Annotated in this window: 60 protein-coding genes and 1 pseudogene (1 of these 61 only partly in view); 29 read left to right on the top strand and 32 right to left on the bottom strand. The window is 69.9% G+C overall.

What is annotated here, in order from left to right:
• Positions 1-1160 carry the 3' portion of a putative bifunctional diguanylate cyclase/phosphodiesterase gene (locus ACFWNN_RS42335; protein WP_382445631.1) on the top strand. The gene continues 796 nt to the left of window position 1, outside the view, so only the last 1160 of its 1956 coding nucleotides appear in the window; the start codon falls outside the window, past its left edge; the stop codon is at positions 1158-1160.
• On the opposite strand, the gene ACFWNN_RS42330 is transcribed toward ACFWNN_RS42335, so the two are convergent.
• The 4 genes from ACFWNN_RS42330 to ACFWNN_RS42315 all read right to left on the bottom strand — a co-directional run bounded on the left by ACFWNN_RS42330 (position 1144) and on the right by ACFWNN_RS42315 (position 5558).
• Positions 1144-2478 carry a M28 family peptidase gene (locus tag ACFWNN_RS42330; RefSeq protein WP_382445630.1) on the bottom strand — a complete coding sequence of 445 codons (1335 nt, stop codon included), beginning with the start codon at positions 2476-2478 and terminating at the stop codon, positions 1144-1146. The two genes, ACFWNN_RS42335 and ACFWNN_RS42330, sit on opposite strands and share 17 nt — an antisense overlap.
• A gap of 52 nt (positions 2479-2530) precedes the next feature.
• Positions 2531-3550, bottom strand: a complete 1020-nt coding sequence (locus ACFWNN_RS42325) for a YbaB/EbfC family nucleoid-associated protein (protein ID WP_382445629.1) — start codon at positions 3548-3550, stop codon at positions 2531-2533.
• Positions 3551-3678: 128 nt separating this feature from the next.
• Positions 3679-4929, bottom strand: a complete 1251-nt coding sequence (locus ACFWNN_RS42320; protein ID WP_382445628.1) for a PepSY-associated TM helix domain-containing protein — start codon at positions 4927-4929, stop codon at positions 3679-3681.
• 119 nt (positions 4930-5048) lie between these two features.
• The gene (locus tag ACFWNN_RS42315; protein WP_382445627.1) at positions 5049-5558 is read right to left on the bottom strand and encodes a hypothetical protein; all 510 of its coding nucleotides are present in this window, start codon (positions 5556-5558) and stop codon (positions 5049-5051) included.
• Positions 5559-5631: 73 nt separating this feature from the next.
• Here ACFWNN_RS42315 and ACFWNN_RS42310 point away from each other — a divergent pair, with 73 nt between their 5' ends.
• The gene (locus ACFWNN_RS42310) at positions 5632-6024 is read left to right on the top strand and encodes a GNAT family N-acetyltransferase (protein WP_382445626.1); all 393 of its coding nucleotides are present in this window, start codon (positions 5632-5634) and stop codon (positions 6022-6024) included.
• A gap of 67 nt (positions 6025-6091) precedes the next feature.
• Here ACFWNN_RS42310 and ACFWNN_RS42305 read toward each other — a convergent pair whose 3' ends face one another.
• Together ACFWNN_RS42305 and ACFWNN_RS42300 are read right to left on the bottom strand one after the other, a co-directional pair.
• Complete coding sequence (locus ACFWNN_RS42305; protein ID WP_382445625.1) at positions 6092-6400, bottom strand: hypothetical protein; 309 nt, start codon at positions 6398-6400, stop codon at positions 6092-6094.
• Between the two features lie 15 nt (positions 6401-6415).
• Positions 6416-6988, bottom strand: a complete 573-nt coding sequence (locus tag ACFWNN_RS42300; protein ID WP_382445624.1) for a PadR family transcriptional regulator — start codon at positions 6986-6988, stop codon at positions 6416-6418.
• Between the two features lie 56 nt (positions 6989-7044).
• Between ACFWNN_RS42300 and ACFWNN_RS42295 the strand changes: the two genes are divergently transcribed.
• Positions 7045-7434 (top strand): nuclear transport factor 2 family protein, encoded by a 390-nt coding sequence (locus tag ACFWNN_RS42295; protein ID WP_382445623.1) that lies wholly within the window; start codon positions 7045-7047, stop codon positions 7432-7434.
• Here the strand turns inward: ACFWNN_RS42295 and ACFWNN_RS42290 are convergent.
• Both ACFWNN_RS42290 and ACFWNN_RS42285 read right to left on the bottom strand, forming a co-directional pair.
• On the bottom strand, positions 7431-8150 hold the full coding sequence (locus ACFWNN_RS42290) for a class I SAM-dependent DNA methyltransferase (RefSeq protein ID WP_382445622.1): 720 nt from the start codon (positions 8148-8150) through the stop codon (positions 7431-7433). The two genes, ACFWNN_RS42295 and ACFWNN_RS42290, sit on opposite strands and share 4 nt — an antisense overlap.
• Positions 8151-8160: 10 nt before the next feature.
• Positions 8161-8643 (bottom strand): nucleotidyltransferase domain-containing protein, encoded by a 483-nt coding sequence (locus ACFWNN_RS42285; RefSeq protein WP_382445621.1) that lies wholly within the window; start codon positions 8641-8643, stop codon positions 8161-8163.
• A 182-nt stretch (positions 8644-8825) separates the two neighbouring features.
• Between ACFWNN_RS42285 and ACFWNN_RS42280 the strand changes: the two genes are divergently transcribed.
• From ACFWNN_RS42280 to ACFWNN_RS42260, 5 genes are all read left to right on the top strand, one after another.
• Complete coding sequence (locus ACFWNN_RS42280; RefSeq protein WP_382445620.1) at positions 8826-9695, top strand: SGNH/GDSL hydrolase family protein; 870 nt, start codon at positions 8826-8828, stop codon at positions 9693-9695.
• A gap of 102 nt (positions 9696-9797) precedes the next feature.
• The gene (locus ACFWNN_RS42275) at positions 9798-10709 is read left to right on the top strand and encodes an AraC family transcriptional regulator (protein ID WP_382445619.1); all 912 of its coding nucleotides are present in this window, start codon (positions 9798-9800) and stop codon (positions 10707-10709) included.
• Between the two features lie 72 nt (positions 10710-10781).
• The gene (locus ACFWNN_RS42270; RefSeq protein ID WP_382445618.1) at positions 10782-11150 is read left to right on the top strand and encodes an STAS domain-containing protein; all 369 of its coding nucleotides are present in this window, start codon (positions 10782-10784) and stop codon (positions 11148-11150) included.
• 11 nt (positions 11151-11161) lie between these two features.
• Positions 11162-12427, top strand: coding sequence for a tannase/feruloyl esterase family alpha/beta hydrolase (locus tag ACFWNN_RS42265; protein ID WP_382445617.1), 1266 nt, complete (start codon positions 11162-11164; stop codon positions 12425-12427).
• Between the two features lie 245 nt (positions 12428-12672).
• Positions 12673-12933, top strand: a complete 261-nt coding sequence (locus ACFWNN_RS42260) for a macro domain-containing protein (protein ID WP_382445616.1) — start codon at positions 12673-12675, stop codon at positions 12931-12933.
• On the opposite strand, the gene ACFWNN_RS42255 is transcribed toward ACFWNN_RS42260, so the two are convergent.
• Both ACFWNN_RS42255 and ACFWNN_RS42250 read right to left on the bottom strand, forming a co-directional pair.
• Entirely contained in the window at positions 12921-13463 is a 543-nt protein-coding gene (locus ACFWNN_RS42255; protein ID WP_382445615.1) for a hypothetical protein, read from the bottom strand. The two genes, ACFWNN_RS42260 and ACFWNN_RS42255, sit on opposite strands and share 13 nt — an antisense overlap.
• Positions 13460-14452, bottom strand: a complete 993-nt coding sequence (locus ACFWNN_RS42250; RefSeq protein WP_382445614.1) for a LacI family DNA-binding transcriptional regulator — start codon at positions 14450-14452, stop codon at positions 13460-13462. The genes ACFWNN_RS42255 and ACFWNN_RS42250 overlap by 4 nt, the downstream gene beginning before the upstream one ends.
• Before the next feature lie 125 nt (positions 14453-14577).
• Between ACFWNN_RS42250 and ACFWNN_RS42245 the strand changes: the two genes are divergently transcribed.
• The 7 genes from ACFWNN_RS42245 to ACFWNN_RS42215 all read left to right on the top strand — a co-directional run bounded on the left by ACFWNN_RS42245 (position 14578) and on the right by ACFWNN_RS42215 (position 23612).
• On the top strand, positions 14578-15618 hold the full coding sequence (locus tag ACFWNN_RS42245; RefSeq protein ID WP_382445613.1) for an ABC transporter substrate-binding protein: 1041 nt from the start codon (positions 14578-14580) through the stop codon (positions 15616-15618).
• The gene (locus tag ACFWNN_RS42240; protein WP_382445612.1) at positions 15608-17098 is read left to right on the top strand and encodes a sugar ABC transporter ATP-binding protein; all 1491 of its coding nucleotides are present in this window, start codon (positions 15608-15610) and stop codon (positions 17096-17098) included. Before ACFWNN_RS42245 ends, ACFWNN_RS42240 begins: the two co-directional genes overlap by 11 nt.
• Positions 17079-18032 carry an ABC transporter permease gene (locus ACFWNN_RS42235; RefSeq protein WP_382445611.1) on the top strand — a complete coding sequence of 318 codons (954 nt, stop codon included), beginning with the start codon at positions 17079-17081 and terminating at the stop codon, positions 18030-18032. The genes ACFWNN_RS42240 and ACFWNN_RS42235 overlap by 20 nt, the downstream gene beginning before the upstream one ends.
• Positions 18029-19003 carry an ABC transporter permease gene (locus ACFWNN_RS42230; RefSeq protein WP_382445610.1) on the top strand — a complete coding sequence of 325 codons (975 nt, stop codon included), beginning with the start codon at positions 18029-18031 and terminating at the stop codon, positions 19001-19003. The genes ACFWNN_RS42235 and ACFWNN_RS42230 overlap by 4 nt, the downstream gene beginning before the upstream one ends.
• Positions 19004-19010: 7 nt before the next feature.
• The gene (locus ACFWNN_RS42225; RefSeq protein ID WP_382445609.1) at positions 19011-21728 is read left to right on the top strand and encodes an AbfB domain-containing protein; all 2718 of its coding nucleotides are present in this window, start codon (positions 19011-19013) and stop codon (positions 21726-21728) included.
• Positions 21729-21736: 8 nt separating this feature from the next.
• Positions 21737-22810: a S1 family peptidase gene (locus tag ACFWNN_RS42220; protein WP_382445608.1), complete on the top strand. Its 1074-nt coding sequence runs from the start codon at positions 21737-21739 to the stop codon at positions 22808-22810.
• Positions 22811-22994: 184 nt separating this feature from the next.
• Positions 22995-23612 (top strand): DedA family protein, encoded by a 618-nt coding sequence (locus tag ACFWNN_RS42215; protein WP_382445607.1) that lies wholly within the window; start codon positions 22995-22997, stop codon positions 23610-23612.
• A gap of 30 nt (positions 23613-23642) precedes the next feature.
• Here the strand turns inward: ACFWNN_RS42215 and ACFWNN_RS42210 are convergent.
• Positions 23643-23999, bottom strand: a pseudogene (locus ACFWNN_RS42210) (ATPase); the annotation flags it as partial.
• A gap of 139 nt (positions 24000-24138) precedes the next feature.
• On the opposite strand from ACFWNN_RS42210, the gene ACFWNN_RS42205 reads away from it, so the two are divergent.
• The 4 genes from ACFWNN_RS42205 to ACFWNN_RS42190 all read left to right on the top strand — a co-directional run bounded on the left by ACFWNN_RS42205 (position 24139) and on the right by ACFWNN_RS42190 (position 28981).
• Positions 24139-24675, top strand: a complete 537-nt coding sequence (locus ACFWNN_RS42205) for an SRPBCC domain-containing protein (protein ID WP_382445606.1) — start codon at positions 24139-24141, stop codon at positions 24673-24675.
• Positions 24676-24750: 75 nt separating this feature from the next.
• On the top strand, positions 24751-25269 hold the full coding sequence (locus tag ACFWNN_RS42200) for an RICIN domain-containing protein (RefSeq protein ID WP_382445605.1): 519 nt from the start codon (positions 24751-24753) through the stop codon (positions 25267-25269).
• A gap of 39 nt (positions 25270-25308) precedes the next feature.
• Positions 25309-28455 (top strand): tetratricopeptide repeat protein, encoded by a 3147-nt coding sequence (locus tag ACFWNN_RS42195; RefSeq protein WP_382445604.1) that lies wholly within the window; start codon positions 25309-25311, stop codon positions 28453-28455.
• 97 nt (positions 28456-28552) lie between these two features.
• Entirely contained in the window at positions 28553-28981 is a 429-nt protein-coding gene (locus ACFWNN_RS42190; protein ID WP_382445603.1) for a hypothetical protein, read from the top strand.
• A gap of 6 nt (positions 28982-28987) precedes the next feature.
• Here ACFWNN_RS42190 and ACFWNN_RS42185 read toward each other — a convergent pair whose 3' ends face one another.
• Together ACFWNN_RS42185 and ACFWNN_RS42180 are read right to left on the bottom strand one after the other, a co-directional pair.
• The gene (locus tag ACFWNN_RS42185) at positions 28988-30292 is read right to left on the bottom strand and encodes an MFS transporter (protein ID WP_382445602.1); all 1305 of its coding nucleotides are present in this window, start codon (positions 30290-30292) and stop codon (positions 28988-28990) included.
• A 75-nt stretch (positions 30293-30367) separates the two neighbouring features.
• Positions 30368-31009 carry a TetR/AcrR family transcriptional regulator gene (locus ACFWNN_RS42180; protein ID WP_382445601.1) on the bottom strand — a complete coding sequence of 214 codons (642 nt, stop codon included), beginning with the start codon at positions 31007-31009 and terminating at the stop codon, positions 30368-30370.
• A gap of 111 nt (positions 31010-31120) precedes the next feature.
• On the opposite strand from ACFWNN_RS42180, the gene ACFWNN_RS42175 reads away from it, so the two are divergent.
• The gene (locus tag ACFWNN_RS42175; RefSeq protein ID WP_382445600.1) at positions 31121-31969 is read left to right on the top strand and encodes a shikimate dehydrogenase; all 849 of its coding nucleotides are present in this window, start codon (positions 31121-31123) and stop codon (positions 31967-31969) included.
• Complete coding sequence (locus ACFWNN_RS42170) at positions 31959-33728, top strand: TIM barrel protein (protein WP_382445599.1); 1770 nt, start codon at positions 31959-31961, stop codon at positions 33726-33728. Before ACFWNN_RS42175 ends, ACFWNN_RS42170 begins: the two co-directional genes overlap by 11 nt.
• On the opposite strand, the gene ACFWNN_RS42165 is transcribed toward ACFWNN_RS42170, so the two are convergent.
• Positions 33721-34752 carry an FAD-dependent oxidoreductase gene (locus ACFWNN_RS42165; protein ID WP_382445598.1) on the bottom strand — a complete coding sequence of 344 codons (1032 nt, stop codon included), beginning with the start codon at positions 34750-34752 and terminating at the stop codon, positions 33721-33723. The genes ACFWNN_RS42170 and ACFWNN_RS42165 overlap by 8 nt on opposite strands.
• 165 nt (positions 34753-34917) lie before the next feature.
• Between ACFWNN_RS42165 and ACFWNN_RS42160 the strand changes: the two genes are divergently transcribed.
• The 3 genes from ACFWNN_RS42160 (at position 34918) to ACFWNN_RS42150 (ending at position 36530) form a co-directional block, all read left to right on the top strand.
• The gene (locus ACFWNN_RS42160; protein WP_382445597.1) at positions 34918-35694 is read left to right on the top strand and encodes a Tat pathway signal sequence domain protein; all 777 of its coding nucleotides are present in this window, start codon (positions 34918-34920) and stop codon (positions 35692-35694) included.
• A gap of 84 nt (positions 35695-35778) precedes the next feature.
• The gene (locus ACFWNN_RS42155) at positions 35779-36102 is read left to right on the top strand and encodes a hypothetical protein (protein WP_382445596.1); all 324 of its coding nucleotides are present in this window, start codon (positions 35779-35781) and stop codon (positions 36100-36102) included.
• Complete coding sequence (locus tag ACFWNN_RS42150) at positions 36099-36530, top strand: hypothetical protein (RefSeq protein ID WP_382445595.1); 432 nt, start codon at positions 36099-36101, stop codon at positions 36528-36530. Before ACFWNN_RS42155 ends, ACFWNN_RS42150 begins: the two co-directional genes overlap by 4 nt.
• On the opposite strand, the gene ACFWNN_RS42145 is transcribed toward ACFWNN_RS42150, so the two are convergent.
• Positions 36527-36916, bottom strand: coding sequence for a RidA family protein (locus ACFWNN_RS42145; protein ID WP_382445594.1), 390 nt, complete (start codon positions 36914-36916; stop codon positions 36527-36529). The genes ACFWNN_RS42150 and ACFWNN_RS42145 overlap by 4 nt on opposite strands.
• 91 nt (positions 36917-37007) lie before the next feature.
• On the opposite strand from ACFWNN_RS42145, the gene ACFWNN_RS42140 reads away from it, so the two are divergent.
• Together ACFWNN_RS42140 and ACFWNN_RS42135 are read left to right on the top strand one after the other, a co-directional pair.
• Positions 37008-37406 carry a winged helix-turn-helix transcriptional regulator gene (locus ACFWNN_RS42140; protein WP_382445593.1) on the top strand — a complete coding sequence of 133 codons (399 nt, stop codon included), beginning with the start codon at positions 37008-37010 and terminating at the stop codon, positions 37404-37406.
• Positions 37407-37648: 242 nt separating this feature from the next.
• A complete protein-coding gene (locus ACFWNN_RS42135; protein ID WP_382445592.1) occupies positions 37649-38857 on the top strand; it encodes a hypothetical protein in 1209 nt (402 codons plus the stop codon).
• 41 nt (positions 38858-38898) lie between these two features.
• Here the strand turns inward: ACFWNN_RS42135 and ACFWNN_RS42130 are convergent, their stop codons facing one another.
• The 11 genes from ACFWNN_RS42130 to ACFWNN_RS42080 form a co-directional block, all read right to left on the bottom strand.
• The gene (locus tag ACFWNN_RS42130; protein ID WP_382445591.1) at positions 38899-39489 is read right to left on the bottom strand and encodes an META domain-containing protein; all 591 of its coding nucleotides are present in this window, start codon (positions 39487-39489) and stop codon (positions 38899-38901) included.
• Positions 39489-39947, bottom strand: a complete 459-nt coding sequence (locus tag ACFWNN_RS42125; protein ID WP_382445590.1) for an RNA polymerase sigma factor — start codon at positions 39945-39947, stop codon at positions 39489-39491. The genes ACFWNN_RS42130 and ACFWNN_RS42125 overlap by 1 nt, the downstream gene beginning before the upstream one ends.
• 163 nt (positions 39948-40110) lie before the next feature.
• Positions 40111-40524 (bottom strand): MarR family winged helix-turn-helix transcriptional regulator, encoded by a 414-nt coding sequence (locus tag ACFWNN_RS42120; RefSeq protein WP_382445589.1) that lies wholly within the window; start codon positions 40522-40524, stop codon positions 40111-40113.
• A gap of 82 nt (positions 40525-40606) precedes the next feature.
• Positions 40607-40942 carry a VOC family protein gene (locus ACFWNN_RS42115; protein WP_382445588.1) on the bottom strand — a complete coding sequence of 112 codons (336 nt, stop codon included), beginning with the start codon at positions 40940-40942 and terminating at the stop codon, positions 40607-40609.
• A 67-nt stretch (positions 40943-41009) separates the two neighbouring features.
• A complete protein-coding gene (locus ACFWNN_RS42110; protein WP_382445587.1) occupies positions 41010-41789 on the bottom strand; it encodes a hypothetical protein in 780 nt (259 codons plus the stop codon).
• Positions 41789-42985 (bottom strand): RNA polymerase sigma factor, encoded by a 1197-nt coding sequence (locus ACFWNN_RS42105; RefSeq protein WP_382445586.1) that lies wholly within the window; start codon positions 42983-42985, stop codon positions 41789-41791. Before ACFWNN_RS42105 ends, ACFWNN_RS42110 begins: the two co-directional genes overlap by 1 nt.
• Positions 42982-43353: a YciI family protein gene (locus ACFWNN_RS42100; RefSeq protein ID WP_382445585.1), complete on the bottom strand. Its 372-nt coding sequence runs from the start codon at positions 43351-43353 to the stop codon at positions 42982-42984. The genes ACFWNN_RS42105 and ACFWNN_RS42100 overlap by 4 nt, the downstream gene beginning before the upstream one ends.
• A gap of 90 nt (positions 43354-43443) precedes the next feature.
• Positions 43444-44025 (bottom strand): TetR/AcrR family transcriptional regulator, encoded by a 582-nt coding sequence (locus tag ACFWNN_RS42095; protein WP_382445584.1) that lies wholly within the window; start codon positions 44023-44025, stop codon positions 43444-43446.
• The gene (locus tag ACFWNN_RS42090; protein WP_382445583.1) at positions 44012-44842 is read right to left on the bottom strand and encodes an alpha/beta fold hydrolase; all 831 of its coding nucleotides are present in this window, start codon (positions 44840-44842) and stop codon (positions 44012-44014) included. Before ACFWNN_RS42090 ends, ACFWNN_RS42095 begins: the two co-directional genes overlap by 14 nt.
• Before the next feature lie 24 nt (positions 44843-44866).
• Positions 44867-45169, bottom strand: coding sequence for a hypothetical protein (locus ACFWNN_RS42085; protein WP_382445582.1), 303 nt, complete (start codon positions 45167-45169; stop codon positions 44867-44869).
• A 78-nt stretch (positions 45170-45247) separates the two neighbouring features.
• The gene (locus tag ACFWNN_RS42080) at positions 45248-46156 is read right to left on the bottom strand and encodes an alpha/beta hydrolase (RefSeq protein ID WP_382445581.1); all 909 of its coding nucleotides are present in this window, start codon (positions 46154-46156) and stop codon (positions 45248-45250) included.
• A gap of 71 nt (positions 46157-46227) precedes the next feature.
• Between ACFWNN_RS42080 and ACFWNN_RS42075 the strand changes: the two genes are divergently transcribed.
• Together ACFWNN_RS42075 and ACFWNN_RS42070 are read left to right on the top strand one after the other, a co-directional pair.
• A complete protein-coding gene (locus tag ACFWNN_RS42075) occupies positions 46228-46758 on the top strand; it encodes a helix-turn-helix domain-containing protein (protein ID WP_382445580.1) in 531 nt (176 codons plus the stop codon).
• Positions 46759-46879: 121 nt separating this feature from the next.
• Positions 46880-47737: a CPBP family intramembrane glutamic endopeptidase gene (locus ACFWNN_RS42070; RefSeq protein WP_382445579.1), complete on the top strand. Its 858-nt coding sequence runs from the start codon at positions 46880-46882 to the stop codon at positions 47735-47737.
• Here ACFWNN_RS42070 and ACFWNN_RS42065 read toward each other — a convergent pair.
• Genes ACFWNN_RS42065 through ACFWNN_RS42040 form a run of 6 tightly spaced genes read right to left on the bottom strand, consistent with a single transcriptional unit; the run spans position 47680 to position 53540 of the window.
• Positions 47680-48897, bottom strand: coding sequence for an ABC transporter permease (locus ACFWNN_RS42065; protein WP_382445643.1), 1218 nt, complete (start codon positions 48895-48897; stop codon positions 47680-47682). The two genes, ACFWNN_RS42070 and ACFWNN_RS42065, sit on opposite strands and share 58 nt — an antisense overlap.
• 2 nt (positions 48898-48899) lie before the next feature.
• Positions 48900-49574, bottom strand: a complete 675-nt coding sequence (locus ACFWNN_RS42060; RefSeq protein ID WP_382445578.1) for an ABC transporter ATP-binding protein — start codon at positions 49572-49574, stop codon at positions 48900-48902.
• Complete coding sequence (locus tag ACFWNN_RS42055) at positions 49571-50596, bottom strand: peptidoglycan-binding protein (RefSeq protein WP_382445577.1); 1026 nt, start codon at positions 50594-50596, stop codon at positions 49571-49573. The genes ACFWNN_RS42060 and ACFWNN_RS42055 overlap by 4 nt, the downstream gene beginning before the upstream one ends.
• A complete protein-coding gene (locus ACFWNN_RS42050) occupies positions 50593-51135 on the bottom strand; it encodes a hypothetical protein (protein WP_382445576.1) in 543 nt (180 codons plus the stop codon). The genes ACFWNN_RS42055 and ACFWNN_RS42050 overlap by 4 nt, the downstream gene beginning before the upstream one ends.
• A gap of 40 nt (positions 51136-51175) precedes the next feature.
• Positions 51176-52861, bottom strand: a complete 1686-nt coding sequence (locus ACFWNN_RS42045) for a sensor histidine kinase (protein WP_382445575.1) — start codon at positions 52859-52861, stop codon at positions 51176-51178.
• Positions 52854-53540 (bottom strand): response regulator transcription factor, encoded by a 687-nt coding sequence (locus tag ACFWNN_RS42040; protein WP_382445574.1) that lies wholly within the window; start codon positions 53538-53540, stop codon positions 52854-52856. The genes ACFWNN_RS42045 and ACFWNN_RS42040 overlap by 8 nt, the downstream gene beginning before the upstream one ends.
• A gap of 91 nt (positions 53541-53631) precedes the next feature.
• On the opposite strand from ACFWNN_RS42040, the gene ACFWNN_RS42035 reads away from it, so the two are divergent.
• On the top strand, positions 53632-54543 hold the full coding sequence (locus tag ACFWNN_RS42035) for a trypsin-like serine peptidase (RefSeq protein WP_382445573.1): 912 nt from the start codon (positions 53632-53634) through the stop codon (positions 54541-54543).
• Positions 54544-54639 lie beyond the last annotated feature (96 nt).

Below are 54639 nucleotides of genomic sequence, written 5' to 3'. Positions count from 1 at the left end.
CCCTCGGCCACGCGTTCGGCGACCGGCTCCTCCAACTCGTCGCGACCCGTCTCACCGGTGCAGTCCGCGAGGTCGATACGGTCGCCCGGCTCGGCGGCGACGAGTTCGCCGTGCTGCTGCCGTCGGTCAGCACGTCCGCGAACGCCCTGATCGTCGCCCAACGCGTGCACAAGGCCCTGGACGAGACCGTCGACCTGGACGGGCTTTCGGTCGACGTCGGCTGCAGCATCGGCATCGCGCTCTACCCGACGGACTCGGCCGACGCGCACGAACTGCTCAAACACGCCGACATCGCCATGTACGCGGCCAAGCGCGCCCGTCTCGGCACCGCCGTCTACGAACCGGGCCTCGACGAGCACAGCGCCGCCCAGCTCACCGTGATCAGCGACCTGCGCCGCGCCCTCGACCAGTGCGAACTCGTGCTGCACTACCAGCCGAAGGCCGACCTGCGCAGCGGCACGGTCTGCGGCGCCGAGGTCCTGTGCCGCTGGCAGCACCCGCGCCACGGCCTGCTCGGACCGGACCGGTTCATCCCGGCCGCCGAGGAGACCGGGCTCATCGAGCCGCTCACCCAGTACGTGCTGGACCACGCGCTGGCCCAGTACCGCACCTGGCACCTCGACGGCCGCGACGTGCCGATCTCGGTCAACGTCGGCGCCCAGTGCCTGCACGACCGGACGTTCCCCGACCAGGTCGCCGCCCTGCTGGACCGCCACCGCGTGCCGGCGGACGTGCTGACGCTGGAGATCACCGAAAGCGCGATCATCGCCGACCCGCACCGGGCGAGCGACGTGCTGACGCGGTTGCGCGACCTCGGCGTGCGGCTCTCGATCGACGACTTCGGCACCGGCTACTCGTCCATCGCCTACCTGCGCTCGATGCCGGTGCACGAGATGAAGATCGACCGCTCGTTCACGACGAACATGCGCTCCGACGCGTCCAGCGGCGCGATCACCCGCTCGTTGCTGGGCCTCGCGCACAACCTGGAGCTGGAGGTCGTGGCCGAGGGCGTCGAGGACGAGGAGACGTGGAGCGTCCTCGCCGCCCTGGGCTGCGACATCGTGCAGGGCTACTGCCTGAGCAAACCGCTGCCCGCCGGGGAGTTCGCCGAGTGGTTGCAGGCCCGGCGGCTCACCGAGCTGATCACGACCGCTGACTAGCGAGCCGGTACGCGGCCGCGCCGATCAGCTCCAGCGACACCTGCAACCGTTCCAGGCTCACGTTGTCGCGGATCGTGTCCTCGGGCGTGTGGTAGATCGGTTCGAGGTTCGCCGGACCGGCCTCGCCGCGCCAGCTGAAGTTCGCCGACGCCATGCCCTTCTCGTGGAACGGCACGTGGTCGCTCGACCCGCGCGCCACCGGCCCGTGCACCCTCGGGTCGTAGCCGAGCCGTTGCGCGGCAGCCCTCACCGCCGCTGTGGTGGCGTTGTCGGCGCCGTCGACCGACAGCAACCAGTACGCGGTCGCGGGGGAGTGGCTCGTCGCGACCATGTCGTTCTGGAAAACGCCCTTGATCCGCGCGATCTCCTCGGGCGGCAGCTGCGAGACGTAGTGCCGCGACCCGAGCAGCCCCTGTTCCTCCGAGCCCCACAACGCGAACCGCAACGCCTTGTGCGTCGGCAGGTACCGCAGCACGCGCGCGAGTTCCAGGCAGAGCACCGTGCCGCTGCCGTCGTCGTTGGCGCCCGGCGACCCCGGCACGCTGTCGTAGTGCGCGGAGACCATCACGACCCCGTTGTCACGCCACGGGAACGTCGCCGGGCGGTCCGCGATCACGTTGTAGGAAGTCAGGTTCGGGTGATGGGTGGTCTTGATCGTCAGCTCACCGGTGCCCTGCGTGCGCAGCTTCTCGGTGTGCACCTGGGCGAGCCCGATCACCGGCACGGTGACGTTCCGGTCGAGCGTGGGGGAGAACGCGCTCGACTTGCTCGCGGTGGCGGAGATCCGGCCGAGCACCACGGCCGCCGCGCCGCGTTCGATCGCCGCGTGCGTGGGCGCCGACCCGGCCGGGGCGTTGACGTAGAAGGCGATCTTGCCGGTCAGGTCCGGCAACGCGCCGTCGGTGACCTCGACGAACGGGGCCCTGACGGTGACGCCGAGCGCGCCGAACCGCGACGCCCCTGCCTGCCACGTGCCGTTGACGTCGGCGAGGTACTTGTCCGGGACGGTGAACGGCTGCGTCGTCACCTGGTACCGCAACGACTTCAGCTCGCGCACCAGGTAGTCGCGGGCCTTGAGCTCCGACTCGGTGCCGCCGATCCGCGGCCCGATCCGCTCGCTCAGCACCTTGAGGTGTTCCAGCGCCGAGCGGGCGCGAACCCTTGCCACGACGGGGAAGTCGCCGAGGTTCAGGTCCGGCAGGTGCGAGGCGCCCGGCCGTTGCTCGGTGGCCGCGAGCGCACTCGCGGGATTGGCCACGACGGCGGCCACTCCGGCCGCCGCCGCGAAGAAGTCACGTCTGCGCAAGTCGTCCCCCATCTCCGAAGTTCCCAGGCGAACGTAGGCAGGACGTCACTTCCGCGACAAGCGACTAATGACTGGCTTTCACCATCTGGTCATCGGCGTGCTCCAGCACGAGATCCTCCACTTGGCGGCGTGCGTTCTGGCGGGCTTTCTGCACGCACGCCATCAGTTGCGCGGCGAGGATCTCCGGCTCGAGCTCGCGCACCTCGGGGCTCAGGTCGATGCCGGTCGTGAGGCCGTTCGAGTCCACCGTGACCGTGATGCCGCCGCGGGTCGCCTCGCCGCTGACCGCCGCGAGGAGCGAGACCAGGTCGAGGTAGCGGCGCTGCTCGCGTTCGGCGGCCGCGTCCCGGCGCTCCTCCCACCACGCGATCCGGCGCAGCAGCAACGCCCGCGTGCCCTCGGGATCGGCCACCGGAACAGTCCAGGAACCCGACGCGGTGTGCAGCGCGATGGCGTTCGCGTGCGCGGAGACGCGGAGGACGCGGGCGAACGAAACCCCGGCGTCGACGCGGCCGCCGTGGCGCGTGGTCCAGTCGACGCGGTCGGTGCCGATCAGCACGCGCGTGCCGTGGCCGTCGAGCACGAGCGGGAACGCCGTGGAGCCGAGCTCCAGCACCGGCGCCGAGAGCAGCGAGCGGTGGGCCAGCCGGGCGAGCGCGCTGGCCGAGCCCGCGCCGAGGACTCCGGCCGCGCACAGGGCCTTCACCGCGATCGCCGCGCCGGGGCTGAGCCGGAGAGCGATGCCCGACCCCGGCAGCACCCCGAGCACCAGCTGCGCGCCGGTCATCAGGGTGGTCGCCGGCAGCCACGAGTGCGGGTCGCTCAACCCGTTGCGGCGCAACCAGGTCAGCAACGCCCACGCGCAGGCCGCCGCGGCGACGGCCGGAATCGCCGACCACCACGGCATGATCCGCTGGCCCGCCGAGGTCATCCCGGCGAGCACGACGCAGACGATGCCGATGGCGACGGGCAGGACACCGACGGAGAGCAGGAGCAACGTCCTGGCGCGGCGCCACCGCGCGGCGAGCGCGTGGACGACCTGCGGATCGTTGATCAGAGGGATGGCGTGGGGGATGAGTGTCATGAGGGCACCCCTCGTCAGCTCTCCGTCGTCACCTGGTTATGACGTACGGGCCGACCAGACTTCCCGGCTCACCTGACCGTTAATATGCCGTAAATGTCCAGATCAGGCAAGCCTTGTCCACTGTGGACCTACTGGGAAGCCGCCGCTTTCGCCCTCCTGCCAAGGAGAACGTCGACGAGCAAAAAGGCCAGCAGGCTGATCCCGAGCAGCGGCGCGAACCACCCGGCGAGCAGCGCGCCCGCCCCGAGCCCGATCAACGCGCCCTTCGGGGCCTTGCGCCACTGACCGCGCGGGGTCGGCCGCCCGAAGCCGCTGGTGGGCCTGCGCTTCCACCACATGCGGTAACCGAGTACGACCAAAGCGACCAGTCCGCCGCCGATCAGCAACAGCAGCACCTGGTTGGGCCAGCCGAACAGCACGCCCATGTGCGCGTCGATGCCCCAGCGGGTCAGCTTCGCGCCGAGCGGGAAGTCGGCGAACCGGAGCTCGCTGATGACGTTGCCGCCCTGGACCGCGACGGCGTCGCCCTGCGACGGCAGGCCCTTCTCGATCTCGGCGACCTTCCACGCGCCGCCGGCCTCGACGGGCAGGCTGATCTCGATGCCGTTCGCGTCGAGGCCGGCGCCCTTCGCGGCACCGAACACCTCGTCGATCTCGCCGTGCCCGCCGGCGGAGGGAGTGGGGGTGATCGCCTCGTGGTCGCCGTGGCCCTCGGCGGAGCCGGTCATCTTCAACGTCGGCGTGCTCCAGCCGACGGCCGTGCGCAGGAGCGCGACGTTCTCGCCCGCGTAGGCCGACCAGGTGAGACCGGTGGCGGACAGGAACAACGCGCCCGCGAGCACCCACACGCCGATCAGGCCGTGCGTCTTGATGCGCTTGCTGTTGCGGGCACGGGAGATCCACAGCACCAGGCCGCCGAGCGCGACCACCCACAACCAGGAGGCGGCGAGCTCGCTGTAGAGGCGGCCGGGTTCGCCGAGCATCAGGTTGCGGTGCAACTGGTCCAGCGTCGTGCGCAGCGGTAACACGCCGCTCGACCCGTAGACCACGAGGTCGCCGGTGACGCGTCCGGTGCCGGGGTCGACGAAGACCGCGCGGCGTTCGGACTCGCCCAGCCCCTTTTCGGAGAACAGGACCCGCGTCGTGGCACCGGGTTCCGGGGCGGGACGGACCGCGACGAGCTCGCCCTGCGGTGAGGTGGCGAGAGCGGCGTCGACCTGCGTGGACAGCGGAAGTTGTTGTGCGGTGGCGGGAACGCGCAGCTGGTCGGAGTAGACCCACGACTCCAGCTGCGGGGTCAGGGCGTACAGGACGCCGGTCAGTGCGGCGATGAGGATGAACGGGCCGACGAGCACACCTGCGTAGAAGTGCAGGCGCATCAGGAGTCCCCGCCACGCGAACGATGTGCGTGACGGAGCGGCTGTGGTGGTCATGGCGCTCCAAATGGGCGTGAACAGGGGCAGGACCGCTCGTCGTGAGCGGACCTGTGAAGGGACCTTCAGACCTGTTCAGCCGGAGGACCGCGCCACAGCGGCACGGCCAGGACGACCGCGGCGGGCGCGATCGACGGCGTGGAGACGCCCAGGGGAGCGCTGGCGGGCAGCGCGGTGAGCCTGCGGGGGAGCGCGGCCGCGATCGCGCGGGCGAGCGCGAGCACCGTGCGTTCGGCGGTGGCGAGCACCGCGACCGTCACGGCGGTGGCCAGCACGTGGGAGGCGAGCATGCGGGCCGGCTCGGCCTCGTGCACGTGCCGGAACGCGGCGAGCGACACCAGGACGTGCATCGCGAGCTGGCCGCCGCCGATCAGCAGGAGCAGCCGTTGCCAGGTCAGCTCGTGCTTCGCGAACCCCGTCGTGGCCCACGTCAGCAGCGCTACCAGCGAGAACACGAGTCCGGCGTCGGGCAGCTGCCCGTCCGCGCTGGAGTGCGCGAGGACCGCGAGCGAGCCGTTGACCACGCCGACGGCAGCACAGCGCGCACGGCGCAGTGGAGCGGTCGGCAGGGTCATGACCAGGAGCTTAGCCGGGAAATTGGTCGAAACCAGCCCTACGGATGGCGCACGAGATTGGTTCAATGCGGCGGTGATTTCTTACACCACCGATGTCAGCGGCCTGACCGAGGCCGATCTCGCCGGGTTCTTCGTGGGCTGGCCGGTCGCGCCCTCGCCCGCCCAGCACCTCGCGGTGTTGCGCGGGAGCTACCGGGTGGTGATCGCCCGGTCCGGGGCCGAGGTCGCCGGGTTCGTGCACCTGATCAGCGACGGCGTGCTCACCGGGTTCGTGCCGTGGCTGGAGGTGCGGCCCGCGTTCCAGGGGCGGGGGATCGGCACCGAGCTGATGCGGCGGATCGTGGCCGAGGCCGCCCACCTGTACTCCGTGGACCTCACCTGCGACGAGGAGCTGCGGCCGTACTACGAGCGGCTCGGCATGACCGCGCTCACCGGGATGGGGCTGCGCAACCGGTCCGCGCTCTAGGCCCTGTCCTGCAAGTTCGTCAGGCCCTCGGCTGCCACTATCGCCCGCCGGACTTGCAGGACAGGGCCTAGATCCCTTCGAGGTCCAGCGTCTGCTGGTGCGGGCCGCCGGTGAACGAGCTGGTGAGCAGCCCGGCGCTGCGGCATCGCCCGCACGTCACCGGTGAGGTCGTCGCCTTGAACCGGGTGAAGTCCCAGCTGCCCGTGCCGACGTGGCAGCCGGGGCCCGGCACCTCCAGGCCCAGCCAGCCCTGCAACCGCACCGCGTGCACGACGTCCGAGCCGTCGAGGTAGCCGTTGAGCCGCCCCGCGAACCGGTTGCGCGCTTCCTGCGCGGGCTCGCTCAACGCCTCCTGCAAGACCGAGATGCCGTTCATGAACACGATTCAACCTCACGTGGGCGCGTCGAGGCGGGCACCACGCCGCTCCAGCACGGTGAGGCTCCTGGCACACCACTTCACGTTGTCCCGCTCGAAGGACAGACCCCTGTCGAGCGTCAGGTACGGGCCGACCCGATCTGCGGTGGCCAGGAACTCGTCCTCGGTCTGACCGTTGAGCAGCTTGGCCTTCAGGCGTTCGTAGCGCTCGATCTTCGCCTCGGCCCACTGCCTGCGTTCCCGGATCGAGGCCTTGACCGCTTCGAGGTCGCCGGAGTCCGCGGCCAGCACGGCGACCAGCAGCTCGTCCCGGATCGCGGTGGGTTTGTGCTGCTGCGCGGTGAACGCGGTGAGGTGGGCGACGCCTTTGTCGGTGAGCGTGAACAACCGCTTGGTCGGGCGGCGTTCCTGCTCGACGGTCCTGGCCGTGATCAGCCCGTCGGTCTCCATCCGGTCGAGCTCCCGGTAGAGCTGCTGCGGCGTGCAGATCCAGAAGTTGGCCACGGCGGCGTCGAACGTCTTGGCGAGGTCGTAGCCGGACGCCTCCCCGTCGAGCAGGGCGGCCATCACGGCGTTGCGCAGCGACATACCGGCAGGTTACGGTGCGTTGAGATAGTCAACAAGTTGAGTATGTGAGGTGGGCTGTGAACGCGTTCCGCAAGGCCGTCGAGGCACGCGACACCGAGGCGATGGCCGCGTGCCTCGCCGACGAAGTGGTGTTCACCAGCCCCGTCGCGTTCGCGCCGTACCCCGGCAAGGCCCTGACCGCCGCGATCCTGCGCGGCGTGATGCGGGTGTTCGAGAACTTCCGCTACGAGCGCGAGATCATCGACGGCCAGAACCACGCGCTGGTGTTCCGGACCGAGGTCGGCGGCAAGGAGATCCAGGGCTGCGACTTCCTGCACCTCAACGACGACGGGCTGATCGACGAGTTCACCGTGATGGTGCGGCCGCTGTCCGGCGCCCAGGCCCTGTCCGCGGCGATGGCCGCCCAGTTCGAGCAGATCAAGGCTGAGGCCATCGCGGCTTCCTAGACCTTTTCGTACACGCTGACGTGCCGCTTGCTGTCGGCCACGAACGGTTCCGCGTTCCAGCCCGCGTGCCGATCGCGGAGTTTCAGGCCCGCGATCCTGGCCATGAGGTCGAACTCGCTCGGGTACGAGAGCCGTTGCCTGATCGCGCCGAAGCGGATGCCGTCCGCGCCGATGTGCACGTGGTTCTCGTCGAGGATCTGGGTGACGGGGTCGTAGCGGTTGACGTCGAGGTCCACGTGGTCGACCTCGACGCGTTCGACGTCGACGAACTGGTGGCGCTGCCGCGCGGCCCAGCTCGGCACGCCGCACTCGATCACGAACACGCCGTCGTCGGTGAGGTGCCGCGCGGCGTTCTCGAAGCAGCGGACCTGGTCGTCCTGGGTGAGCAGGTTCGTGATGGTGTTGAAGACCAGGTACACCAGCGGATACGTGCGCCCGGTGCCCTCCGTGGACATGTCGCCGAGCACGACCTCGACGGTGTCGCCGCCGGGTTTCTCGCGCATCCGCGCCACCATGTCGGGGGAGAGCTCCACGCCGTCCACGTGGACGCCGGACTCCTTGAGCGGCAAGGCGATGCGGCCGGTGCCGATCGCGAACTCCAGTGCGCTGTCGCCTAGTGCGTTGAGGAACCGGACCGTGTCGGCCTCGTCGCCTCTGAGCTCGTCGTCGTAGGTCTTCGCTGTTTCAGGGCCGAAACTCGGGTTGAATCCCTTCACCTGGTTCACGCTAGGACCCGGCGCCACCGATTATTCCGTGCAGCAACTCGAGATCGTGCAGATCCCGTTCGCGCGGCTCGTAACCCTGGTGGAAGTGCAGCTGCTGCCGGGCGGACAGGCAGCGGACGGTCCTGCCGAGGATCGTGCCGGTGACGAAGCAGTCGGCGGGGTAGCGGAACGGCTCGCCCGGCGTCAGCGACGACTGCTCGGCGCTGCCGTCGTCCGCGAACCGGAGCGGGTGCAGGTCGATCTCGCGCGGTCCCGGTCCGGTCAGCACGAACCTGACGGGACGCCAGGAGAGCGTTTCCACGAAGCCTCTTTCCTGCAGCACTTCGAGGAGCTGCGGTTCCTGCTCCTCGCGGTGCATGAGATCCAGATCGTCGTGCGTCCTGGTCTGCCTGCCCACCAGCGCGTCCACGCCCCAGCCGCCGCCGACGTGCACGTCGAAGCCGTCGAGCGCGTTCAGGATCTCCAGCACGTCGTCCCCGGTCATGGTGGCCAGCGTGCTTGTGGGGCTCGCCCGGCGCCACCGAGTTTCAGCACGGTCGGGCCGAAGTTGTTGCCCTCCTGTGCGAAACCCTGATGTCAGGCCGTTCAGCGCATCTCGTTTGGCGGCGGTCTTCTGAACGACTCGGGCACCATCGCGGTGGCAATGACATCCACATCGGGGGTCCGGTGAAGAGAACTCTTGTTGTACTCACAGCTGTCGCGGCTGCCCTGGGGATCACTCCCGCGGCGAACGCGACCTACTCCACCTCGCTGGTCGTCATGGGCGACTCCTACGCCTCCGGCACCGGCGCGGGCTCCTATCAGGACGGCACCGCCGGCACCTGCTGGCGCAGCACCAACTCCTACGGCGAACAGGTGGCCGCCCGCCTGCGCACCCAGGGACGTCTGGGCAGCTTCACCAACGTCAGCTGCAGCGGCGTCGAAACCCAGGAGCTGGCCACCACGTTCAAGGGCCAGCCGTCCCAGTACGAAGCCCTGAAGCGCAAAACAGACGTGGTGCTCCTCACCATCGGCACCAACAACCTGAAGTACGCCCAGTTCGGCGGCCTGTGCATCCAGTCGGACTGCACCGGCGCACCCACCGAGGCGATGCTGGCGAAGCTCCCCCAGATGGGCAGCGACGTCACCGGCGTCCTCACCGAGATCAAGAAGCGCAGCCCGCACGCCCGCATCGTCCTCGTGGGCTACGGCCGTCAGGTGTCCACAAAGGCCAATCCGGCCGGAGCCACCCTCGACCCGGTCTGCGGCGACGGCATCCTCACCACCGAGGAGCGCGCCCAGGGCAACAAGGTCGCGGACGGCATCGACACGACGTTGCGTGCCGCGGCGAGCAAAGCGCGCTACAAGGGCGTCAACGTCTCGTACGTGAGCCCGTTCTCGGCCCCCGGCACGTTCAACGGCCACGCCCTGTGCGAGTCGGGCACCCCGTTCCTGCGCGGCTTCGACGCGCTGGCGCCGGGCCAGGAGGGCCAGGAGGCCGTGTTCCACCCGAACCAGCAGGGCCAGACGGCCCTCGCCTCGCTCGTCCGGGTCTGAGTTCAGTGCCGGCGGAACGCCCTGCGGGGGCACGAGACAGGGCGTTCCGTCCGCCGGAACCGATCATTTGGCCGGTGGACAGCGCCTGACCGGGCGAGGATCGTGCAGAACGTGGAAGCGGTCGTCGAGGTGACGGACTTGGACGCGGCGCACGCGGTGCTGACCACGGCGTACGCGAACCTGCGGTTCAGCAGCGGTGACCGGGGCTCGTCGCTGCGCTTCGCCTCCGGCACGCTCGGCCCCGTCCGGTTCGACCGGCTCAGCGGTGTCATCGGGTTCGAGGCGACCGGCGAGCCGATGGGCGACTACATCTTCGGGCACCTGACGTCCGGCCGGATCCGCTACAGCTCGGACGGAGAGGACCGGTTCGTCTCGCCGGGCGAGGCCTTCCTGACCGTGCCGCCGGGCAAGCCGTTCACCGCGGGCACCCAGGACCCGCAGGCGTCGATGATCGTGTTCACGCAGGCCGTGATGGACGAGGTGGCTGACGGCGTGCGCCTTGCCGGGTGCCGCCCTCTCTCGTTGCGTGCTGGCGCCGCGTGGAAGTCGTTGTGCGTCCATCTGCACGATGAGGTCCTACCTGCGTTCGGCGACAACCCGTTGATCGTGGCGAACGCGACGCGTCTGCTCGTGTCGACGACACTGGCGACGTTCCCCCACAGTGCGTTCGTCGACATCGCCGAAAGACGCGACGCGCATCCACGGACCTTAAGGCGCGCCATCGCGTTCATCGAGGCCAACGCCGCGAAGGACATCACGGCTGGAGACATCGCACGGTCCGCACGCGTTTCCATCCGTGCGTTGCAACTCGCGTTTCGCCGCCACCTCGAAACCACCCCGATGGCGTATCTACGGCGCGTGCGTCTGTCATGTGCCGACGCCGACCTACGTGCAGTCAACGGCACCGTCACGGCCATCGCCGCACGCTGGGGTTACGCACGTCCGAGCGTGTTCGCCGCCCACTACCGCCAGGCCTACGGACGCTCGCCATCCCAGACGCTGCGCGCACACTGACTTCGTTTTCGTGGCTGACCACTTCGTTTTCGCTGCTATCGTTCGGGCCGGTCCGTGCGCTGAAGTGGGTCGATGACCGCCCGTGAGACCAGCCCGTTCGCCGTGCGGACGCAACGCTCCGGCGCCCGCTTCGTCGCCACCTGCCGCGGCGAGATGGACATGACGACCTGCGACCTCCTCTTCGCCGCCGTGCTGCCCGGCGTCACCGACACCGCGACCGACCGCGTGACGGTCGACCTGGCCGACGTGACGTTCCTGTCCGCGAGCGGCCTGCGCACCCTCCTGCTCCTGCTCTGCGCCGCCCACCACAACGGCAAGTCGTTCGACCTGCACCACACCCAGCCGCAGGTGCGCCGGGTGCTGGACCTGTTCGGCTTCACCACCTTCAAGGCAGGCCTTGTGTGGCAGGCAACCATGTCGCCGAAGGGCCACCACAACTAGCTTGACCAGCTATGTTGCTTCCGCTGGTACTGGTTCTCGCGCTGACGCCGCCGACCGCGGCGATGAAGGTCCCCGGTGCGGAACACCACGAACTGGCCCGCCTCGCCGACCTCACCACCACGGGCCTCGTCGCCATCGGCCACACCGACCCGGCCGACTGGGCAGGCCTCACCAGCGCCGCGCTGCCGGTCCCGGCGGCCGTCCCCGGCATCCAGATCGACGGCTACTTCCCGGACACCTCGCGCACCAACACCAACCACGGCTGGCACGACTCGCAGTTCGTCATCAGGCTCCCGGACCGCTGGAACGGCGGCCTCGTCGTCACCGGCGCCCCCGGCGTGCGCGAGCAGTACGCCAACGACAGAGCCATCTCCGACTGGGTCCTCGCCCGCGGTTACGCCTTCGCGTCCACCGACAAGGGCAACACCGGCGCCCAGTTCTACCAGGACGGCAACGCCATGGAGGAGTGGAACCACCGCTTCACCCAACTGACGATCGCCGCCAAGTCCGTTGTCTCCCAACGCTACGGCCGAACCCCGCGCCGCACCATCGCCACCGGCATCTCCAACGGCGGTTACCTCGTCCGCTGGCAGCTGGAGAACCGCCCGCACCTCTACGACGGCGGCGTCGACTGGGAGGGGACACTGTGGACGGTGCGCGGCCCCAACCCCCTCACCTTCCTGCCGCCCATCCTGCGCGCCTACCCGCGTTACCTCGCCGGTGAACCGGGCGCACACGAGGAGATGGTCGCGGCGGGCTTCCCGGCCGGCACCGAGTTCCTGTGGGACTACCACTACCGCTATTACTGGGACCTGACCCAACGCATCTACCGCGAGGAGTTCGACCCGGGCTTCGACGGGGCGCTGGAGGCGGGCGTCCCGTTCTGCGCCTCAGGCACCCCGAACTGCGACGCCGACTACTCCTACGCCACCCGCCGCCGCATCGCCGGACCCGCCGTCTCGAAGATCGCGCTGACGGGCAAGGTGAAACGGCCACTGCTGACCGTGCACGGCACCTACGACGTACTGCTGCCGATCAGCAAGGACTCGGACGTGTACGCGACCATGACGCCCGACCGGCTGCACCGGTACTACCGCGTGGAGCAGGGCACGCACGTCGACGGGCTCGTGGACACCTACCCGGACCGCCTGAGGCCGCTCGCCCCGTGCCACCGGTCGGCGTTCGTGGCGCTGGAACGGTGGCTGGACGGCGTACAACCACCGCCCTCGACCACCCTGCCGAGGCCGGCCGACGTGAGCACCTGCCCGCTTGTGTGAAGCCCGACGCGGGCCCCGCCCACCCAGGGGGCTGACCACCACACCACCCAGCAGCAAAACTAGCGCGTCGGGCACGTTGTCAAGCCCCTCCTGCGCGGATCTGTGGATAACTCGCCTCCCACCGCACAGCGGCCCGGAGTTGTCCACAGATTGCCGCGCAACCCCTTGACAGGTCCGCAACGGCGCTATGTTGAGTGGAGGTGGGCGGTCTGCCCCCAGGGTGGGCGGGGCCTCTCGCTGGTGTCGTGATCCACACCGTCGGCCCGGTCTGGTCCGCGACCGAGGACCGCTCCCCACTCCTCGCCGACTGCCACCACAACGCCCTGAAGGTCGCGCAGGAACTCGGCGCGCGGTCCATCGCGTTCCCCGCGATCTCCACCGGCATCTACCGCTGGCCGATCGAGGACGCCGCCCGCATCGCCAACGCAGCCGTGCGGGACGCGGACATCGAGCTGATCAGGTTCGTGCTGTTCGACGAGAAGACCCTGAACGCCTACCGCCCGTAGTCCGCGATCTTCATCGCCCACCGGTACACCTCGCCGGGGTCCCCCAACGTCGCAGGCAACGAGGCCGGCACCAGGGTCCCGCTCAACGCGTCCAACAGGTCGTACAACCCGAGATGTGCCCACTCCCACAACATGCTGTCGAAGTTGTAGGCCCGCATCAACGGCCCGACCCGCTCCCGGATCGACCGAACATCCGCCTCGGGCAACCCGACCCCAGCCAGCCGCGCATCCGTGGCGGCAACGTCCGAAGCCGAGAACGACGTGTCGAGGAACGGCTCCAACAGGTTCCCCCACACGTCGAACCGCACCACCGAAGGCACGTCGTGCCGCGCGCAGAACGCCTTCAGCCCGGCCGGGTCCCCGGTCAGGAACAACGTCTCCCCGGCAACGGTCCGGATCTCGAACGGCGAGAACGAACAGGACACGTCACGCACGTCCGAAGCACGCAGAACCCCATGCGGCGCAACGGAAGCCCACGGGAACCGGTAGGACGAGAACACGATCCTGTCCGGGCCGAACGTCACCGTCATCGCGCCACGGTGCTTTCCCGCACCTGCAGGGAGAACGGCGTCTCCACGTCCTCCAGCACCGAGTCCCGCGACTCCACCCGCCGGTGCAGCAGGTCCACGGCCGCCCGCGCGATCGCGGACTTGTCCGGCGCGACGGACGTCAGCGACGGCGAGCTGTAAACGCTCTCCTCGTTGTTGTCGAACCCGACCACGGCCAGTTGCGAAGGCACCCGCACGAACCGTTCGGCGGCGGCCCGCATCGCGCCGATCGCCAGCAGGTCGTTGAAGCAGAACACCGCGTCCGGCGGCATCCGCAGGTCCAGCAACGACTTCATCGCCGCGGCGCCGTCGGCACGGTGGTAGTTCAACGCCGGCACGACGAGCTCGTCCCGAAACGGCAACGACGCCTCGGCCAGAGCAGCGCGGTACCCCTCCAGACGCAACGCGGCCGTACCTCGGTGCGGGTGCGCGCCGATCGCGGCGATCCGCTGGTGACCCAGCGAGATCAGGTGCCGGACGGCGGCCTGCGCGGCGGCCACGTTGTCGATGCCCACGCGCGAGATCGGCACGTCCACCGCGTGCTCACCCAGGAGCACCGCGGGCACCGAGAGCTGGAAGTCGTCGACCTGCAACGCCTCGGGCGACAGGATCGCCGCGTCCACCAGGTGCGGGCCCAGCGAGGCCAGCGCGGAGCGTTCGCCGGCCAGGGTGCCGAAGGTCTGCTCGATGAGCACGTTCCACTCGTGCTCCTGGGCGGCGGCGATCACCAGGCCCGCCAGTTCGGCGAAGTACGGAATGGAGAGCTCGGGCAGGACCAGGGCGATGAAGCCGGTGCGGCCGCGGCGCAGGTTGCGGGCGCCGAGGTTCGGGCGGTAGCCGGTGGCCTCGAGCGCCTCCTCGACGCGGCGGCGGTTGTCCGGTTTGACGAACGAGTAGCCGTTGACCACGTTCGACACGGTCTTGACCGAGACTCCCGCCAGCCGGGCGACGTCCTTGAGCGTGGCCAACACAGCCTCCTGAAAAGTGCCGCGAAAAAAACCGGGAGGGTTCCGGGTCTTTACATCGTTGGAACAACGATGCAAATCTAACGCCTGAGAGCGCGTCCACGCCAAGTCCCGCCGTGTAGGAGCCAACGATGTCTCGCATGTTGCTCATCGCCGTCGCCGCCTTGCTCGTGACGGGGTGCACAGCCAGAGAAACCCCGAACACAGCCAGTAGCGAAGGGCCCGCCGCGTCCGCCGCGCAGAACCAAAGCGCAGGTCCGGGCTGTGCGCGCAGCAAGACCGGATACCCGCAGGTCGAGCTCAAGGGCGCCTCGGTCGGCTTCTCGCAGTCGGAGAAGGAAGCGAACCCGTTCCGCATCGCGGAGACCCAGTCGATCAAGGACGAGGCCGCCAAGCGGGGCGCCGACCTGCTGGTCACCAACGCCCAGAGCGACCTGAACAAGCAGATCAGCGACATCAAGTCGCTGCTCGACCGCGGCGTGAAGCTGCTCATCGTCGCGCCGCTCAACTCGGACGGCCTGCAGCCCGCGTTCGACGCGGCCAAGGCCAAGCAGGTGCCGGTCGTGACGATCGACCGCAAGGTCACCTCGCAGCCCTGCACCGACTACCTGACCTTCATCGGTTCAGACTTCGTCAAGCAGGGCGAACGCGCAGCGCAGCAGATGATCAAGGCGACCGGCGGCACCGGCAAGGTCGCGATCCTGCTCGGCGCCTCGGGCAACAACGTCACGGTCGACCGCACCAAGGGCTTCAAGGACGGCATCGCGGGCACGCCGGGCCTGACCGTCGTGGCCGAGCAGACCGGTGAGTTCGACCGGTCCAAGGGCCAGGCCGTGATGGAGCAGCTCATCCAGAGCAACCCCGACATCACCGCCGTCTACGCCGAGAACGACGAGATGGGCGTCGGCGCCGTCACCGCGCTCAAGGCCGCGGGCAAGCAGCCGGGCAAGGACGTCAAGGTCGTCTCCATCGACGGCACCCGCAACGCCGTGCAGCTCATCGCGGACGGCAGCTACACCGCGGTCGTCGAGTCCAACCCGCGCTTCGGCCCGCTCGCGTTCGACACGCTGGAGAAGTTCGGCAAGGGTGACGAGATCCCGAACACCATCGTGATCTCCGACGACGAGTACGACACCACGAACGCCGCGCAGAAGCTCGGCAATGCCTACTGATCCGGTGATCGAGGTCGCGGGCGTCACCAAGACGTTCGCCGGCGTCCGCGCCCTCGACGACGTCAGCTTCACGCTCCAGCGCGGCGAGATCCACGCGCTGGTCGGGGAGAACGGCGCCGGCAAGTCGACGCTCATCAAGGTGCTGACCGGCATCCACACCCCGGATGCCGGCTCCATCACCCGCAACGGGCACATCTCCACGATCTACCAGGAGGTGAACCTCGTTCCGTTGATGAGCGTCTCGGCCAACCTCTTCCTCGGCCGCGAGCCGCGCAACCGGTTCGGGTTGATCGACCGCGCCAAGAGGGACGCCGACGCCGCGAAGCTGCTGCGGGGCTACGGGATCACGGCCGACGTGAGCAGTCCACTCGGGACGCTCGCGGTCGGCGAGCAGCAGATGGTCGCGCTCGCGCGGGCCGTCGACGCCGAGGCGGACGTCGTGATCATGGACGAGCCCACGTCGTCGCTGGAACCGCGCGAGGTCGAGACGCTCCTCGGCGTGGTGCAGAAGCTCCACGACGAGGGCATCGCGATCATCTACGTCAGCCACCGCATGGACGAGCTGTACCGGATCTGCGACACCGTGACGGTGCTCAGGGACGGTGTGAACGTGCACAGCGGCTCCCTCAAGGAACTTCCGCGCATCGAGCTCGTCTCGTTGATGCTCGGCAGGTCGGTGAAGGAGATCGAACGCGACGGCACCACGGCGTTCGGCGAGGACCACCACGCAGACACCCAGCCGGTGCTCGAAGCGCGGAACCTCACCAGCACGCCGCGCATCAACGACGTGAGCGTGTCGGTCCGGCCCGGCGAGGTCGTGGGCCTCGCCGGCCTGCTCGGCTCGGGACGCACCGAGACCGCGAAAGCGATCATCGGCGCGCTCCCGCTCAACGGCGGCACGGTGCTGGTCGCGGGCAGGCCCGTGGCGCACAACGTCAAGGCGTCCACCAGGGCCGGCATCAGCATGCTCGCCGAGGACCGCAAGACCGAGGGGATCATCCCGAACCTGTCGGTGCGCGAGAACATCGTGCTCGCGGCCCTGCCGCGGCTGAGCAGGTTCGGCGTCGTCAGCCGGTCCAAACAGGACAGGATCGTCGACACCTTCGTCAAACGGCTGCGCATCAAGGTGTCCAGCCCCGAGCAGAAGGTCGCCGAGCTGTCCGGCGGCAACCAGCAGAAGGTGCTGCTCGCCCGGTGGCTGTGCACCGAACCGAAGATCCTGCTCCTCGACGAACCGACGCGCGGCATCGACGTCGGCGCGAAGGCCGAGGTGCAGGCGTTGATCGACGAACTCGCGCGGGAAGGCCTGGCGGTGCTGCTGATCAGCTCCGAACTGGACGAACTGCTCGACGGGTCGGACCGGATCGTCGTCCTGCGCGACGGCGCGGTCGCCGGTGAACTCGAAGGAGACCAGCTCACCCGTGAGCACGTGCTCAACGCGATCGCGGCGGAGGTGAAGGATGACGCAGACAGCCACTAAGGCGACCACCAAAGCCACGCGCACGCAGTGGTTGCAGGACAACGGTGTCTACGTCGCCGTCGCCGCCCTGCTGCTGTTCAACGCCGTGTTCACGGCCAACTTCCTGACGGTCGGCAACTTCACCACCCAGCTCGTGCAGGCCGCGCCCGTGCTGATCGTCGCGCTCGGCATGGCGCTGGTGATCGGCACCGAGGGCGTCGACCTGAGCGTCGGAGCGGTGATGGCGCTCGCCGCAGCGATCATCCCGCTCTACCTGGGCGCGGGCCCGCTGATGGCGATCACCATGGCGCTCGTCGTCGGCGTGCTCTGCGGAGCGTTCAACGGGTTCCTGGTCGCCAAGGTCGGCATCCAGCCGATCGTCGCCACGCTGGCGTTGCTGGTCGGCGGCCGCGGCCTGGCGCTGGTGATCGCGAACGGCCAGCTCGTGCAGCTGCGGGACCCGGCGTTCCTCGCACTGGGCACCGACGACGTGCTGGGCATCCCGGTCAGCGTGCTGATCGCGATCGTGCTGGCGCTGCTCGTCGCGGGCCTGACCAACCGCACCACGTTCGGCCGTCAGCTCGTCGCGATCGGCGGCAACCGCAAGGCCGCCACGCTCGCGGGCCTGCCGGTCAACCGGGTGCTGGTCGGCGTCTACGCGATCTGCGGCGTGCTCGCCGCCGTCGCCGGTGTGCTCGCCACGTCCCGGCTCGCCGCGAGCGACCCGGCCGACATGGGCATGCTGATGGAACTGTCCGCGATCACCGCGGTGGTCGTCGGCGGAACCCCGCTGACCGGCGGCAAGGTCCGCGTCCTCGGCACGGTGTTCGGCGTGATCCTGATGCAGCTCGTCCGGGCCACCCTGATCAAGCACAACCTGCCCGACTCGATCGCGCAGATGATCCAGGCCGCGATCATCGTCGCCGCCGTCTACGTGGCTCGGGAGCGCCGATGACGACGACACTCACCAAGTCGGTGCCGACACCGACCAAGGCGGCGCGGACGAAGGTCCTGCAACGCCAGGGCGCCGCCGTCGCGCTCGTGCTCATGGTCGCGGTGTCGTGGCTGGTGTTCCCGCGCTTCGGCAGCCTCGACAACCTCCGCGACCTCGCGCTGCAGGGCTCGTTCCTGGCGATCATCGCGATCGGCATGACGTTCGTGATCATCACGGGCGGCATCGACCTGTCCGTCGGCTCGCTCTACGCGCTCGGCGGCGTGCTCGCCGCGTGGGGCTCGCAGTACGGGTTCTTCGCGGCACTGGCACTGCCGCTGGTGGTCTGCGGGGTGATCGGCCTGATCAACGGCCTGCTGATCGCCAAGACGAACATGGCGCCGTTCATCGTCACGCTGGCGTCGCTGCTGTTCGCCCGCGGCCTGCTGCTCGCGATCACCGACGAGGGCGCCAACACCTACAAGATCGACGGCGACAGCGCGTTCGTCGAACTCGGTCGCGGCACCGTGGCGGGTTTCGGCTACCCGATCTTCGTCGCGGCGGTGCTCGCGCTGCTCGGCGGCATGATCCTCAACCGCACCAACTTCGGCCAGAACGTGTTCGCCACGGGTGGTGCCGAGCAGTCGGCGGTCCTCCTGGGCGTCCCGGTCGCCAAGACCAAGATCCTCGTCTACACGATGAGCGGCACGCTGGCGGGTCTCGCCGGCGCCCTGACCGCCGCTTATCTCCAGTCGGGCGTCACGGTCATCGGCGTCGGCCTCGAACTGGACGCCATCGCGGTCGTCGTCATCGGCGGAACCCTGCTGACCGGTGGCATGGGCACGATCCTCGGCACCGTGATCGGCGTGGGCCTGATCAAGGTCATCCAGAACGTCATCAACCAGATCGGCACGCTCGACAGCAACTACCAGTCAGTGGTGAGCGGGGTGTTCCTGCTCATCGTCGTTGTCCTGCAACGAATACTGCGAAGATAGGAGAGCCATGACCAGACGCGTCCTGGGCGTATTGGTCGGAATCCTCATCACAGCAACCTTTCTGACACCGACAGCGGCGCAGGCGGCGGAGTGGGTCCCCAAGACCCCTCCGCTGGCCACGCCGTGGACCTCCCAGGTGTCGCCCACGAACGCCCTGCCCGAGTACCCGAGGCCGCAGCTGCAACGGCCGGAGTGGCAGAACCTCAACGGCGTCTGGGAGTTCGCGGGAGCGCCCAACCTCACCAGCCCGCCCATCGGCAGGCCACTGGCCGAGGGCGTCCTCGTGCCGTACCCGATCGAGTCCGCGCTGTCGGGGATCAAACGGCACGAGGACAACATGTTCTACCGCCGCACCTTCACGGTCCCGGCCGGGTGGAACGGCCGTCAGGTCAAGCTGAACTTCGGCGCCGTGACCTGGGAGACCCGCGTCTGGGTCAACGGCAGGCAGGTCGGCACGCACACCGGCGGGTTCGACGCGTTCTCGTTCGACATCACCTCTGCGCTCAACGGCGGCGCCAACGAGATCATCGTCGGCGTCACCTCGACTATCGACGGCAGCCGCTACCCGATCGGCAAGCAGCGCAGGAACCCGAGCGGGATCTTCTACACGGCCGCGTCCGGCATCTGGCAGACGGTGTGGCTCGAACCCGTGCGGGCGGCGAACATCACCCGCCTCGACACGACCCCGAACGTCCCCGCGAGCGCGCTCGACCTCGTCGTGCAGGGCACCGCGGGGCAGGCCGTCACCGCCGAGGTGCTGAGCGGCGGCCAGGTCGTCGGCCGGCAGACCGGCACGACCGGCACCTCGCTCAGGGTCCCGGTGCCGAACGCCCGGCTGTGGTCGCCCGACGACCCGTTCCTCTACGACCTGCGCGTCACGCTGGGCGGCGGGGACGCGGTCACCGGCTACTTCGGCATGCGGTCGCTCGGCAAGGCGATGGTCGGCGGCGTCATGAGGCCGTTGCTGAACGGGAAGTTCGTGTTCCAGAGCGGCACGCTGGACCAGGGCTACTGGCCGGACGGCATCTACACGGCGCCGACCGACGAGGCGCTGCGGTTCGACCTCGAACGCCAGAAGGCGCTGGGGTTCAACATGGTCCGCAAGCACATCAAGGTCGAACCGGCGCGCTGGTTCTACCACGCGGACCGGCTCGGCCTGATGGTCTGGCAGGACATGCCGTCCGTCGACTCGATCGACGAGGCGCCGAACTCGCACGCCAACTACGAGTCCGAGCTGCGCCGGGTGATCGACCAGCTCAAGGGCATCACGTCGATCGTGCAGTGGGTGCCGTTCAACGAGGGCTGGGGCGAGTACGACGCGGGCCGGATCGTGAACCTGATCCGCTCGATCGACAACACCCGCCTGATCAACCACAACTCGGGTTCCAACTGCTGCGTCTCCGATCCCGATCCGGGCAACGGCGACGTGATCGACGACCACCACTACCAGATCTCGGCCAACACCAGGCTTCCCGACGCCAACCGGGTCGCGATGCTCGGCGAGTTCGGCGGTCTGGGCCGCCGCGTCGTCGGCCACGAGTACCAGCCGGGTGCCGGATTCGCTTACGGCGCCTTGTATCCCGATGAGGCGTCGCTGACCAAGCGCTACGAGGAGGTCATCAAACAGGTCCAGCGGCTGATCCACACCCGTGGGCTGTCCGCGATGGTCTACACCGAGCCGTACGACGTGGAGAACGAGGTCAACGGCTTCTACACCTACGACCGGCGCGTGCTGAAGATGACCGAGGCGCGGGTGCGCGCGGTGAACCTCGGAGTGCTCGCGGTCGCGCGTGGCACGGCGGTGACCCCGGACGACGTGGTGTCGTTGCGCGTCACCACCTCCGGCTACACCGACCGGTACCTGCGCCACCAGGCCTCACTGGCGCGCACGGACGTGATCACCACCGATCTGGGCAAGCTGGACGCGACGTTCAACCTGCGTCCCGGACTGGCCGACGCGACCTGCTTCTCGTTCGAGTCGCGGAACTTCCCCGGCCAGTTCCTCAGGCACAGCAACGGGCGCATCCGCATCGACGTGAACAACGGCTCGATCGCGGGCGACGCCACGTTCTGCGCCCGGGAAGGTTCCGGTGGCACCGCGCTGGAGTCGTTCAACGTGCGCGGATCGTTCGTGAGGCACTACAACGAGAACGTCTACCTGGCGCGCTCCGGCGGCTCGAACCCTTGGGACACCGCGAACTCGTTCGCCGCGGACACCACGTGGGCGGTCGGCACCGGCCTGTGGCGCAGCGGCGCGGACCTGCCGCTGGACCAGGCCCGCTCGTTCCGCGTGACCACGCCCGGCTTCACGGACCGCTTCCTGCGGCACCGGGAGTCGCTGGCGCGCACGGACGTCGTGACGAACGCTTCGGACTCGCTGACCAAGGCGGACGCGACGTTCGTGATCCGGCGCGGACTCGCCGATTCCACCTGCTACTCGTTCGAGTCCCGCAACATCCCCGGCCAGTTCCTGCGGCACGCGGACTTCCGCGTCCGCCTCGGCTCCAACGACAACACCGACCTGTTCCGCCGCGACGCGACGTTCTGCGCGCAGCAGGGCAGCGGTGGCGTGCGGCTGGAGTCGATCAACGAGCTCGGCACCAACATCCGGCACTACTCGGAGGAGGTCTGGGTCGCCTCGAACGGCGGCGCGCACACGTACGACAACCCTGCCTCGTACAACCAGGACGTGAGCTGGGCCGTGAGCTCACCCTGGGCGCCCTAGGAGACAACATGTTGCTACGCATAGCTTCTGTGTCCGCGATCGTGTTGGGCACGCTCACCATCCCTGCCGTGACGGCGTCGGCTGACGTCGTCGACGCCATGAGCCGCGACTTCGGCATCACCCAGTCGGAGGCGCTGACCCGCATCCGCGCCGAGAAGGTGGCGCTGAAGATCGCACCGGCCGCCGAACAGGCCGCTGCCCACGCTTTCGGCGGCAGCTGGTACGCCGAGGGCAAGCTTCAGGTCGCCGTCACCGATCCCGCGCGGGTGGACGCCGTGCGCGCCACCGGTGCCCAGCCGGTGCTGCGGACGAAGTCCCTGGCGTCCCTGAACACCGTGAAGACGGGCATCGACAGACTGTCGAAGGCCGGGGCCGTGCCGGAGGGCGTCGCCGGGTGGCGGGTCGACGTCCAGCGCGGCGCCGTCGTGGTCGACGCGGTGCCGGGAACCGATGTCTCGTCGCTGCCCCAGGACGTCGTCGTCAACACCGCAGGTGTGCAGAAGCCGCAGACGTACGCGGCCGGCACCGTCGGCGGCGACCCGTTCTACACCGGCAACGTCCGCTGCTCGATCGGCTTCTCCGTGCACGGCGGCTACGTCACCGCGGGCCACTGCAACGTCGGCGCCTGGAACGTCTACGGCTGGGACCGCTCCTGGCAGGGCGAGTTCGTCGGCTCGTCGTTCCCCGGCAACGACTACGGCTGGGTCCGCACCGGCGGCGGCTGGTGGAACGTGCCGGTCGTGCTCGGCTGGGGCCAGACCAGCGACGCCCTGGTCCGCGGTTCGTGGGAGGCCCCGCCCGGCACGTCCGTGTGCCGTTCGGGCTCGACCACGCACTGGCACTGCGGCGTGATCCAGGGCCGCAACGAGACCGTGAACTACCAGCAGGGCGCGGTCTACGAGATGGTCGGCACGAGCGTGTGCGCCGAGGGCGGTGACTCCGGTGGCTCGTTCATCACCGGCGACCAGGCCCAGGGCGTGACGTCCGGCGGGTACGGCAACTGCTCCAGTGGCGGCCGCACCTGGTTCCAGCCCGTCAACGAGATCCTGCGCACGTACGGGCTGACGCTGCTGACCGCCTGAGAACTCCGCCGGGACGCGGGCGCCTCCGCGTCCCGGCGGTTCCACCTGACGGGGAGATCATCCACTTGTGGGTGGTCTCCCTTACGCCGTAGGTCTACTGCTCTGTCAGACCACGGGCCGATGTGCGCGTAGATCCCGCCCTTGTGAACTGTCCCGGACGTTCTGACGTTCCTTGGGGGAGTTCATGTCCTTCCTGACCGATGCCCTCGAAGGGCTCGCCGGTCTGCCACAACCCGCCGTGCTGGCGGTGACCGGCGCGTTGACACTCGCGGAGTGCACGCTCGGTGTCGGCTTCCTGGCGCCGGGGGAGAGCGCCCTGCTGCTGGCCTCGACGACGGTCACGACCCTGCCGCGGTTCCTGATCATGTGGCTCGTGGTCACGGTGTGCGCGGTCGCCGGCGACAGCATCGGCTACTACCTCGGCCGCCGCTACGGCGACCGGCTGCGCGACAGCAAGATCGTTCGCAAGGTGGGGCAGCAGCACTGGGACAAGGCGGGCGACCTGCTGCGGCGGCGTGGCGCGTGGGCGGTGTTCGTCGCGCGGTTCATGCCCGTCGTGCGCACCCTGGTGCCGGCGTCCGCGGGTGCGTCGAAGCTGGAGTACCGGCGGTTCCTGCCCGCCTCGATCGCGGGTGCGGTGTGCTGGTCAGCGCTGCACATCGGCATCGGCGCGACCGCCGGCGCCTCGGCGAAGTACATCGAGTCGGTCTTCAACGGCGCGATGTGGGTCCTGCTGGGTGTTGCCGCGCTGGTCACCGTGATCGTCGTGCTGCGCCGCCGCAAGGCCGCCCTGACGTCGTGAGGTGAGCACCTGCTTGCCGACGTCGCGGTGCAGGACCTCCGCGGTCCAGCCGATCGCGGACGCGCGGAGGAAGAGCTGTTCGGCGAAGACGACGCTGCGGTGGCGGCCGCCCGCGCACCCCGCGGCGAGGACGACCGTGCCCAGGTCGAGCGCGACCAGTGCGGTGACGGCGGTGAAGATGCGGTCGAGGTAGTCGCGGACGCCTCGGGTGCGGAGGACCTTCGCGACGACCTTCGGGTGGTGGCCGGTCAGGTCGCGCAGCCGCGGTGAGACGTGCGGGTCGCGGAACCGCTCGCGGAGGTCTACGACGAGGTCGGCGGCCGGAGCGGGTCCGTGCCCGAACCCGAGGGAGACGATCCGCAGCTGCAGGGCGCTGGTGGTTTCCATGATCCCACGATCGAGTCGAGAACCGTTGCGGGACAAGGGTTTCCTGAGTCCCATCGAACGGGCAACGGTCCTGGAGCCGTCCCTGACCGCCGATCGGCCGATGTCCGCCGGGACATAAACGCGTATTTTCTTCACGTCTGTGTCCTGGTGGAAGGTGGTCGTCGTGCTGGCAGCCGGTCTGGTGTTGGCGGTACTCGCGAGCGGCGGCGGCGCGCCGCTCGATCCCAGGGAGCCGGGTGAGCACTCGGTGGTCTACCGCGCCGAGACCGTCATCTCGGCGCCCCAGGAGCGCGTCTACGGGCTCATCACGGACTTCGCGGGGTACGCGCGCTGGAACCCGTGGGTGGTGAAGGCCGCGGGCGGGACCGCGCCGGGCGACGAGGTGCGGGTGGACGTGCTGCTCGGCTCGGTGCGGATGGCCGCGAAGCACACCGTGCTCAACGGCGTTCCCGGACAGCGGTTCTGCTGGAAGGACGCCGGTTGGAACGCGTGGTTCGTGTACGGCCAGCGGTGCCGGACGCTCACGACCCAGCCGGACGGGACCGTGCTGGTGACCAACGAGCTGCTGGTCGACGGCGTGCTCTCCGGGGGAGCGGACCTCTTCATAGGCAAGGCGATGAAGGACGGCATGCAGGCCGAGAACGCCGCCCTGAAGCGGGTCGCCGAGTCCGCCTGAGCCCCTGTCGACGGACAGTCGACGGATTGTCGACGGGGCGGGCCATCGTGAGCGGCGACCCAAGGGGAGGTACCCATGAGGAAACGGATCGCCACCACGGCGCTCGCCTCGACCGCCACCATCGCGGCACTGCTCGGCACCGCCACGCCCGCCTCCGCCGACGACCACTTCGACGTCACCGTCCGGAGCGCGGTCAGCGGCAAGTGCCTGGCACCGCAGGGCCAGTCGTCCGAGGACGGCGTGCCCATCGTCCAGACGTCCTGCGTCGGGAGTCCCTTCGAGCGGTGGGACTTCATCGACCGCGGGAACCACGTCTTCCAGATCCGCAACGCGGTCACGTTGAAGTGCATGAACGCCCTCGGCAGCAACACCAACGGGACCCCGGTGGTCCAGTGGCCCTGCGCCAACATCAGCAACCAGCGGTTCCAGGCCGGGCGCGACCTGCCTGACTGGGTGACCCTCCGCTCGCGGGTCGCCGGCACGAGCACGCACTGCCTCGACGTGCCGGGCGGGCGGCCCGACGAGGGGCTCGCCATGCAGATCTGGGCCTGCAACGGCACCGCCGCGCAGACCTTCGGGGTGTTCCCGGTCTGACGACGTATCCCCGAGCCGGGAGCGCGCTCTCACTTCTCGGTGGAACACGGGGTTGAGGACGAGACGGGGCAGCGGATGCCGGCGACCGGCATCCGCGTGCTCGGAACACTCGAGGTCGTGGCGGACGGGCGGGCGCTGGATCCCGGCGGGCCGCGGCTGCGGGCGGTGCTGGCGTTGCTCGCGGCGTACGCGAGCCGGCCGGTGAGCGTGGCGACGTTCGTGGCGGAGCTGTGGGGGCCGGTGGCGCCGCCGGACGCGGAGCGCACCGTCCGGACGTACGTGTCCAGGCTGCGCGGGGGAGTGGGGCCGCTCGCCGCGCTGATCCGCACCCGGCCGCCGGGGTACGTGCTGCTGGAACCGGAGGTCGTGGACGCCGTCCGGTTCCAGCGGCTCGCCCGCGCGGGCCGTGCCGCGCTGGCGAAGGGCGAGATCGGTGCCGCACAGGGGTTTCTGGCCGATGCGCTCGGGCTGTGGCGCGGACGGCCCTACGACGAGTTCGACGGCGTCGCCGCGTTGGAGGCGGAACGGACCCGGCTGGCCGGGGTGCGCCTCGACGTCGTGCAGGACCGCCTGGACACCGACCTGGCCGCCGGGGCCGGTGACGGGCTGGTCGCCGAACTGACCGAGCTCACGGCCGCCCATCCCGGCCACGAGCGGTTGTGGGGCCAGCTGATGACGGCCCTGTACCGCGCCGGTCGCCAGGCGGAGGCCCTGGAGGCGTTCCGGCGCGCGCGGGCGCAACTGGTCGAGCACGCCGGGGTGGAACCGTCACCCGCGTTGACCGGCGTCCAGGACGCGATCCTCGCGCAGGACCCCCGGTTGCTTCCCGCCGCACCGGCGTTGACCGTGAGCCTTCGTCCGGTCCAACTGCCCCCGGTGGCGCCGGGATTCGTCGGCCGTGACGGTGCATTGGCCGCGCTCGACGCCGCCGTGCACTTAAGACGGGACACGATCGCCGTCGTGGCGGTGTGCGGAACCGCGGGCGTGGGCAAGTCCGCCTTGGCGTTGCGCTGGGCCCGGCGCAACGCCGCCCGGTTCCCCGACGGGCAGCTCTACGTGAACCTGCGCGGGTTCGACCCCGGCGGGGTGCTGCCTCCGGGTGAGGCGCTGCACGGCTTCCTCACCGCGTTCGGGGTCACCGCGGACCGGATCCCCGGCGCCGTCGAGGCCCAAGTCGCGCTCTTCCGCAGCCTCACAGCCGGAAAGCGCTTGCTGGTCGTGCTGGACAACGCGCGCGACGCCGCCCAGGTCCGGCCGCTGCTGCCCCCGGAGCCGGGGTGCGCCGTCGTCGTCACCAGTCGCGACGACCTGGCCGGTCTGGTGGCACGGGACGGCGCCGGCCGGGTCGAGCTGGACGTGCTCGATCCCGTGGCCGCGACCGCACTGCTGCGGCTGCTCATCGGCGAGCAGACGGCCACCACCGCGGAACTCGACGAGCTCGCCGCCCGGTGCGCCCGGCTGCCCCTCGCCCTGCGGGTCGCCGCCGAACTGGTCACCCGGCGCGGGCGGGTCGGCCTCGAAGAGCTCGCCGACGAGCACCGCAGGCTCGACCTGCTGGCGGCCGGCACCGACGCCGACACCGCCGTGCGCGCGGTGTTCTCCTGGTCGGAACGGCATCTGCCGCAGGCCGCGAACCGGTTGTTCTGGTTGCTGGGACTGCATCCCGCCCGCGACACCGGCATCGCCGCCGTCGCCGCACTGTCCGGTGTGGACGAACCGGAGGCCCGGGCGTTGCTCGACGTCCTGCAGACCGCCCACCTGGTGGAGAGCTCGGGGGCCGGCCGCTGGACGATGCACGACCTCCTGCGCGCGTTCGCGAGGGAACGCGCCGAGCAGCACCTCACCGGCGTGGAACGCAGGCAGGCGTTGAAGAACCTCTACGAGCACCACCTGACCTCGGCGCTGGACGCGACGGCCGTTCTGTACCCGTCCGCGAAGCGGTGGCGCGGCGAACCGGCGCGGGACCGATCACCCCTGACGGCCGTCATCGCGAAGGCCTGGCTGGACACCGAACGACCTGCGCTCGTCGCGATCATCGGCACCGCCTCCGGCGAGTTCGCGGGCTACGCCGTCAGGATCGCCCGCGCGATCGGCCAGCACCTCGACGTCGGCTACCACAACGCCGACGCGTTCGCGGTGCACCAGCACGCCCTCACGGCCGCGGACGAGATCGGCGACGCGGCCGGCCGGGCGAGCGCCCTGCTGCAGCTCGGCCGCTCCCACGCCCGCGCCGGCGAGTACCACGAGGCCAACGAGCACTTCTGGCAGGCGCTGGAGTTGTTCCGGCGCCTCGGCGATCCGGCGGGGGAGGCCAGGACCCTGCACGCCCTGGGCCACAACGAGGGCCGGGCCCGCCACTACCACGAGGCGCTCGCGACCTACGGCCTGGCGCTGGCGCTGAGCCGGCGAACGGGCGACCGCGGCCAGGAGGCCGTCGGCCTGGCCAGCATCGGACAGGTGCAGCACAGCCTCGGCAGGCACGACGACGCGGTGGACTGCTACCGCCAGGCCGCGTCGATCTACGAGGAGCTCGGCCAGCGCGTGGGGCAGGGGAGGATCCTGAACGACCTCGGCTGCGCCCTGCACAGCCGGGGAATGCTCGACGAAGCGCACGACCACCACCAGCGCGCCCTGGTGATCCTGGACGACGTCGGCGACCGCGCGGCCGCGTCGATCGCGCGCACCGAACTGGGCCGCGTGTGCTCGCGGTGGGGCCGCCACGCGGAGGCGTTGGAGCACCACGACCACGCGCTCACCGTGTTCCGCGAGATCGGCGACCCGGTGGGCGAAGCGGAGGTGCTCATCAACCTGGGCGCCACCCACGAGCACCTGGGCCACCACGAGGAGGCCGCCGAACTCTGCCGGGAAGCGGAGCAGCTCGCCGTGAACCTGGGTGACCGCCTGTTGCAGTGCATGGCGCTCAACGGTCGTGGCCGCGCCTCCTGCGCCTCAGGCCGGTTCGAGGAAGCGTTGGCGTGCCACGAAACGGCACTGGCACACGCGCGGGAGATCCAGGACCCGGCACAGGAGGCCCGATCGCTGGACGAGCTGGCCGCCGTGCACGAACGCACCGGCGAGGCCGCCGAAGCGCGTCGCCTGCTGACCGCCGCCCTGCCGATCTACGAGGCGCTCCGGATGCCCGAGGCCGCCGTTGTGCGCCAACGACTCGGTGGCGTGGTCGCCTGAGGGGAAAGCGGTTTCCCATCAGGCCGTCGTTGACACGTCCGCCCCTCCGGCCGAACATACGGTCGCGTATGTTCCGTTCGTCGAGGGGGTAGGGACGATGTCACGTACATTCCGGATCGGCTCGTGGGCGTGGATCGCGACCGGGGTCGGGCACCTGGCGATCATGGGGGTCATGGCGTTGCGCGATCCGGACCCGGCCGGGGAACGCGCGGCCGCGGCGTCGAAGGCGGTCACGTTCGCGCTGGGCGGGGTTCAGCGCACGCTGTACGAGGTCGACCTGGGGATCAACTTCGTGATGTCGGCCGCCCTGGTCTTCGGCGGCCTGGCCTGCCTGGTCGTGGCGAAGGCGGGGCCGGTGCCGCGGGCGCTCGCCGGGCTCGGGTTCGCCACGTCCTTGGTGCTGCTCGCGGTGGCGGCCGCCTTGCTGCCGTCGCCACCGATCGTGCTCTTCGCGGTGGCCGCACTCGCGTTCGGGTACGCGAGCCTGCAGCCGGGAAGGCGCACACCTTCCCGGCTGCAGGCCTGAGCCGACTCAGGATCGGCTGCCCACGACCTCGGCCGGCTCCGGTGAGAGGCGCCCGAGTTCCGCTGTCGGGCGCCGGAACGTCTCCCGTCCCGTCGCGATCGCGGCGGCGCTGAGCGCGCACACCGCGGCGGTGAAGATCGCGACCCCGATCCAGTCCTCCCGGCCGGACCCGATGGCCGCCACGACACTCGGGGCGAAGCCCGCGATGGCGAACCCGATCTGGGTGCCGATCGCCATGCCGGAGAGCCGGACCTCGGTGCTGAACATCTCGCCGTACAGCGAGGGCCAGATGCCGTTGATCGCGGAGTAGGCCACGCCGAACAGCAGGATGCCGAGCGCGAACACCAGTCCGTACGCGCCGATGGAGATCGACCACAGGTAGGGGAAGATCAGGATCGCGCACGCGCCGCAGCCGGCGAGGAAGACCGGCTTGCGGCCGATCCGGTCGGACAGCCCTGCCAGCAACGGGATCGAGGCCAGCGCGACCACGTTGGCGAGGACGCCCACCCACAGCATCGGGGTGCGGGCGAGGCCGATCGTGTTCACCGCGTAGCTCAGGGCGTAGACGGTGAAGATCGTGCTGACCGAGGCGATGGTCGCGGCGAGCACGACGCGCAGGACGTCCTGCCAGTGCGTGCGGAACAGTGTCGCCGCCGGGAGTTTGGCCTTCTTGGTGCGCTGGAAGGCCGCGGTCTCGTCGATCTTGCGGCGGATGACGAGACCGGCGACCACGACGAGCGCGCTGCACCAGAACGGAACGCGCCAGCCCCACGTGAGCAGGTCCTCCTGCGGAAGTGCCGCCACAGGTAGGAAGATCGCGGTGGCGAGGATCTGGCCCGCCTGCGTGCCGCTGAGGGTGAAGCTGGTGAAGTACGCCCGGCGGTGTTCCGGCGCGTGCTCCAGCGACATCGAGTTCGCGCCCGCCTGCTCACCCGAGGCGGACAGTCCCTGCAGCAGGCGCAGGAAGACGAGCAAGATCGGTGCCAGCACGCCCGCCGTGTCGTAGGTCGGCAGGCAGCCGACGGCGAAGGTCGCCACGCCCATCAGCAGCAGCGTGAAGATGAGCACCTTCTTGCGGCCGAAGCGATCGCCGACGTGACCGAGGACGAACGCGCCGAGCGGCCTCGCGAGGTAACCGACGCCGAACGTGCCGAGGGCGAGCAGCGTCCCCGTCGCCGGATCGGCGGCCGGGAAGAAGACCTTGTTGAAGACCAAGGCCGCGGCGGTGCCGTAGATGAAGAAGTCGTAGTACTCGAGGGCGCTGCCGATCCAGGCTGCCAGCGCAGTCTTGCGGGCCATCGATGTGGTCACGGCGTACTCCTATGTACGGCCTAGTTAGTTAATACAAGTTCGGACATGGCACCCCCGCGTGTCAAGGGTCAGATTTCAGCTGGTCAAGTAGTCGATCAGCATGTCACCGAGCATGCGCCGGTGGTGGTCGCGGCGATCGGGGTCGAGCATGTCGCGACCGAAGATCGCGGCGAACGTGTGCCGGTTCGCCAGCCGGAAGACGCAGAACGAGCTGATCACCATGTGCACGTCGAGGGGGTCGACGTCGTCGCGGAACCGGCCCGCCGCGCGGCCGCGTTCGAGGAGCTGGGTCAGGCCGTCGAGGGCGGGGTTCGCCAGTCCGGCCAGGACCTCCGAGCGGGCGATGTGCTCGGCCCGGTGGATGTTCTCGATGCTGACGAGCCGGATGAAGTCGGGGTGCGCCTCGTGGTGGTCGAAGGTCAGCTCCGCGAGCCGGCGGATGCCGTCCTCGGGGGAGAGGTGCTCGACGTCGAGTTCGGCCTCGAGCGCCCTGATCTCCAGGTAGGCCCGCTCCAGCACGGCGATGTAGAGCTGTTCCTTGCCGCCGAAGTAGTAGTAGATCATCCGCTTGGTCGTGCTCGTGCGTTCGGCGATCTCGTCGACGCGCGCGCCCGTGTAGCCCTTGTCGGCGAACTCCCGGGTGGCCACCTCCAGGATGTCGGCGCGGGTGCGGTCCTTGTCCCGCTGGCGCTCGGCATCGGGCGATGGTGCGGCCACCTGGCCCCCTTCGATCTGCGGATGACCAGCCAACTCTAGTCCAGCACTTCCTGGCGGCGACTCGGAGCGCTACAGTGAACTCACTAGTTCGTACATTAAGCGGGAGGTCCGGTGGCCAGGTACCTGATCGGGCTCGTCGGCACCGGCATCGGTCCGTCGCTGAGCCCGGCGTTGCACGAGCGCGAGGCGGCCGAGCTCGGGCTGCGCTACACCTACCGGCTGCTCGACCTGGACGTCCTCGAACAGCCGGTCGGCGCCGTGCTGGCGCAGGCCTGGGCCGAGGGGTTCACCGGCCTCAACATCACCCACCCCGCGAAGCAGGTGGTCCTGCCGCACCTGGACGACATCGCCCCCGAGGCCGCCGCGCTGGGCGCCGTCAACACCGTGGTCTTCGAGAACGGCAAGGCGATCGGCCACAACACCGACGCCACGGGCTTCGCGAGGAGCCTCCGCAGGGGCCTGCCGGACGTGCGGATGACGAACGTCGTCCTCCTCGGAGCCGGGGGAGCGGGCGCCGCCGTGGGGCACGCGCTGCTGTCACTCGGCACCGGTCGCCTGGGCGTCCACGACGTCGATCCTGACCGCGCCTCATCGCTGGTGACGGCGTTGCGGCGCAGGTTCGGCGACGACCGGGCCGTCGTGTGCGCCCCCGACGCGGTCCGGACGGCCGACGGGCTGGTGCACGCGACTCCCACGGGCATGGCGGCGCATCCCGGCCTGCCGATCGACGAATCGCTGCTGCGCGAAGGACTTTGGGTCGCCGACATCGTCTACCGGCCCCTGGAGACGGCGCTGCTGGCCGCGGCTCGCGCGCGCGGCTGCCGGGTGCTGCACGGCGGCGGGATGGTCGTGCTCCAGGCCGCGGAGTCGTTGCGGCTGTTCACCGGCGTCGACCCGGACGCGGGCCGGATGCTCGCGCACTTCGAGGAACTGGAAGGGGAACCGGCCCATGCGTCCTGACCCGCGCACCGCCATCGCCACCGTGTGCCTGTCCGGCACCCTCGACGACAAGCTGGTCGCGGCCGCCGAGGCGGGCTTCGACGGCGTCGAGCTGTTCGAGAACGACCTGCTCGCCTCCCGCCGCGGCCCTGCCGAGATCCGGCGGCGCTGCGCCGACCTCGGGCTGACCATCGACCTGTACCAGCCGTTCCGCGACTTCGAGGCCGTCCCGCCGGACGTGCTCGCTTTGAACTTGCGCCGCGCCGAGCAGAAGTTCGGCGTCATGGCCGAACTGGGTGTGGACACGGTCCTGGTGTGCTCGTCGGTGTCGCCCGACGCGATCGACGACGACGATCTCGCCGCGGAGCAACTGCACCTGCTGGCGACGCGCGCTCACGAACACGGCCTGCGCATCGCCTACGAAGCCCTCGCCTGGGGCAGGTACGTCAACGGCTACGAGCACGCGTGGCGGATCGTGCGCCGCGCCGCCCACCCCGCTTTGGGAGTCTGCCTGGACAGCTTCCACATCCTGTCCAAAGAGGACGATCCTCGCGCGATCCGCGCGATCCCCGGCGAGAAGATCTTCTTCCTCCAGCTCGCCGACGCGCCGACGTTGCCGATGGACGTCCTGCAGTGGAGCCGCCACCACCGCCTCTTCCCGGGGCAGGGCGACTTCGACCTGACCGCGTTCACCCGCCACGTCCTCGACGCCGGCTACCGGGGACCGCTCTCGCTGGAAGTGTTCAACGACGTGTTCCGCCAGTCCGACCCGCACCGCGCCGCGATCGACGCCATGCGGTCGCTCGTGAGCCTGAAGGACTCGTTGGGACTGTTGGACGTTCCCGCCGCTCCCGTACCGCACGGCTACGCGTTCGCCGAGGTCGTGGGCGAGTCGAACCTGGCCGCGCTGGGCTTCACCCGAGCGGGCGTGCACCGCTCGAAGCGGGTCGAGCTCTGGACCCAGGGCGAGGCGCGTGTGCTGGTCAACGCGGACGGCGAAGCAGGTGCGATCGGGGCGCTCGGCCTCTCCGTGCCCGACCCGGCCGCCGCCGAGCACCGCGCGAAAGTCCTGCTCGCACCACCGCTCTCGCGCACTGCGGGCCCAGGCGAAGCCGCGCTCACCGCCATCGCGGCCCCGGACGGAACGCAGATCTTCCTGTGCGCCGACGACGAGTGGCTCACCGACTTCGTGCCCACCGGGGAGTCCGCCGCCGGGGTCGGGATCACCGGCATCGACCACGTCGCGCTGACCCAGCCGTTCGACAACTTCGACGAGGCCACGCTCTTCTACCGCTCGGTGCTGGGCCTCGAACCGGGCGCCGTCGCGGAGTTCGCGGCCCCGTTCGGCCTGGTGCGCGGCCGGGGCGTGAGTGGCGGCGGAGTGCGGCTGACCCTGGACGCCGCACTGGTGCGCCGAGGCGGCTGGGCCCCGGCCGTGCGAGAACCCCAGCACATCGCGTTCTCGTGCACGGACGCCACGGCGTGCGCCCGAGCGTTGCGGCAGCTGGGCGCGCGGCTGCTGGACGTCCCCGGCAACTACTACGACGACCTGGCGGCACGCACGGCGTTGTCGGCCGATCGCGTCAGCGAGTTGCGCGAGCAGTCCGTCCTCTACGACCGCGATGACCGCGGTGAGTACCTGCACTTCTACACCGAGCTGGTGGGCGCCAGGGTGTTCTTCGAGGTGGTGGAGCGCATCGGTGACTACCGGGGCTTCGGCGTCGTCAACGCTCCCGTCCGGATGGCGGCGCACCACGAGGCGAGGCAGTTCGCTAGGTGAACAGGATCCTCTTCGCGGCGGCCTTTCCCGGTGCGGTGCGCAGCAACGAGAACACGAGTTCGGCGACGTTCGGGCTGCGGACGAGGGAGAGGCCGCGCCGGAGCTGGGAACGCAGCAGGTAGCGGCGGCGCATCGCCGCGCCGTCGTAGTGCTCCAGCACGTACTTGTTGCCGCTGCGCAGGTAGTCGGACGTGACCTCGGCGGCGAGCTCGGACATCCGCATGCACGGGTCGAGCCCGCCGGCGGTGAGCGGGGAGACCGCGCCCGCCGCGTCGCCGACCAGCAGGCCTTGGGGCGACACGATCCGGCGCAGCAGCCCGCCGACCGGGATCGGCCCGCCGCGCCGCCTCACCGGGCCGGTCGGTTCCGGAGTGGGGAAGCTGTCGCGGAAGCGGTGCAGCAGTTGGGGAAGCGGTGCGGTGAACCGGTCGGCGCGGCCCGCCAGACCGACGTGCGCGTGCTCGCCGTCGTCGATGACCCAGGCGATGTAGCCGGGCGCGAGGCGCGGGTCCACGACGCAGTGGAACGTCGGCGTCGAGCCGGTCCGCACCGGGTAGACCTCCTCGATGCCGGTGATCATGCGCCGGTTGACGTCGAGGCCGAGGCTCTTCGCGACCGTGGACCGGGCGCCGTCCGCGCCGATCGTGAACCGCGCCTTCGCGGACTTGCCGGGATAGCTGGAGTTCAGCGTGACCTGGGCGCCCGCGCGTTCGGCAGCCCGGACGGCCGCGGTGTAGATGTTCTCCATGTCGCCGACGCGGAACTCGTCGCGGTCGCTGGTCAACTCCACCGGATTTTCGCCCGAGGGCGGGTAGAGCAGCACGCGCCGGACCGCCGGGCCGAGGTGTTGCAGGTCGTAGTCGTCGAGGGTGCGCCGGACGAAGATCCCGGTCGTGCGGATGCCCGTCTCCAGGCTCGTCCTGCGTTCGCACACGGCCACGTCGAGCCCTGACTCAGCCAGCAGTCGCGCGGTGGTGAGCCCGGCCAGCCCGGCGCCGACGACGAGCACGTCCACGGTGTCCATGCCCCCGACGCTAGATCCGATCACCCGGCGGCTTCCGCTTTGCGCCGACACCTTCACGGGATCTGCACCGTTTCTCCACGAATGTGAATGCTTGACATGCCGTCGCCCGGTCGCGGAAGGTGTGCACACCGCTGCCTCGAATCGTTGGTTCGAGGAGGAACACCGATGGAGTTGTTCAACCGCCGCACCGCACTGCGAGGCGCTCTCGCAGTCGCGGCCACGCCACTGGCCGCGGGTGTGGCATCGGCTGACGTGGGTGCCATGGCGTTCGTGCAGAAGTGGGCCCCGAACCCCGGCTCCGCGGGGCTGAACGCGTTCGCAGGCATCGAGGACGACCGCTCGAACTCGCACCCGTCGGCCACGCACATCTTCGCCGAGAGCAACCAGTACCGGTTCGTGATGCACAAGTCCGATCGGGACGGTGCGGACCGCCAGCGCAACGAGGTGCGCGCGATCCAGACCGGCAGCACCCGTCACGACATGAAGAAGGGCGAGACCTGGCGCTACAACTACCAGATGTACGTGCCGTCCTCTCTCAAAGGCACCACCAGCTTCACGCACATCTTCCAGGTCAAGCACACCGGCGTGGACTCACCGGTGGTCACGATGTCGTTGTTCCGCTCGGGTTCCCTCGAAACCGTCGAGATGAGACTGTTCGGCGCGGGCCAGGCCAAGCTGGGCAGCACGCCACTCGCCCCGTTGCGCAACAAGTGGATAGACGTCGAGATCGAGATCAAGGTCGCCGACTCCGGCAGCCTCCGTTTCGCGTTGAAGGACGCCGGAACCACCGTCGTCAACGCCTCGCGCTCCGGCTTCGACACGTGGCTGGGCGGCGACCAGGCGCACCCGAAGTGGGGCATCTACCGAGGCCTCGGCGACTCCGCGCAGTTGGTCGACACCTACCTGTTGCTGCGCAACATGAAGGCGTACCGGAATGAATAGAGGGTGTTCCCACAGAGACTCCTGAGGGTCAGAATTACTCTTGTGGGGGACATTCACGGACGAACCGCAGAGAGCAGGGCCGGTGTGGCCGCCTTCCTGGCGGGTGTGTGGCTGATCGCCGCACCACCGGTCCTGCACTTCGCCGCGGCAACACACGCCTTCCGCCCGTACTGGGTCTCCATGGGCCTGGCCGTGGTGATCATGCTCCTGGGCATGGTCCGCGCCATGGCACCCCTGGACGTGCCGTTCATCAGGCACCTGACGATCGCTCTGGCCGTGTGGCTGATCGTCGTGGCGCTGATACGGGGCGACGGAGGCACCGCCCTCGTGTGGCTCAACCAGCTGGTGGTGGGCGGTCTCATCGCCCTCTCCGCAGGTCTGGCCCTGCTGATCAGCTCCCGCCGATGAGCGGCACCTGGTCCGACCTCTGCCTGATCTGCCACGGCCAGCAGGACCTCGTGGTGAACATTCACGAAGCGGGCCCCTACGAACGCTCACACGACTACACCCGCGTGTTGTTCTGCCGTGCTTGCGGTGTGGGCGAACTGCGCGCCTTCAGCTACGACGGCTTCGTCGTCTTCGGCGAGGAGGACGACGTGATGGTCTGGTCCTCCCTGATGTCCGCCGACGACGTCTTGGTGCTGCGCTCGGCCTTCACCTGCACCGTTCCGCTGGCAGGCATTTGTGAGTGTGTTGAGCACACCCGCCTGTACGACACGAGCGTGCGCGCCACCAAGACCCGCCTCCCGGAACACGGCCCCGACCGCCACAGCCCGGCCGGCCGCACCACCGTCACCGTCGCGGTGGTGGACGGCCTGGCGGAGTTCCGCTCCTAGTCGATCACCGCGACGGCCTCGACCTCGACCAGGTGCTCCGGCACGTCGAGACTCGCCACCCCGATCAACGTGGCCGGCGGCGTGGCGTGTTCCTGCAGCTCGGTCATGGCGTTCTCGATGCCCTTGAGCAGCTCCGGCATCTTCTCCGGCGTCCAGTCCACGACGTACACCCGAACCCGTACCAGGTCCTTGAAGCTCGCGCCGGCGGCCTTGAGCGCGGTGTGCACGTTGGTGTACGCCTGCTCCGTCTGCTTGGCGAGGTCGAGCTCCGCGTCCCAGGCCACCTGCCCGGCCAGGTAGATCGTCCTGCTCCCGCTGGCCACCGCGACGTGGTGGTACACGTCGACCTGCGGCAGCCCGTCGGGGTTGATGAGCGTGACAGCCATGTTCTTCCCTCTCTTGCGGTTACTCACTCACCGTAGGAGAGTGGCTTTTGAACTGGAAGAACGCACTAATTCGAGAGTGAGGCACCTCAAGGTGAGCAAGCAGCTCAGCGGCGATCTGGCCCGCGCGGACTCGCTGGCCCGCGAGATCTTCTCCGACATCGCCAACAAGTGGGCGCTGCTCATCGTCGAGACCATCGGCGACACGACGAAGCGCTTCACCGAGCTCAAGACCGAGGTGGACGGCATCAGCCACAAGATGCTGACCCAGAACCTCCGCCTGCTGGAACGCAACGGCCTGGTGACGCGCGTCGTGCACCCGACCGTGCCGCCGCGCGTCGACTACACCCTCACCGAGCCGGGCCAGGCCCTTCGCGCGACGGTCGACGCGATGTGCGCCTGGACGTCTCGCTACCTGACCGAGATCGAGTCGGCCCGAACCCGCTTCGACGCCTGGTCCGTTAATTCCAGACGATTGAGTTCGAGTACGTGAACTGCGCCGGTGAATTCAGGTTGCGTAATGCCTGGCTGGCTCGCGTGGAATTTACTATCGAATTCGTTCAAGTGTGCTCATGCTCGAACATTTTCGCCGGTTAATCTTCGTTGACTGGTCAGGCGTGCTGTGTCAGCCTCGGTGAGGTATTGCTCATACGCTTTTGAGCAACTTCGTCAACTGGGGGTTGACTGATGTCGAAGTCTGGTTTCAGACGCATTTCTGTTTTATTTGTGGCCGCTGTGACGCTTTTCTCTTCGGTCGTCGGTCCGGCGGCCGCTGAACCCGCATCCGAGAAGTCGGTGTTCGACTGGCTCGGCTCGGCGGACCCGAAACTGGTCGCGGGCCAGGAGCGCTTGATGGGGTTCAAGTCCTGGGTGGTCGGTGTGCCGGGAATCTTCGACGCGGGCTTCGTCGAGTCCGCGAACCACGCCGAGTCGGTCTCCACCACGGTGCTGTGGGCGGGTGAGTCGCCGCTGCGGCAGACCGTGCGGGAAGAGGCGGACCGCCGGGGGATCACGCTCACGTTCAAGCCGGTGCGGCACTCCCGCAAGGCGTTGCAGGAAGGCGCCGACAGGATCTGGGCGAGTGCCGGCGACGCTGCCTGGAACGGGTTCGTCGTCACGTCGCTGACGGGCACCGACCTCACCACCGACGGTCTCGTCGTGCGCGGGTTCTACCAAGGAGGTCAGGTCAATGCCGCGCGGCAGGCGCGAACCGCAGAGGTCGCCAAGGGCCTCTCGGCCGTCGTGACCGGCGTGCAGGAGGCACCGAAGCCGACGAACTACGTGACGAGGTCGACCGACACGTCCCCGTTCAACGCGGGTGGCGCCATGCGGGGCAGCAACGGATCGTTGTGCAGCAGCGGGTTCGGTCTGTCGATCGGCAACGTGTGGCGCACCACGACGGCACGTCACTGCACGGCGGGCACGTACGCGGCGTGGGACAACGGGGCCCAGAGCTACGGCGGAACGCTGACACACGCGAACGGTGCGGGTGCGCGGATTCTGACCGGTGCGGGCTTCCGCTGGATGTTCGACGGAGCGTGGAACGACCCCAACGGCTATCTCAAGACCGTGCAGGGCTACGCCGACCTGTCGATCAACGACTGGGTCTGCACCAGCGGCGCCAACACCGGCGTGCACTGCGGCCTCCAGGTCGACAACCTGCTGATCGCCTACAACGACGGCTTCGGCGTGTTCTGGACGATCCGCGCCCATCAGCGGCAGGGCGGCATCGCGGGAGGACAGGGTGACAGCGGCGGCCCGGTCCTGGTGCCTTACGCCAACGGCAAGGTCGGCGCGGCCGGAATGATCCAGGGTTCGCTCGGCCCGCAGACGACGGCCTGCGGTTCGGTGCGCGTCGGCGGAATCGTGTGCGGCACGGAGCTGGAGTTCTCCTCGACCCGCACCATCGCCCAGGAAGTCGGCGGAGTGCTGCTGACGGGCTGATCCACGGGCCGGGGGCGCGACGGCGCGCCCCCGGCCTCCTGTCATCGGGACGAAGAGGGCACGACGGCGCTCGCCACTCCGGCGCGGACGAAAGTCATCTCGTGAGCGCCCGTGGTGACGACGAGCCGATCCCCGGAGACCGAGACCCCGGCGTTGCGGGACGTCAGTTCGTTCATCGCGGCGATGACGGCCAGGCGCACCGGGTCGTCGCCCGTGTAGAGCGCGTAGGTGCGCCCGACGTCCAGCAGCCGCATCGAGCTCGCTGTCCCCTCGTAACGCCCGAACATCGAGTTGGTTCCGTCGGAGAGCTGGAACGAGCCGTCCGCCCGGAACGTCGCGGAGGCGTCGACCTCCCCGGGCACTGCACGACCGTCGACACCGCGCAGGTCCCATCGATGGCCTGCGTACCCGGGACCCTCGACGCCCCACTGCTGACCCGGAGCGTCGCCTACCATCGTGACGGCGGTGGTGATGCCACCCGCGGCCAGCACGAACACCGCGGCGGCGAGCACGGCACCTCGCGTCCGCGGTGCCCGCCGCGCGGCCGGTGCGCTGTGCCGCAACGATTCCCGCGTGACCAGAGCCGCGTTGTCCCGCAACGCGGTGCGCACGACGTCCTCGATCCCGTCCATCACGACCTCCCCAACTTCCCGCGCAACGACTCCAGTGCCCTGTTCAGCGACGACGCGACCGCCTCCTTGCTGATGCCGAGCAACTCGGCGACCTCGGCAGGCGGGAGGTCCTCCAGGTAGCGCAACACGACCACTTCCCGTTGCCGATGCGGCAACGACCGGATGGCGACGAGCACCCGCTCCCGTTCGTACTCGCGAAGGGCGTGCTCGTCGGCCCCCTCGGCAGGCGGCGGCGCCGGAGGCCGGAACCGCAGCGCGACGACGCGCCGCCGCAACACCGACCGAGACCTGTTGAACACCGCGGTCGTCAGGTACCCGCGCGGGTTGTCCATCCGCCCCGGCAGTGCCGCGAAGACGTCCTGGACGACGTCCTCGGCCGTCTCCTGGTCGCCGACGACGCTCACCGCGATCCTGACCAACTGCAGGTAGTGCTGGTCGAAGAGCTCCTGCGCCAGCACCGGCGATGTCTCTCGCCCGTGTATCAACCCCATGGTGTCCTCTGCGGTCAACCACCCGAACCCGACATCAGTTGGACGTCTGAGCCAGCCTCCGATCAACAAGATGATCCAGCGATCTCGTCTCACGGAGTTCCTGGGGGCGCCGCGCTGACATCGCCCTCGGTCAGAGGGTGCGGGAGATCTCCTTGAAGACCTGCTTGAACTCGGCGAAGCGGTCGGCGCCGACGACGGAGGCCAGGCGGGCCTCGATCTCGGTGATGATGCGCTTCGCCTGCACCATCTGGTCCTTGCCCAGATCGGTGGGCACGACGAGTTTCGCCCTGCGGTCGGCCGGGTCCGGCTGGCGGGTCACGTAGCCGAGGCGTTCCAACTCGTCGATCAGGGTGCCGACGACCTGCTTGTGCTGGCCCGAGCGTTCGGAGAGTTCGCTGGCCCGGGTGCCCGTGGTGGCGATGTAGGCCATGACGGCGCCGTGGCGCGGGCGCAGGTTCTCGTGGCCCGCTTCGGCCAGGCGGGCGAAGAGCTCCTTCTGGAACCCCGAGAGCAGGTGCGCCGAAAGGACGCCGACGTCTGGCATGGGGATGATGTTAACCCGGCGGTGGGCTTGTCCGATGAGGACGGACGGAAGTGGTGGCCCGCCGCGGGGCGGGCCACCCTGGTCAGGACTGGGGTTCGTAGAGGCTGAACGGGGTGCCCTGGTCGTCGGTGCAGTGGGCGATGCGGCCCGTGTCGGGGACGGTCATGACGTCGTCGCTCTTGCCGCCGAGTTCGGTGACCTTGCGGACGGAGGCGTCGATGTCGTTGGTGTGGAAGTAGATGCGCGGCTGGGTGTGGCCGGCGTCCTTGGGGGCGATGGCGCCGGCCGCGCCGTTGGTGATCACGTGGTAGTCCTCGCCCATCAGGCTGGTCTCCCAGCCGAAGACGCCCGCGTAGAACGCCCTCGCCCGCGCGGTGTCGTCGGCGGGGATCTCGAACCAGTTGGCGTGTCCGGTCATGTCGATCGCTCCTCAGTGGTGGTGAACTGACGAGCAGAGGACGAGTGGGGCCGCGGGAACTCGACAGCTAGTCGCCGAGAACTTTCAGGGCTTTGTCGTGGTGGTCCAGGGCGGCTCCGACGGCGGCGGCGACGGTCACCTCGAAGATCTCGTCCTCGGTGTGGTCGTGCCTCAACCGCGCGATGTCCTCGTCGGTGAGGCGGTAGGAGTCCGTGCGAACCGTTGCGGCGTAAGAACCCCAGGCATCGCCGGCCGCCGCGGCCTGGCGGAGCGCGGGTGGCGTGACGGCCGGGGCCTCCAGGACGTTGTGGCGTAGGGAACCGGAGGCGGTGCCGGTGAGGAAGCGCGGGAAGCGGTAGCCGAACCTGTGCAGCGAGCGGGTGCCCGATTCCAGCTGACCTGGCAGGAGTGCGAAGCCGAACGCGTTCGCCAGCCGGTTCATCACCTGCCAGACGAGGGTGACCTTCAGGGCGTCCGTCAACGCCTCGCGCGGCGCGTCGACCGGCTCCAGGTCGGAGAGGAAATCCAGTGCCGCAACGAGTTCCGGGCGCAACGGCGTCGGGTCGCCGGCGATCTTGACCAGTTCGGTGTGGGTGACGGCGCAGTACGGGCAGTGCAGGCGTTCGGCGGTGCGCTGGGCCATGTACTCGCGCTCGCCGGCCGTCCAGAACGACGGTCCGCGCATCGCGTCGGCGCTCAGGTCGAGGAACACCGCGCCGAAGAACTCCGGGCGGTACAACAGGGTCTTGGGCACGTCCGACATCGGGACGCGCGACACCGATCCCGCAAGCCGGAAGAACAACCGGGCCGGCAGGCGGTGGCCGTGGTCGAGCACGTCGAGTCGCATCAGGTGACCTCCAGGGAACGCAGGCGTCCGGCGAGGAAGCGACGGTCGGCGGGAGTCACCGCCAGGTCGTGGGCCAGCCGGTACGCGGCAAGGGCTTCCGGGCGCCGGTCGAGGCGGCGCAGCAGGTCGGCGCGGGCGGAGTGCAGCAGGTGGTACGTGTCCAGCCCGGCGATCCCGTCGATCAACTCTAGCCCGGCTTCGGGGCCCTCGGCCATGGCGACGGCGACGGCGTGGTTGAGCGCTATCACCGGAGTGGGCGCCACCTTCAGCAGTTCGCCGTACAGCGCGGCCACGCGGGACCAGTCGACCGGGTCCTGTGCGTGCAGGGCGGCGATCACGGCGTGCAACACGTACGGGCCGGGCGTGCCGAACCGCAGCGCGCGGTCCAGCAGCGCCATGCCCTCGGCGATCTCGTCGGTGTTCCAGAGCGTGCGGTCCTGGTCCTCGAACAGCACCAGGTCGCCCGCGGAGGTGTGGCGGGCGGCGCTGCGGGAGTTGTGCAGCAGCATCAACGCCACCAGGCCGTGCGCCTCCGGCTCGTCGGGCATCAGGGTGGCCACGAGCTTGCCCAGCCGCAACGCCTCCAGCCGCAACGCCGGGTCCGCAGTGGTGTAGCCGCGGGTGAAGATCAGGTAGAGGACGCCCAGCACGCCCTGCAGCCGTTCGGGCAGCAGGTGGTCCGCGGGCACCTCGAACGTGATGCCGGCGTCGCGGATCTTGCGCTTCGCCCTGACGAGCCGCTGGGCCAGCGCGGGCTCGGCGACGAGGAACGTCCGGGCGATCTGAGCAGCCGTGAACCCTGCCACCGCTTGAAGTGTTAGCGCTAACCGAGCGTCCTCTGCCAGCGCCGGGTGGCAGCAGGTGAAGATCAACGACAGGCGTTCGTCGCCGAGGTCGACGAGCTGCTTCTCGGTCATCGTCACCGCCTCCGGAGCAGGGGAGGGCAGCTTGGTGCGCGCCATCCGGACGTGCCGGAGGCGGTCCAGGGCGTGGTTGCGGGCCACGGTGAGCAGCCAGGCGAACGGGTCGTCGGGCACGTGTGAACGTGGCCATTTCCGCAACGCCTGCGAGCACGCCTCCTGCAACGCGTCCTCGGCCAGCTCGAAGTCGCCCAGCGCCCGCACCAGCGCGGCGAGCATCCGGGTGCGGTGCTCGCGGTAGACCTGCTCGACCGCGGCCGACGCCAGGTCGCTCATGCCACCCCGTGGTTCAGGCCGGGGATGTGGTCGACCGGCCGCACCTCGATCGTCGCGCCGTAGTGCGCCTGCGGGATCATCTCCGCGAGTTCCAGCGCCTCGTCGAGGTCGCGGCAGTTCAAGAGGTAGTAGCCGCCGAGGTGCTCGTGCGTCTCGGCGAACGGCCCGTCGGTCAGCAGCGGCTTGCCGTCCCGCACCCGCACGGTCGTGGCGGTGCTGACGGGCTTCAACGGATCGCCCGCCACGAACACCCCGCGTCGCCGGCACTCGTCGGCGAACGCGTTGACCCGCGTCAGGATCTCCTCGAACCGCTGGTCACCGTGCTGCGGGCGGTCCTCGCAGTTGTAGATCAGGAACATGTAGTGCATCGCGTGCCCTCCAGTCGTCGTCCGGAGGACGAACGAGACCTCTGGAAGTCGACATTCGAGCACGCGCCGTTTATTACGGCCAGACGAGCCTCAGGCGAGCGTTGCGGCGTGGCGGAGGCCGTGGTCGATCAGGTCGATGAGCCATTCGAAGCTCTCGCCGACGTCGGTGGACCACTGGAAGCCGTTGGTGGCCTCGAGGTTCGCGAAGCCGTGGAAGGTGCTGCGCAACGCCCGCAGCGCGTGGGTCATCTTCTCCTGGGGGATGTCGTATCCCCGCAGGACCGCTTCGAACGGCCCGAGGCCGCGCAGGGAGGCGGTGACGACCGGGTCGTCGGGCCCGGTCGGGATGAGGCCGACGGTGGAGGCGTAGCGGCCGGGGTGGGTGACCACGAAGTCGCGCAACGCGTGGGCGGCGGCCGCCAGGGCGTCCCGGCCCGCCCGGCCCTGGGCGGCCGCGCCGAGGGCGTCGGCCATCTCCGCGTAGGCGAGGGCCGCGATGCGGCGGTTGAGGTCGTCCTGGCTGGCGACGTGCTTGTAGAGCGACGGGGAACGCACCCCGAGGCGTTCCGCCAGCTTGCCCATGGTGAGTTCGGAGAAGCCGATCTCGTCGGCCAGCGCGGCTCCGGCCGCGGTGATCGTCGCCGCGTCCAGGCCCGCCCTAGGCACGGACACCGGCCAGGAACGTCAGGATCGCGGCGAGGGTCTGCTGCGGGTACTGGACGTGCGGGTAGTGGCCGGCGCCGTCGATCATCGTGAGCGTGCCCAGGCCCTTCGGCAGGTCGGCGACGATCGCCTCGCCCTCGGCGCGCGGCGAGGCCCAGTCGGGGTCGTCCGTGCCCTGCACCACGAGCACCGGGCACGTGACGTTGGCCAGCTGCTCGCCGGCGTCGGCGGGGGAGATCTTGCCCATCGCCTGGAGGACCTTCATGCGCCCAGGCTCCTCCAGCATCGCCGTGATCTGCGCCAGGCGCGCGTCCCAGTCCGCCGGTTTCACGCCGGGGTAGGCGATGTCGAGGTACTTGGCCCACTGGCCGGTGCTGCCGAGGAGGGCGGTGCCCAGCAGCCGGGTCATGCCGCGCCGGTAGCCCGCCACCCGGAGGTCGCCGAGCTTGACCTGCTGCTTGCGGGTGAACGGCGCGAGCTCGACCAGCGCGGTGACGAGTTCCGGCGCCTTGGCCGCGGCGATCGTGACCGCGCCGCCCGAGATGGAGTGGCCGACCAGCACCGCGGGCTCGCCGAGGTGCTTGACCAGGGCGATCAGGTCACCCGCGAGATCGGTGCGGCTGTAGGACGCCCACCCGACGCTGGACTCGCCGTGGCCGCGCAGGTCCGTGGTGACGACCCGGTGCCCGGCTTCGACCAGCGCCGGGGCGAGGAAGCGGTAGGCCTCACGGCTGTCGCCCATGCCGTGGGCGAGCACGACCAGCGGCCCGGCGCCGGTGATCTCGTAGGCGATGGTCCCGCCGTCGACGTTGAGGAACTCGGTCATGTCCGCCTCCGTTGGCTAATTGAATTAGCTAAAAGCTATCACGATTAGCCAACGCGTCAACCCCGCTCCGCGCGGGCTGGTCAGGCCGTACCCGCCGAACAGGAACCGCGCCGCACGGCCGCCCCGGTGCTCCGCCCAGGTCTCGGCGAACGCCTCCGCCTCGCCGAGGTAAGGCGGGGAGAGACTGGGCGCGAGCCGGATCTCGCCTCGCGCGTGGACCTCGTCGAACTCCTCCGGGAAACCGAAGAACAGCAGCAGGCTGGCGTCCGGCAACGCGAGGTCGGCTGTCCCCGGCGGCAGGGAGGCGCAGTCGATCGTTGCCGCCAAGGGGAAGTAGAGGTCCCCGGTCCAGGCGGGAACCCCTACCGGAGCGCTTCGGCGCGAAGGTGGTCGTGCAGGGTCATTTCAGCTGTCTCCCGGTGCGGTGCCGAGGGTCCTGGCGAGCCAGGAGGTCACGACGTCGAGCAGGTCGCCGTCCACCGGTGACCGCAGCTGCCGGGGGTACGAGCGCACCGACGCGCGGCCGGGTTCCTTGCGCAGCAGGTGGGTCAGGTCGGGGAGCAGGTGTGTCTCGACGGGGCCGGGTACGAGAGCGCGGATCCGCTGGAGGTCCGCGGGGTCGACCTGGACGTCCTTGTCCCCGGTCACGGCGAGCACGGGGACCCGGATCCGGGCGAGGTCGGACCGGGAGTCGTGGCTCAGCATCTCCCGCGTCCACCGGGCGTTCACGCGCTTTCCCGCGACGCGCACGACGTCCGCGGTCGTCGTGCGGAGCTTGATCAGCCGCTTGGATCCCAGTCGTACCAGCGGCCGCAACGGCAAAGGCAGTCCGCCGGCGACCGCGTCGGCCTGCCACCGCAGGGCGTCCTCGCCGGTGCGGGCGAACCCGGCCAGCAGGACCACGGCGGCCACGTCGGGGCGGGTGCCCAGTGACATCGCGTGCAGCGCGCCCTCGCTGTGGCCGACGACGCCGATCGCGTCGGGCCGGATGCCGGGATGTGCCGCCAGGGCTGAGAGTGCGGCCGCGGCGTCGTCCCGGTTGTCGACGAAACCGGTCGAGAGCCAGTCGCCCGGTGTGGCACCCACGCCTCGCCGGTCGTAGCGCAGCGTCGTGATGCCTTGGCGGGCAAGCGATTCGGCCAGAGCGGGCCCGAGGTTCTGGTTGAGCCGCCCGGCGTTGCCGTCGCGGTCCAGGCGTCCGGAGCCGTGCAGCAGCAGGACCGCCGGATGCGGGCCGGTGCCGGACGGTGTGGTCAGGGTGCCGGCCAGGGGTAACCCGTCGGCCGCGCTGATCTTGAGTTCTTCGGTTCGCAAGAGCGAGTCCCCCTCGAATCTGCGATAATTCTCAACTCTGAGAACATTACCGCACATGAGATGATCGGGCCATGGCCACTGCGGATCTTCTGCTGCATCCGGTGCGGATGCGCATCCTGCAGGCGTTGTTCGAGACCGACCCGCTGACGACGGCTCAACTCAGGGAACGCCTGCCGGACATCGCGCCCGCGACCATGTACCGGCACATCGCCGTCCTGGTCGAGAACGACGTCCTCGAGGTCGTGGAGGAACGGCGGGTGCGGGGCACGGTCGAGCGCAGCTACCGCGTCCGCAAGGAGGAGGCCGTGGTGGGGCGGGACGCGCGCGCCGCGATGACCCGCGACGACCATCAGCGGGCGTACTCGACGTTCGCCGCGTCGCTGATGGGCGACTTCGATCGCTACCTGGCCCGGCCCGGCGCCGACCCGAACGTCGACGGCGTGGTCTACCAGCAGGCCGCGGTGTGGCTCACCGACGAGGAGTTCGCCGCGATGGCCGAGGAGATCAGGCACGTGGTGATGTCGCGAACGGGTGGGGAGCGCGACGGCGGTCGCAGGCGTCGCGTCGTCAGCCTCGTCGTGGTGCCGGACGATCCCGCCTGATCGTTTCCGCGGCTGACCTGGCCGGCCGCGGACCCCGGGAGTTGCCAGCCGTGCGAGCGGCGGGCTAACTTGTTCTCAGTAGTGATAATATTCGTGAGAATGAGAGCATTGGCGGCGGAACATGGACAGCGCACCACGGGTCGGCCAGGGGAGTGGTCTCGCCACCTTCTTCCTCGTCACCTTCGCTACGACCTGGGGTTTCTGGTCGATCGCGATCCTGCTCGGCGAGCCGCCGACGACCTTCCCGACGGTCGTTCCCTTCCTGCTGGGCGGCTTCGGCCCGGTGTTCGGCGCGATCGCGGTCCGGCTGCGCCGCCGCAGGCTCGGGGAACCCGTCCCCGGCCACACCGTGCGGGTCCGCCTGAACGGACGGCTGCTGTGGGCGTTGCCCCTGCTGGTGCTGGCGGCGGGCACGGTGGCCGGCGGCGCGCTGCTGGCGCAGGCGCTCGGCGGCCCAGTGGTGGGCCTGGACGGTGGGCAGCAGCTGATGGCTGCAGCGGGAGGCGCCGTGCCGTTCTTCGTCAGCATGCTCGTGGCCGGTCCGCTCGCCGAGGAACCCGGCTGGCGCGGCACGGCCTACCCGCGTCTTCTCGCCACCACCGGACGTCTCCGGGCCTGCCTGGTCCTGGGGGTGGCTTGGGCGATCTGGCACCTGCCGCTGTTCTTCGTCACCGGGACCGTCCAATCGGGATTCGGGCTGATCGGCTGGAGCGGTTTGTTGTTCACCCTCAGCGTCTTCCCGATGGCGTTGCTGACCGGATTCGCCTACGAGCTCGGGGGAGTTCCCGCCGCCATCACCGTCCACTTCGGAGTCAACGCGACTGCGGCGGTGCTGAGCGCGTACTCGCCCGCGACCCAGGTGGTGGTTCTCGCCGTGCAGCTCCTGGTGGCGGTGCCGATCATCCTGGGTCCCAGGCGGTCTCACGGCGCGGCGAGCGCCTCCGTCGGGGTGAGCCGCGACGCCCGCACCGCCGGGTAGACCCCGGCCACCACGCCGGTCACGACGGCCGCGCCGAGCCCCGCCAGCACCATCTCGAGGGGGATCACCGCGGGCCAGCGGTGGAAGTAGGCGTATCCGGCGGTGCCGGCCAGCCCCAGCAGCACGCCCGCGACCCCGCCGAGCAGGCAGAGCACGACCGACTCGGTGAGGAACTGCGTGCGGATCTGCCCGCGATGAGCACCCAGCGCGCGCCGCAGGCCGATCTCGCGCTTGCGTTCCAGCACGGAGATCACCATGGTGTTCGCGACCCCGATGCCGCCGACCAGCAACGCCACCCCGGCGAGCCCGAGCATCAACGCCGAGAACGTGGTCTCGGTGAGGCGCTTGGCCGTCAGGGCGTCGGACGGGCGGCTGACCCGCACCTGGCTCGGCTGCTGGGGGAACACGGTCTGCGGCAGCACCGCCCGCACGTCGTCGATCGACGCCTCCTGCGACCGCAGGTACAGGACGGTGGGGCGCTGGTCGAACCCGATGTCGCGCGCCGCCTCCCAGCCGACCAGCGCGGAGCGTTCGATCTCCGGGGCGAGCGGCAGGGGGGCGAGGATGCCGATCACCGTGAACCAGCGGTCGTTGATCCGCACCTGGGTGTCCGGTGCGGTGACGCCCAGCCGGGTCGCGGCGACGTCGCCCAGCACGACGGTCGGGAACTTCTCGGTGACGTCGGTGAAGAACGTGCCGGTGCGGACGCGTCCGTTGAGCGTTTGCAGCAGGTTGAGTTTCGTGGCGAGGACGGTCAGGCCCGAGGTCTCGGAGTCCGGGATCTGGTCGGAGCGGCGGACCACGGCGTGGGTGTTGGCCACGGCGCTCACGTCGCTCGCCGGGCCGATGCGGGAGACCATCGTGACGGACTCGGGCGGCAGCGAGGCGGCCTCGTTGTTGGTGCCGGTGGCGGCTTCGGCGCGCAGGAGGTTGGTGCCGAGCGCGGCGAACTCCTCCATCAGCGCCGCCCGGCTCGACGCCGGGATGCCCGTCACCACGACCAGGGTCGCGATGCCGATGGAGATGCCCAACGCCGACAGCACCGCGCGCATCGGCCGGGTCCGCAGGGGCGAGAGGCCGAGCAGGAGGAGGTCCGCGGGGCTGAGCCGGGTGGGTTTGACGTCGCGCGGGTCGGCGGTGCGGGCAGGGCGGTCGGTGATGGTCACGCCGTCACCTCCGCGCGGATCCGGCCGTCCCTGATCTCGACCTGGCGGGGCAGCCGCGCGGCCACCTCGCGGTCGTGGGTGATCACGGCGAGGGTCGTGCCCTCGCGGTTCAGGTCGAGCAGCAGGTCCAGCACCGCGCGGCCGGTTGTCGTGTCCAGTGCGCCGGTCGGTTCGTCGGCCAGCACGAGGGCCGGGCGGTTGACGACGGCGCGGGCGATGGCGACGCGCTGGCGTTCGCCACCGGAGAGCTCGTGCGGGCGGTGCCTCAGCCGGTGACCGAGGCCCACGCGGGTGAGCGCCTCGGTGGCCATGGCGGTGCGCCACTTGCGCGGGGTGCCCGCGTAGAGCAGGCCGGTGGCCACGTTGTCGATCGCGGTCAGGCCGTCGGCCAGGTGGAACTGCTGGAAGACGAACCCGATCCGGCGCCCGCGCAACGCCGAGAGCTTCCGGTCGGACAGGGTGGCGATGTCGTGGCCGTCGAGCATCACCGAGCCGCTGGACGGCCGGTCGAGCGTGCCCAGCAGGTTGAGCAGCGTCGACTTGCCCGAGCCGGACGGGCCGACGATCGCCACCGCCTCGCCCTCGTGCAACGTCAGCGAGACGCCGTCCAACGCCCGCACGCCACCCGCGTACTCCTTGACGGCGTCCACGATCTGCAGCACCGGGGTCATGATGTGGTCACCACCTGCATGCCCTCGGCGACGCCACCGCCGCTGATCTCCACCAGACCGCCGGCGAACAGACCGGTCTTCACCGCGACCAGGCCGCCCTTGTCGGTCTGCACCGCGTAACCGCCCTCGCGCAACGCCAGCAGCGCGGTCACCGGCACGGCCAGCACGCCCTGCCGCGCGGTGCTCGTCAGGCGCACGCGGACCGGGCCCGAGTCGAACTCGCCGACCTCCGCGTCGAGGCCGATGTCCACAGCGATCATCGGGGTCTCCTCGCCGTTGACGTTCTTCTCGGACTGGACCTCGGTGCTGACCGAACGGACGGTGCCCGCGGTCTCCTTGCCGTTGGGCAGGACCACCGTGACCTTCATGTCCTTTGTGAACACTTCGGCCTGCCGCGCGTCGATCGACGCGTCCACGGCCTTGCCGGTGGCGGTCACCGTCATCAGCGGGCCCTCGCCGGACGCGGCGAGCTTCGCGGTGACGGCCTCGACCCGGACCTTGCCGGGGACGACCACGATCTCGCCGGGGTCGAGCACGCCGGTATCCTCGACTTTTTCGGCCTTCTGCCAGCGCTTGACGGCGTCGATCGTCGCCTGGGTGAGCTCGTCCGGTGCGCCACCGAGCTTGTAGCCGAGGACGCCGAGGTTCTCCTTGACGATCTTCACGTCCGGGCCCTTGACGCCCGCCTTGTCGAGCTTGCGCCACAACGGGGTGTCGCCGAAGAACAGCCACACCGGGCGGTTGTCCACTTTGTACACCGCGTTGCCGCGGTCGACGGCCGTGCCGGGGGCCGGCAGCCAGGTGAGCGTGCCCGCCAGCTTGCCGGTCACCTCGCTCGACGCGCCGAAACCGAGACTGGCCTTGAACTCGCGCACGTCGGTCAGGTCGGTCTTCACCACGGCGACGGTCTTCGGCGCGGGCGGTGGAGCGGTCTGGGCCGGGGCGCGGCGGGTGAGAGTGAGCGCTAACACCCCGCCTGCCAGCACGAGGACGACGACACCGGCGATGATCCACCGCTTCACTTGCGTCCTCCGCCGAAGACTTCCTGCTCGCAGTCCTTCTCGATCTTGTTGCGCTGGTCCTCCGGCAGGGTCTGCTCGCCGTCGTAGGTCCAGCTGCCGGGTTCGGTCTCGATGACCTTCATGCCGCGGCTGTTCAGGCACTGCACGTTCTTGTGCCAGTTGTCCTTGAACGTCGGGTTGGAGGAGTCCATCTCCCACGGCGGCAGCGGCCACTTCTTCGCGCACGCCGTCCACGCCTCGTCGCTGTACTGCGCGGGCCTCAGCGTGGTCGTGCCGGCCGGGCCGCTGCCCTTGCCCGTCGCGTTCGGGTCCTTCTCGGCCAGGCACGCGGTGTGAGCGTCGAACAGCCGCTTCTTCTCCTCCTCGGTCATGTCCATGCGCAGCCGCGGCTGCGCGCCGTCGGAGGGCGCCGAGACGGCGGTCGAGGGCGTGCCGGCGCCGGAGGTCTCCAAAGACGCGACGTTCGACGGCGGCGGCGCGGCCTGGCTGCACGCGGACAGGAACAGCACGGCGGCAGCGATCAACAGCCTGGGGTTCATGGCGGCGATGCTGCCGGGCGGTTGTGAGGAAAATATGCGCTCAGCGTGCCGGAAGGGTGATCGTGAACGTCGTGCCGCGGCCGAGTTCGCTCGCCACGGTGATCGTGCCGTGGTGAGCGCTCACGATCGCGTGCACGATCGCCAGGCCGAGCCCGCTGCCGCCGGTGTCGCGGGTCCGGGACCGGTCGGCGCGCCAGAACCTGTCGAACACGTGCGGCAGGTCCTCGGCCGAGATGCCGGAGCCGGTGTCGATCACCTCGATCCGGTTCCCGTCCGAGACGATGCGGACCGTGCCGCCGGAAGGCGTGTAGCGGAACGCGTTCGTGACGAGGTTGGTCAGCACCTGCCGCAGCCGCACGGGATCGGCGACCACGACACCGCCGCCCTCCACGGCCAGGCCGGGGTGCGCGGCGGCCAGCTGCTCGAACAGCTCCCGCAGGTCGACCGGCTCGGGGTGCAGGCGCAGCTCACCGGCCTCGGCCTGGGCGAGGTCCTGCAGGTCGTCGATCAGGCGTTGCAGCACCAGGGCCTCGTCCAGCAACGCGGTCAGCGTCGGGCGGTCCAGCTCGACCACGCCGTCGCGCGCGCCCTCGAGCCAGCTGCGGATCGTGCCGAGCGGGTTGCGCAGCTCGTGCGAGATGTCGCTGGTCATCGCCTTGCGCTGGGCGTCGGTGCGGGCCCGGTGCGCGGCCATGTCGTTGAACGCCCGCGCGAGCTGGCCGATCTCGCTGCGCGACCGGATGTCCACCTGGGCGTCGTCGCCGTGCCGCAACCGCTCAGCGGCGGCGGTGAGCGTGCGCAACGGCCGGGTCATCCGCAGTCCGACGAGCACGCTGACCCCGACCGTCAGGATCAGCACGACGGCTGCGACCAGCACGATCCGGCCGACGTCGAACCGCACGACGGTCGCCTGGGTGGTCCGGCCGGCCGCGTCGGTCACGAACAGCAGCGCGGGCGGCGCCACGTACGGCCGCAGCTGGGTGCGGCGGGCGCTCGCCATGCACTCGGCGTTGGACGCGACGGGCTCCCAGGCCGCGTTCATCCTGATCTGCTCCTCGGGCAGGCCGCGCTGCCGCAGGCACTCGTCGACGAGGACGTTCAGGTCGTTGAACGCCGCGGACTCGCCCAGCGTGAGGGTGGTCAGCCGGTCCTCGACCTCGTCGCAGGACGGCGCGACCGGGGCGGAGAGCACCCTGTCCACGTTCACGATCGGCCGCCCCCAGGCCGTCAGCTTCACCTCCTCGCGCGCGGCGGCCTCCTGCGCGCTGCGGCAGCGGGTGTTGTAGATCTGCGCGTCCTGGGCGAGGCCCGCCTTCTCCCGGTCGGTGAGGTGGAACGGCCCGGCGATCCTGCGGTCGATCCGGTCCGCGGGGACGTCCGCGGTCTGCGCGATGTCCAGTTCCAGCGGGTTGATCACCGTCGTCGGCGCGGCCGGCAGCTGGTTCGGGTCGAGGTTCGTGCCGGTGTCCGCGAGCACCCTGCGCTCGGGCGTGGTGAGGATCAGCCTGGCCTTGCCCGGTTCGAGCGCGACGCCGGTCCAGTCGCGGTGCTCGACCGCGTACGTGACGAGCTTCTGGTACGTGGCGGCGTCGCCCGCGAGCGAGTTGCCGAGCTCCTGTCTGATCGACGTCGAGGTGCTCTGCGCGGCGAGCCACGCGGTCGCGGTGATCGAGCAGAGCGCGACGAGCACCGACGCGGCCAGCAGCCGCGCGAGAACGCTATGCACCCGAGCCGTCCACCAGCTTGTAGCCGACGCCGTGCACGGTCAGCAGGTACGCCGGCTTGCGCGGCTGGACCTCGATCTTCTTGCGCAGGTTCATGATGTGCGCGTCGATCGTGCGGGCCGTGATGTACCCGTCGAGCCCGTGCACCGCGCTGAGCAGCTGCGCACGGCTGAACACCCGGCCGGGGCTCGCCGCCATCGTGTGCAGGATGCGGAACTCCGACGCCGTGCAGTCGGTGACCTCGCCGCGCACGCGCACCTCGTGCCGGTCGGGGTCGATGGTGATCTCGCCGAGTGCGAGGTCGTTCGTGGAGGTTCGCTGGACGCGCCGCAGCAAGGTGCGCACGCGCGCCACCAGCTCGCGCGGGCTGTAGGGCTTGGTGACGTAGTCGTCGGCGCCGAGGTCGAGGCCGTGCAGCAGATCGTCCTCTGTGGACTTCGCGGTGAGCATCAGCACCGGGATGTCGGTCTCGTTGCGCAACGTGCGCACGACTTCCAGCCCGTCGATCTTCGGCATCATCACGTCGAGGACGAGCAGGTCCGGCGGGTTGCGGCGGACCTCGTCGAGCGCGGCGGACCCGTCGTGCACGATCCGCACCTGGTAGCCCTCCTGGCGCAGGTACCGCCCGAGCATGTCGGCCTGCATCACGTTGTCCTCGGCCACCAGCACGCTCAAGCCCATGCGTCGCAAGATAGTCATTCCCGGCGCCGCCGCACGGGATGAGGACCTCTTCCGCACAGGATGCTCACAACTCGCTGTCACGGTCGCTGCCATGCGAATACTCAGCGTGGTCGCGTTGCTGCTGCTCGGGGTGCCGGGCGTGGCGGCGGCATCCCCTCCCGACTCCGATATGATCGTGCACGACCTCGACACCGCCGGCGTGGCGGAGCACTGGACCCCGGAACGCATCGCGGCGATGCCGACCGGGCCGTCCGCACCACCCGGAACGCCTCCCGTCGACGACCCGACCGGCGCGCCCGCGGAGAACAGGGCGGTCGGCCGGCTGTTCTTCGTCGACCGCGACGGCGAGGACTCCAGCTGCACCGCGACCCTGGTGGTGAGCGCCAACAGGCGCACCGCGGTGACCGGCGGGCACTGCGTCCACACCGCGAACCTGGCGGGCTTCGACCCGAAGTGGCACTCCAAGATGCTGTTCGTGCCGGGATTCCGGGACGGCGCGCGGCCGTACGGGCAGTTCGTGGTGCGCCGGGCGATCGTGCACAGGACCTGGATCGCCGACGACCAGCAGTCCGAGTTCGACCAGGCGTTCATCGTGCTGGACAAGCCGTCGAACGTGAGCGTGAACATCGCGTTCGACCGGCCCGGCGACCGGTTCGCGCGGGAGTACGGCTACCCGCGGGCCGCGGGCACACCCGGCCACCAGGGCAGGCCCGAGTTCACCGGGCAACGGCTCGCGCAGTGCTGGGGCCAGGCGGTGCGCAATCCCGGGCACCCCGAGTTCCCCGAGGAGAACATGTGGGGCGTGCCGTGCGACATGGGCGGCGGGTCCAGCGGCGGGCCGCGGATCAGCGGCGACGCCGTGGTGGGCGTGAACATCCAGAGCTTCAACCAGTCCGCCGACGGCCAGTGGTGCCCGATCGGGGAGTGCGTGCGGCACCTCGGCGGGGCGCAGTTCACGAAGAAGGTGACGGGAGCCCTCTACCTGCGGGCGCAGTTCAGCTGACGGGAAGGTGACGGGCCGCGATCGCGGTTCTCACCGGCCGGGGCGGAGCTGGCGACCCCTCGTACGCCGTGGCGCTCCGGCACCTCAGTGCCGGAG

It is taken from the genome of Lentzea sp. NPDC058450, assembly GCF_042721395.1.
Classification (GTDB): Bacteria; Actinomycetota; Actinomycetes; order Mycobacteriales; family Pseudonocardiaceae; genus Lentzea.
The sequence above is the reverse complement of the archived record's forward strand: the minus strand, read 5'-3'. Positions and strand labels throughout refer to the sequence as shown.

Excerpts from the sequence above, each read along its gene's own strand:
- ACFWNN_RS42330 (WP_382445630.1), bottom strand. The coding sequence starts at position 2,478 with ATGGGGGACGACTTGCGCAGACGTGACTTCTTCGCGGCGGCGGCCGGA.
- ACFWNN_RS42325 (WP_382445629.1), bottom strand. The coding sequence starts at position 3,550 with ATGACACTCATCCCCCACGCCATCCCTCTGATCAACGATCCGCAGGTC.
- ACFWNN_RS42320 (WP_382445628.1), bottom strand. The coding sequence starts at position 4,929 with ATGCGCCTGCACTTCTACGCAGGTGTGCTCGTCGGCCCGTTCATCCTC.
- ACFWNN_RS42315 (WP_382445627.1), bottom strand. The coding sequence starts at position 5,558 with ATGACCCTGCCGACCGCTCCACTGCGCCGTGCGCGCTGTGCTGCCGTC.
- ACFWNN_RS42305 (WP_382445625.1), bottom strand. The coding sequence starts at position 6,400 with ATGAACGGCATCTCGGTCTTGCAGGAGGCGTTGAGCGAGCCCGCGCAG.
- ACFWNN_RS42300 (WP_382445624.1), bottom strand. The coding sequence starts at position 6,988 with ATGTCGCTGCGCAACGCCGTGATGGCCGCCCTGCTCGACGGGGAGGCG.
- ACFWNN_RS42285 (WP_382445621.1), bottom strand. The coding sequence starts at position 8,643 with ATGACCGGGGACGACGTGCTGGAGATCCTGAACGCGCTCGACGGCTTC.
- ACFWNN_RS42270 (WP_382445618.1), top strand. The coding sequence starts at position 10,782 with ATGACCGCCCGTGAGACCAGCCCGTTCGCCGTGCGGACGCAACGCTCC.
- ACFWNN_RS42265 (WP_382445617.1), top strand. The coding sequence starts at position 11,162 with ATGTTGCTTCCGCTGGTACTGGTTCTCGCGCTGACGCCGCCGACCGCG.
- ACFWNN_RS42255 (WP_382445615.1), bottom strand. The coding sequence starts at position 13,463 with ATGACGGTGACGTTCGGCCCGGACAGGATCGTGTTCTCGTCCTACCGG.
- ACFWNN_RS42245 (WP_382445613.1), top strand. The coding sequence starts at position 14,578 with ATGTCTCGCATGTTGCTCATCGCCGTCGCCGCCTTGCTCGTGACGGGG.
- ACFWNN_RS42240 (WP_382445612.1), top strand. The coding sequence starts at position 15,608 with ATGCCTACTGATCCGGTGATCGAGGTCGCGGGCGTCACCAAGACGTTC.
- ACFWNN_RS42235 (WP_382445611.1), top strand. The coding sequence starts at position 17,079 with ATGACGCAGACAGCCACTAAGGCGACCACCAAAGCCACGCGCACGCAG.
- ACFWNN_RS42230 (WP_382445610.1), top strand. The coding sequence starts at position 18,029 with ATGACGACGACACTCACCAAGTCGGTGCCGACACCGACCAAGGCGGCG.
- ACFWNN_RS42225 (WP_382445609.1), top strand. The coding sequence starts at position 19,011 with ATGACCAGACGCGTCCTGGGCGTATTGGTCGGAATCCTCATCACAGCA.
- ACFWNN_RS42220 (WP_382445608.1), top strand. The coding sequence starts at position 21,737 with ATGTTGCTACGCATAGCTTCTGTGTCCGCGATCGTGTTGGGCACGCTC.
- ACFWNN_RS42215 (WP_382445607.1), top strand. The coding sequence starts at position 22,995 with ATGTCCTTCCTGACCGATGCCCTCGAAGGGCTCGCCGGTCTGCCACAA.
- ACFWNN_RS42200 (WP_382445605.1), top strand. The coding sequence starts at position 24,751 with ATGAGGAAACGGATCGCCACCACGGCGCTCGCCTCGACCGCCACCATC.
- ACFWNN_RS42190 (WP_382445603.1), top strand. The coding sequence starts at position 28,553 with ATGTCACGTACATTCCGGATCGGCTCGTGGGCGTGGATCGCGACCGGG.
- ACFWNN_RS42170 (WP_382445599.1), top strand. The coding sequence starts at position 31,959 with ATGCGTCCTGACCCGCGCACCGCCATCGCCACCGTGTGCCTGTCCGGC.
- ACFWNN_RS42165 (WP_382445598.1), bottom strand. The coding sequence starts at position 34,752 with ATGGACACCGTGGACGTGCTCGTCGTCGGCGCCGGGCTGGCCGGGCTC.
- ACFWNN_RS42160 (WP_382445597.1), top strand. The coding sequence starts at position 34,918 with ATGGAGTTGTTCAACCGCCGCACCGCACTGCGAGGCGCTCTCGCAGTC.
- ACFWNN_RS42150 (WP_382445595.1), top strand. The coding sequence starts at position 36,099 with ATGAGCGGCACCTGGTCCGACCTCTGCCTGATCTGCCACGGCCAGCAG.
- ACFWNN_RS42145 (WP_382445594.1), bottom strand. The coding sequence starts at position 36,916 with ATGGCTGTCACGCTCATCAACCCCGACGGGCTGCCGCAGGTCGACGTG.
- ACFWNN_RS42130 (WP_382445591.1), bottom strand. The coding sequence starts at position 39,489 with ATGGACGGGATCGAGGACGTCGTGCGCACCGCGTTGCGGGACAACGCG.
- ACFWNN_RS42120 (WP_382445589.1), bottom strand. The coding sequence starts at position 40,524 with ATGCCAGACGTCGGCGTCCTTTCGGCGCACCTGCTCTCGGGGTTCCAG.
- ACFWNN_RS42115 (WP_382445588.1), bottom strand. The coding sequence starts at position 40,942 with ATGACCGGACACGCCAACTGGTTCGAGATCCCCGCCGACGACACCGCG.
- ACFWNN_RS42110 (WP_382445587.1), bottom strand. The coding sequence starts at position 41,789 with ATGCGACTCGACGTGCTCGACCACGGCCACCGCCTGCCGGCCCGGTTG.
- ACFWNN_RS42105 (WP_382445586.1), bottom strand. The coding sequence starts at position 42,985 with ATGAGCGACCTGGCGTCGGCCGCGGTCGAGCAGGTCTACCGCGAGCAC.
- ACFWNN_RS42100 (WP_382445585.1), bottom strand. The coding sequence starts at position 43,353 with ATGCACTACATGTTCCTGATCTACAACTGCGAGGACCGCCCGCAGCAC.
- ACFWNN_RS42090 (WP_382445583.1), bottom strand. The coding sequence starts at position 44,842 with ATGACCGAGTTCCTCAACGTCGACGGCGGGACCATCGCCTACGAGATC.
- ACFWNN_RS42075 (WP_382445580.1), top strand. The coding sequence starts at position 46,228 with ATGGCCACTGCGGATCTTCTGCTGCATCCGGTGCGGATGCGCATCCTG.
- ACFWNN_RS42070 (WP_382445579.1), top strand. The coding sequence starts at position 46,880 with ATGGACAGCGCACCACGGGTCGGCCAGGGGAGTGGTCTCGCCACCTTC.
- ACFWNN_RS42060 (WP_382445578.1), bottom strand. The coding sequence starts at position 49,574 with ATGACCCCGGTGCTGCAGATCGTGGACGCCGTCAAGGAGTACGCGGGT.
- ACFWNN_RS42050 (WP_382445576.1), bottom strand. The coding sequence starts at position 51,135 with ATGAACCCCAGGCTGTTGATCGCTGCCGCCGTGCTGTTCCTGTCCGCG.
- ACFWNN_RS42040 (WP_382445574.1), bottom strand. The coding sequence starts at position 53,540 with ATGGGCTTGAGCGTGCTGGTGGCCGAGGACAACGTGATGCAGGCCGAC.
- ACFWNN_RS42035 (WP_382445573.1), top strand. The coding sequence starts at position 53,632 with ATGCGAATACTCAGCGTGGTCGCGTTGCTGCTGCTCGGGGTGCCGGGC.